The sequence below is a fragment of the Streptomyces sp. NPDC001770 genome (genome assembly GCF_053596135.1).
Genome location: NZ_JBSFFN010000003.1, coordinates 1 through 57,671 on the forward strand (window position 1 = coordinate 1; position 57,671 = coordinate 57,671).

Here is a 57,671-nt window from a genome sequence, read left to right on the forward strand (position 1 = left end):
GGCCGAACTCCTCGCCGCGTACCCGGCCCTGGCCGCCGAGTACCCCGACCACCCCGGCCACCTGACCGCGGTGGAGAGGCCCGGCGGTCAGCCGGGCCGGCGGGTCCGGTGTTCCCCGCGCAGGACCCTGCCGGACGCCTCGGGATCGTACGAACCGCAGGCCGTGCCCGCCCAGATGGACGCCTGACGGGGCAGCGCGTAGTAGGGGACCAGCACGGTCACCGGGCGGCCGCGGTCGTCCCGGGCCGCCCACAGGGCGGGCAGCACATCGGGGGAATCCCCCGCCAGGAGGGCGAGCCGGCAGGGTTCGCACGCGGGGCGGCGGGCCGCGGCGGCCTCCCGCGCGACGACCCGCCGCCCCTTGCGGCCCCGCTGCTCCCTGGCCGGTTCGGAGGCCGGTCCGTGCAGCGGGTTGTAGAAGCAGCGCGGCCGTGGCGCGTGGGGGCGCTGCCCCAGGTGCCTGGCCCGCGCGGCGGCGAACAACTCCACCGCGCGGTCGGCGAGAACCACCGCGGCGGCGAGGTCGGGCAGGTCCGCCGCCTCGTCCAGGAGTTTGCCGGCGGCCTGGTAGGCGTCGGTGGCCAAGAGGTAGTCCCGTCGCACTCCGCTCTCTCCGGAACCGGGAGTGAACTCCAGGCGCGGGTCCGCGAGCAGCTCCCCCACCTGTGCGACGTGTTCGGCCGCCGCCGCGGCCAGCCGGGCACGGAGGGCCTCCCACTCCGCCCGGACCAGGCGCTCCCGGTCCCGCGAGCGTGCCCGGCCCCGGACTCCCCCGTCCGCCGGTCCACCGGCAGGACCGCCGGCCGGTCGGGGCAGACCGGGCCAGACGGCCAGGCCGATGCGGCGCAACGACCTCAGCAAACGGTCATTCCCCACGGCTCCCCCTCTGCCCGCCGGGCCGCCCCGTCCGGGCTTCCGCCCAGCTTACGACCTCACCGTGAACACGGACGGGGCCCGCCCCCCGTCAGGGAAGCGGGCCCCGCACCAGGCAGAACGGGTCAGTTGTTGTTCAGGTACTGAGCCCAGAGGAAGCCGCCCTCGAGCGAGGCGGCCTCGTGCTCCTCGTTGGCGTACGTGATTCCGTACGGGCCACCGAGGTTGAGGTACTCGGCACTGTCACGAGAGGCCTCGGCCTGGAAGTAGCCCGCGGCGACCTCGACGGACTCGCCGCCGTTGTCGTTGTCGTGAGCTGCGGCAGGACCTGCGGCCATCAGCCCGGCAGCGGCGACGGTGGCCACCGTGATCGCGATACGGCGAAGCATGTGTACTCCCTTTGTGGGTCGTAACGAGTGGTGCTTTCACCGCATAATCACCCTTTTCGAACACACCCGAAAGCCGAGAGGGAGGGATATACCTGAATGGATGGCCGCCTTGATCCACATGCGCGCACCCCGCCCCTGATCGGCCCATCGCATCCCGGTTCGCCTGCTCCGCAAGGAAGTTGAAGAACCGACCATCCTCATGCATCAAGCACATCGCATGTATTATGCATAGCGCCGCATCGCACCACTCCATCGCTCCCCCCACCCCACGCGAGGAGTCCCGTCATGGACGACCCCTGTCCTCGCGACGACCACGGGCCCGCCCGGCTGCCTGGGCCCGCCCTGCCGTCCGGGCCCGCCCTGCGGCACGGTTCGGCGGTTGCCCGGGCGTCGGCCCCGGAGCGCGGAGAGGAATTCCGGCGGAGCCCGGCAGGGGGCGCGGGGGCCGACGAGAGACCCTCCGGCCCTCCTCTCCCGGCCGCGTCTCCCGGCAGCGCGGGCGGCGGCCGCCCGGCTCACCGGAGACGCACGACCCGCTCACCGGAGCCGTACGGAAATCCGGCGGAAGCCGGTGCGCACCGGCCGGGCCGCGGCATCCCGCCGACAAGCATCCGAACAACGCAAGGAGACTGCATGCCCTCCCCCCATTCCTCCGCGACGCCCTCCTCCGACCCCGCCGGGGAGAGGTCGCACGAGCCCGGCCCCGGCCCCACTCCCGTCCCCGCCCTCGACCGCGACCTCGACCTCGACCGGATCCGGGCCCGCTACCGGGCCGAACGCGAGCGGCGGATCAGGACCGACGGCGCGCGGCAGTACCGGCCGGCCACCGGGAGCTTCGGCTACTACCAGGAAGACCCCTACGCGCAGGGGGACTTCGCACGCGAGCCGCTCCACGACACCGTCGACGTGGCGATCGTCGGCGGCGGCTTCGCCGGACTCCTCGCGGGGGCCCGCCTCCGCCAGGCGGGCGTCGGTTCGATCCGGGTGATCGAACGCGGCGCGGACTTCGGCGGCACCTGGTACTGGAACCGCTACCCGGGGATCCACTGCGACATCGAGTCGTACATCTATCTGCCACTGCTGGAGGAGGTCGGTTACGTCCCTCGCTGGAGGTACGCGCCGGGCGAGGAGATCCGGCAGCACGCACGGGCGATCGGCCGGACCTTCGACCTCTACCGCGACGCGCTCTTCCGGACGAGCGTCACCGGACTGCGCTGGGTAGAGGAGAAGTCCGCGTGGCTCGTCGGCACCGATCGCGGAGACCAGGTGCTCGCACGGTACGTGGTCACGGCCCAGGGCACGCTGAGCGAGGCGAAGCTCCCCGGCATCCCCGGGATCGAGAAGTTCGCCGGGCACACGTTCCACACCAGCCGGTGGGACTACGCCTACACCGGCGGCAGCGCGGACGGCGGCCTGAGCGCGCTCGCGGACAAGCGTGTCGCCCTCGTCGGCACGGGCGCCACCGCCATCCAGTGCGTGCCCCATCTCGGCGCGGACGCAGAGCACTTGTACGTGTTCCAGCGCACTCCCTCCTCCGTCGACGTCCGCGGCAACCGCCCCACCGACCCGGCGTGGGCCGCCGCTCTGGAGCCCGGCTGGCAGCGCCGCCGCCGGGAGAACTTCCTCGCGCTCGTCACCGGCGGGCAGGTGGACGAGGATCTGGTGAACGACGGCTGGACCAGCACCGCGCGCCTGCAGCAGAAGCTGATCCCGAGCGACGGCTACCAGGACCTGTCGAGCGAGGAGCGCGAACAGGCTTACGAAATGGCCGACTTCCGGAAGATGGACGAGATCCGCGCCCGGGTGGAGTCGGTCGTGGACGACCCGCGGACCGCCGAACTGCTCAAGCCGTGGTACCGCTACATGTGCAAGCGCCCCACCTTCAGCGATCACTATCTGCAGACGTTCAACCGCCCCAACGTCACCCTGGTCGACACCGCGGACAGTCATGGGGTGGAGGAGATCACCGAGAACGCCGTCGTGGCCGGCGGGACCGCCTACGAGGTCGACTGCGTCATCTTCTCCACCGGGTTCCAGGTCGGCGCCTCCGGCGTCCTCACGGGCAGCCTGCCGGTCACGGGCCGGGGCGGGATCACCCTGAAGGAGGCCTGGCAGCAGGGCCCCAGGACGCTGCACGGCTTCTACAGCCACGGCTTCCCGAACCTCTTCCAGCTCGGCCCGCTGCAGAACGCCAGTTCCGTCAACTTCACGCACGTGCTGGACGAACAGGCGAGCCACGTGGCCGAGGTCGTCGCCGCCGCACGTGACCGCCGGGCCGCGTACGTGGAGCCCACGGCGGAGGCGGAGAGCGCCTGGGTCGCCACCATCCGGGAGAAGGCGGCGGATCTGCACGCCTTCCAGGCGGAGTGCACCCCCGGCTACTACAACAACGAGGGAAACCCGCGGAAGCGCGGCCAGTCGTTCGGGGACGGGCCGGTCGCGTTCCACTCTTTGCTGCGGGAATGGCGCGAGGGGGACGGCCTGGACGAGGTGCTGGCCGAGGCCGGGCAGGACCGGGCGTGAGGCAGCGGCGCACCGGCTCCGGTGCCGGGCCAGGGGCGGAGACTCCCGGGGAGCATCGGCTGCGCGCAGCCGGGCCGGAGCCTTCCGAGCGGCGCCGACGACGGGCCGAACGGCTCAACGACCCGAATCCGCTGCGTGGTTCGAACGGCGTCGCGTTCGGTCCGGACGGACGGCTGTACGTAGCCCAGTACCTGCTGGGCACGGTCAGCGCGGTGGACCTCGCGAGCGGCGACATCGACGTGGTGACACCGGAGGACTGCCCGGTGCGCTCTCCCGACGACCTCGCCTTCGGGACCGACGGATCGATGTACGTCGCCGACCTGGTGCCGGGCATCGTCTGGCGCCGCAGCCCGCTCGGCTCGTACTCCGTCGTCTCGGACCAGGTGGTGCTCCCCAACGGCATCACCTGCGTCGGCGACCGCCTCTTCGTCAACGAGATGAGGATGGGCGGCCGTCTGGTCGAGCTCTTCCCGGACGGCGGGGAACCGGTGGTCCTCGCGGAAGGCCTGGCCATGGGCAACGCGATGCAGACCGGTCCGGACGGCTGCCTCTACTACCCGCACATGATGACCGGCGAGGTCTGGCGGGTCCCGCCCGACGGGGGCGTGGCCGAGAGGGTCGCGCGGGACGTGCACGAGCCGGTCGCGGTCCGCTTCGACCGGGGCGGCGTCCTGCACGTGCTCTCCCGGGGCGTGGCCGGTTTCGTCACCCGTATCGACCTCCACGGGACGGGGGCCCGCTCCATCGTCACCTCCGGCCTGGTGGGGCTCGACAACGCGGCGTTCGACGCGGAGAACCGCATGTTCGTCTCCAGCTACGCCGGTGGCGGTGTCAGCGAACTGCACCCGGACGGCCGGACCCGCGACGTCGTCAGGAGAGGGCTGGTGGGCCCGTACGGGGTGACGGGCCTGGGGGGCACGGTCTTCACGGCGGACCACTACCGGCTGAGCGCGCCCGCGGGCCCGCCGCGGAAGGGCGCCGAACCGCGTACGGCGGCCGACGCCTCGTCGGTGCTGCGTACCTTCGCCCACGGCATCGCGTCCGACGGCACCCTGCTGCACACCACCTCGCAGTACGGGGAGGTCGCCACCTATGACCCCGGAACCGGTACCACCCGGGTCCGGGCAACCGGTCTGGCCAGGCCACTGGGGATCGCCGCACGCCCGGACGGCCTGCTGTTCGTCGTCGAGGCGGACCGCGGCCGGATCCTGACGATCGACGGGAACGACGCCGTCGGCGTGTTCGCCGAAGGACTCACGGGGCCGGTCGACGTGGCCCTGGACACGGACGGCACCTGCTACGTGAGCGACGAGGCGCTCGGAGCCGTCCTCCGCGTCGAGGAGGACGGCCCGCACGTCCTCGCGGACGGTCTCGACCGGCCCCAGGGGCTGGCGGTCCTCGGGGCCGAGGTCTTCACGGTCGAGACGGGTGCGCGACGGCTGGTCGCCGTCTCGCTCACGACCGGGGAGACCCGGACGGACGCCGAGGGCCTGCCGGTCGTCGCGTCCCTGGATGCCCCGGGAGAGCCCCGGGCGCTGTTCTCCCACGGGATGCCCGGGATGCCGAGGTCGTTCGCCGGGCTGGCCGCGGGGCCCGGAGGCACCTTGCTGTTGTCGGCCAACCGGGAAGGGACCGTGTGGCGCCTCACGCCCTCGGGGTCCGAGGAGGAGGCGGACGCCGCACAGTGAGGAAGCGGGGTGAGCCCGCCGGAACTCCTCCCCGCGAGGGTTTCCGGCGGGCTCACCCCGGGCGGCACTCCCGCCCGGGTGCTCTCCCGCCCCGTCCGTCGGGCCGTCGTCCCGGCATGGCGTCACGACGTCACGCCGTCATCCCGGAAGTGCGCCCCCGGGCGGTGCGGCACGGGGAGAATCGCCGTACGGCACCGTCGGCTTCCCCCTCACGGCGCACCGATAAGCAGACACGATCGATCCCGATCAGTATTCGGCATTGGACGCAGAGTGCCCCTTTCCTGCATGCTCAGTGCCATGTTCAGGCCTGAGATGGTGAGGGAGTCCAGCCGGTACCCGGCAGGTGCTGCCGCATGCCACCACGGACTCAGTGATCACCTGACGCCCCGTCTGACCCAGTGCCGAGTCGTGGACTTCGGAAAGGTCTGGTCGACCAGCTGTCGCTGAGCCGACGCGCGGGTCCTGCCGGACTCCGGTGAACACCACCCCCTCCGCACGGCCGCGCTCCCTCGCGCACCCCTTCCCGCCACAACCTTCGGCCCCCCATGGCCGCCGTACACCCGGGTCCTTCGCGGCCCGGCGGTAACGCGCGGCCCGGAGCACTGTCATGCCCTTGCCCGCCGCGCCGCCCCACGTGGCCGGACAACTGCCCGTCCCAAGACCTAGGACACACCCATGGCCTCCGAACTCTCCTTCCCTGCCGCACTGGAGGGCCGATGAGCTCCGCCACCGAGAGCCGGCCGATACCCGCCGCTCTCGACCGCCTGGACGAGGTGACCGCCTCGCTCGCGGCCACCGCCGCCGAGTACGACCGCACCGGGGCCTTTCCCCACAAGCCGATCCAACTCCTGCATGAGACAGGCCTTCTGACCGCCGGAGTGGACGCCCGCTACGGCGGATCCGGGGCGACCTTCACCGAGGTCGCGAAGATCCTGCTGGCGGTGGGACGCGGCGATCCGTCGACGGCGCTCATCGCCGGCATGACCATCGTCCCGCATCTGCTCCAGACCCGGAGCCCGTGGCCCGAGGAGCTCTACGCCCGGGTCCTGGCGGAGTCCGCCGAGCGGCCGACCCTGCTCAACCACGCCCGTGCGGAACCGGACTTGGGATCGTCCACCCACGGGCTCCCGGCGACCGTCGCGCGGCGGACGGCGAACGGCTGGTCGATCAGCGGACGCAAGCGCTTCGTCACCGGCGCGGAGGGCCTCAGCTACTTCCTGGTCTGGGCGGTGACCGACGAACCCTCGCCCCGGGTGGGCAACTTCATCGTCCCCGGGGGCACGCCCGGCATCGAGATCGTGCCCACCTGGTTCCAGTTGGGGATGCGCGCGACGGGCAGCCACGAGGTGGAGTTCCGGGACGTCGAGATTCCCGCGGAGTACGTGCACGAGCTGGAGCACCCCGGTACACCGCCGGCCCCCGGCACCCTGCCCGGCAGCATCACGATGCTGCTCTCGTCCTCCCTGTACCTGGGGGTGGCGCGGGCCGCGCAGAGCTTCACGACCACCTGGGGCCACGAGCGGGTGCCCTCCGGGCTCGGCCGTCCGCTGGCCACGACGGACCGCTTCCGCCAGGCCGCGGGCGAGATCGAGACCCTGCTCTCCACCGCGGAGCAGCTGATCTTCGCGACGGCGGACCGGGTGGACCGGGGCCTTCCCGTGCCGGGTGCCGACGCGCTGGCGTCGAAGGTTCTGGTCGTGCGCCACGTCACCACCGCGGTCCAGACCGCGGTGCGCCTGCTCGGCAACCCCGGTCTCGCCCAGGGCAATCCGCTGGAGCGGCACTTCCGCGACATCCAGTCCGTCGGAGTGCACGCCCCCGGTGAGGACGCCTCCCTGCAGATCGTCGGCGCCTCCGCTCTCGCGGCGGGAGCTCCGCGTGTCTGAGCCGTCGCGTCCCCCGTACCCCGCCTCCTCCGGCCCCCACGGGGGCACCCTCTCCTGGAGTTCCGCCATGCGCCCCACCCTGTCCAGACTCGGCCGCACCCTCGCGGTGGGGGTGAGCGGTCTCCTTCTCCTCTCCGCCTGCTCGTCCGGCGGGGACACCACCGCCAAGGCGGCGGGATCGGGCAAGCCGGTGTCGGGCGGCACGCTCACCACCGCCGTCGACACCGAGCCCGTCTCCTGGGACATCCACGCCAGCACGCAGGACGTGACCGCGGAGATCGCGCGCGGGGTGTTCGACTCGCTGGTCTCGCAGGACTCCGACGGGAAGTTCCACCCGTGGCTGGCCACCAAGTGGGAGGTGTCGGACGACTTCAGGAGCTACACCTTCCACCTGCGTGACGACGTCACCTTCACCGACGGGTCGAAGTTCGACGCCTCGGTCGTGAAGGCCAACTTCGACCACATCGTGGCCAAGGAGACCAAGTCGCTGTACGCGGCGAACCTGCTCGGGCCCTACACGGGAACCGAGGTCGTCGACCCGCAGACGGTGAAGGTCAACTTCTCCAAGGCGTTCGCCCCCTTCCTGCAGGCGGCCAGCACCACGTATCTCGGCTTCTACTCCCCCGAGGCGCTCAAGGCCGGCGCCGGCAAGCTCGCCGCGGGCGGCCCCGCCGACGTGGGCAGCGGCCCCTTCGTCTTCAGCGCCTACACCAAGGGCCAGTCCGCGACGCTCACCCGGAACCCGGACTACGCCTGGGCCCCGGAGACGGCGGCCCACACCGGGGCCGCCTACCTCGACAAGGTGGTCGTCCGCTTCCTGCCCACCGCCTCGGTGCGCGCCGGAGCGCTGACGAGCGGTCAGGTCCAGGTGGCGAAGGCCATTCCGCCGCAGAACGTCACCGCGCTGAAGTCGACCCCAGGCTTCCAGCTCATCTCCCGGGCCAATCCGGGCGGCAACTACAACCTCTGGCTGAACGGTTCGCTGGCCCCGCTGGACGACGTCCGGGTGCGCAAGGCGATCCAGCGCGGCATCGACGTCGAGCAGGACGTGAAGACCGTCACCTTCGGCCAGTACCCGCGCGCCTGGAGCCCGATCAGCCCGACCACACCGGACTACGACAAGTCCCTCGAAGGCAGTTGGCCCTACGACCCGAAGCTGTCCGCCCAGCTGCTGGACGAGGCCGGCTGGACCGGCAAGGACGCGCAGGGGTACCGCACCAAGGCGGGCAAGCGGCTCACCGTGGAGTGGCCTCAGCTGTCCATCCAGGCGACCCGCGAAGGGCGTGACGTGCTCGGACAGGCCGTGCAGGCGGATCTGAAGAAGATCGGCGTCGAGGTCAAGCGGCCGAACCTGGACATCGGCACCTACAACACCAAGGTCTACGGCGGCAAGGCGAACATCATCGACCTCAGCTGGCCGCGGTTCGACCCGGACGTGCTGTGGCTGTTCTTCAACTCCGGCAGCGCGCCCGCCAAGGGCGGCATCAACGCCACCTTCCTCACCGACCCGTCCTTCGACAAGTGGACGGACCAGGGCCGTTCGACGCTGGACGAGAAGACCCGCGCCGACGTCTACCCGAAGGTGCAGCAGCGGGGCATCGACCTGGCGGTCGTCGTCCCCCTGTACACCCAGGTGTCCCTCGTCGGGCAGTCCGACCAGGTGAAGGGGCTCACCTTCAACGCGAGCAACTGGCTGACGTACTACGACGCCTGGCTGGCCAAGAAGTGACGGCGTCGGCGACGGCCCTGGCCGGCGGGGTCGCCAGGCGGCTGGGCTCGGCAGTGGCCGTACTGCTGGGGGCGGCGACCCTGGCCTTCCTCACCCTCCAGCTCATCCCCGGTGACCCCGTCTCGGTCCTGCTCGGTCCCTCCAACGCCGGCTCCCCCGAGGTGCGGGCGGAAATCGCCCGGGAGTACGGATTCGACCGGCCCGTCGCCGACCAGTACCTGCATTACCTGGGACGGCTCCTCCAGGGCGACCTGGGTCAGTCGTACCAACTCCAGCGCCCAGTCTGGTCACTGATCGGTGATCAGCTCTGGCCGACCGTACAACTGGCGCTGGCGGCCCTTCTCCTGGCCGTCGTCCTCGCGGTGGTATCCGCGGTGTCGACGGCCGGGCGACGGCCCGCCTTCCGGGCGGTCGCCTCGGTCTGGGAGCTGATCTCGGCGTCCACCCCGTCCTACTGGGTCGGAATCGTGCTGCTGACGGTGTTCTCCTTCCAGTTCCACGTCTTCCCGGTGGCCGGGGCGGAAGGCTTCGCCTCGCTGGTACTGCCCGCCGTCACCCTGGCTCTCCCGCTCACCGGGGTGCTGGCGCAGGTGCTGCGCGAAGGGCTCGAAGCCGCCCTGGAGCAGCCGTTCGTGGTCACCGCGCGCTCACGCGGAGTGGGCCGGACGGCGGTACGGATCCGGCACGCCCTGCGGCACTGCGCGGTACCGCTGCTCACTCTGACGGGGTGGCTCACCGGGTCGCTGATCGGGGGCGCTGTGCTGGTGGAGACGGTCTTCGGCCGGCCGGGAATCGGCTCGCTCGTCCTGCAGGCGGTGAGCGCCAAGGACATGCCGGTGGTGATCGGCGTGGTGCTGCTCTCGGCTTTCGTCTTCGTCGTGATCTCCACCGTGGTGGAGCTGCTGTATCCCGTCCTCGACCCGCGGCTCAGGAGCGCCTGACCCATGGCACCTACCCTCGTCCCCGAACCCGCCACCGGCGGCCCCGCTGCCGCCGTCGTGTCCGCGCCACCGCGGGCACGGCGCCGGGCCGGAGCGTTCACGTCCGTTCCGCCGACCGTGGTGGTGGCGGGCGCCCTGCTGCTGCTCATCGTGCTGGTCGCGGTGGCTCCCGGCCTGTTCACCGACCTCCCGCCGTCCGCGATCGATCCGCTCGACGCGCTGAAGGGGCCGAGTTCCGCGCACTGGCTCGGGACCGACCAGCTGGGCCGGGACCTGTTCTCGCGCATCCTGCACGGTGCCCGGCCGTCCCTGCTGCTGGGCTTCGGCTCGACGGTCATCGCGGTCACCGGAGGGGCCGTGATCGGTCTCGCCGCCGCGCTGGGCGGCCGGGCGGCCGACGGCATCCTGATGCGGCTGGCCGACATCCTGCTGGCGCTGCCCGGTCTCCTCCTCGCACTGCTGGTGGTGACCGTACTGGGCACCGGCACGGTCAACGTCATGCTGGCCATCGGCATCGCCTTCGTCCCCGGCTACGCCCGGCTCGTCCGGGCGGAGGCCCTGGTGGTCCGCCGCTCCGGCTACGTCGAATCAGCGGTCGCCCTCGGTCTGCCGCGCCGGCAGATCGTGCTGCGGCACGTCCTGCCGAACGCCCTGGCGCCCCTGCTGACCCTGGCGACGGTGGGGTTCGGCACGGCGCTGATCTCCGCCTCCGGGCTCAGCTTCCTCGGCCTCGGCCCCGCCGCCCCCTCTCCCGAATGGGGGGCGCTGCTCTCCGCGGGGCGCGACTTCCTCCAGACGGCCTGGTGGATCGGCGTGTTCCCCGGCGCGGCCGTCACGACGACGGTGATCGCCGTCAACGTGGTCGGCCGCTACGCCCAGCGGCGCTTCACCCGGAGGTCCGACCGATGAACCCCACCGTGTCCCCGCTGCTGACCGTCGAGGGGCTGGACGTCACCTTCCGGCGCGACGGGGAGGTACGCGCCGTGCGTGACGTGTCGTTCACCCTCGACCGGGGTGAATGCCTCGCCGTGGTCGGGGAGTCGGGGTCGGGCAAGAGCGTGACCGCCCGCACCCTGCTCGGGCTGACCGGGAACCACGCCTCGGTCTCCGCCCGCAGACTCGCATTCGACGGCACCGATCTCTCGGCACTCTCCGAGCGCCAGTGGCGTGCCGTGCGGGGGCGCCGCATCGGCCTGGTGCTCCAGGACGCGCTGGTCTCGCTCGACCCGTTGCGCACGGTGGGCGCGGAGGTGGGTGAGACGTTGCGGGAGCACTCGCTCGCCGCCGGTCCCGAGGTACGGGAGCGGACGCTCGCGCTGCTGTCGGAGGCGGGCATCCCCGATCCGGAGCGGCGGGCGGCGGAGTATCCGCACCAGTTGTCCGGCGGGTTGCGCCAGCGCGCGCTGATCGCCTCCGCGCTGTCCGGGGCGCCGGAGCTGCTGGTCGCGGACGAGCCGACGACGGCGCTGGACGTGACGGTGCAGGCCCAGGTGCTGGAGCTGCTGGGCCGGCTGGTCGGCGAGGGGACGGCGCTCCTGCTGATCAGCCACGACCTGTCGGTGGTGGCCAGGCTCGCGGACCGGGTCGCGGTGATGTACGGCGGCCTGGTCGTCGAGCAGGGGCGTGCCGCCGACGTGCTGGAGGAGCCCCGGCACCCGTACACGCGGGCCCTGCTGGCGGCGGTGCCGACGGTCGGTTCCAAGGGCCGCGCACTCTCCGTGGCCGCCGCGCGCCGGCCCGCCGCCGGTCCGGGCGGCTGCCCGTACGCGGCACGCTGCATCTCGGCCGACGACCGGTGCCGTACGGAACTCCCGGCGGCGGACGCCGGCGCGGACGGGCACCTGACGCTCTGCTGGCACCCCGGCGAGGCGGTCCCGCTCGCGGGCCCGGACGCCTCCCGGCCCCGGGCGGAGGCGACGGCTGCGGTGCCCCGGAGCGGGGCTGGGGCACCGGGCGCGGGACCGGCCCTGCTGGAGGTGGCGGGCGTCTCCAAGAGCTTCCGGGCACCCGGCGGGGGGTCCTGGACCGCGGTGCGCGACGTCTCGTTCCAGGTCGCCGCGGGCGAGACCCTCGGGCTGGTCGGCGAGTCCGGGTCCGGCAAGACGACGACGGCGCGCATCGTGCTGGGCCTGGTGGAGCCGGACGAGGGCTCCGTACGGTTCGAGGGGGAGGCGTGGAGCGGCCTGCCCGAGCGGGCCCGCCGCGACCGGCGCCGCCGTCTCCAGGTGGTCCACCAGGACCCGCTCGGCTCCTTCGACCCCCGGCACACCGTGCGGCGGATCATCGCCGAGGCCGTCGCCAGAGCGGGGATCGCGCGCGGGCGGGCCCGCGCGGCACGAGTCGCCGAACTCCTGGGACAGGTCGGCCTGCCGGCCGCGCTCGCCGACCGGCGCCCGCTGCAACTCTCCGGCGGCCAGCGCCAACGGGTCGCCATCGCGCGGGCATTGGCCACCGAGCCCCGGCTGATCGTCTGCGACGAGCCGGTCTCCGCGCTCGACGTGTCGATCCAGGCCCAGGTGCTCGACCTCCTGGCCGAGCTCCAGCGGGAGTTGGGGCTGTCCCTGCTGTTCATCTCGCACGATCTCGGTGTCGTCCACCACGTGAGCGACCGGGTCATCGTGATGAAGGAAGGAGAACTGGTCGAGTCGGGGCAGGTGGAGCAGATCTTCGACCGGCCCGCCCATCCGTACACCCGCGAGCTGCTCGCCGCGCTGCCACGGCCCGACCGGGACCGGGCGGCCGAGCGGGACCAGGAAGGGGTCCGCGCATGACGACGGGGCTCGACACCGACCTCTGGATCCGGCGCTTCCACCCCTCCCCCGGGGCCGGCGCCCGTCTGGTGTGCTTCCCGCACGCCGGCGGGTCGGCGGGCTTCTGGTTCGCGCTCTCCGCCGCGCTCCACCCGCGGGTGGAGGTGCTGGCCGTGCAGTACCCGGGGCGCCAGGAGCGCCGGGAGGAGCCGCCGGCCGAGGACATCGGGAGCCTGGCCGACGCGCTCGCCGGGGTTCTCGCGCCCTGGTGGGAGGAGCCGCCCGCGTTCCTCGGACACAGCATGGGCGCGGTGGTGGCGTACGAGACCGCCCGCCGGCTCTCCGCGGCCACCGGTGCGGGGCCCGCCGCACTCTTCGCCTCGGGCCGCCGCGCCCCGTCTACCCACCGCGAGGAGACCCTCCATCTCGCCGACGACCGCGCGTTGCTGGCCGAGATCGTGCGGCAGGGCGGCACTCCGGCCGCCCTGCTGGAGGAGCCGGAGCTGGTGGAGATGATCCTGCCCGCGCTGCGCGGCGACTACCGGGCGATCGAGCGCTACCGCTACCGCCCCGGCACCGTGCTCGACTCCCCGGTCACCGTGCTGACCGGAAGCGACGACCCCAAGGTGACGGCGGAGGAGGCGCGGGCCTGGCACGGCCACACGACCGGCCCCACCGAGGTGCTGACCTTCACCGGCGGTCATTTCTTTCCCCTCCTGCACCAGGACCGGATCGCGGCGCTGATCCAGGAACGGCTGCTGCCGGGTGCCGCACCGCCGCGGTCCCTGCCCTGACGTCCTCGCCGGTCCCCACCGAGAGCAGATGTCCGAAATGCGTGCGACGCGGCTGCGTCGTCGAGATGTGGAGCTTGCTGTGGTCTTTGTCGAGCGTGAGAGCCAGTTGACGCGACTTCGAGAGCTGCTGGCCGACTGTCTCGGCGGAAGAGGGAGCGTCGCCGCCGTGAGCGGCCCCGTGGCCGCCGGAAAGACCGAACTGCTCCATGTCTTCGGTGAGATCGCCGCCCGGGAGGGCGCGGTGGTGCTGCACGCGGCGGCCAGGTGCTCGGAGCAGGATGTGCCGCTGGGTGTCGTCGGACAGCTCTTCGGGCGCGAGCACTTCGCGCCCGGGGAGCGCGCCCGGGCGCTGCATCTGCACCGGGGATGCGGCGGGGCGGCGACCTGTGACGCGGATCTGCTGTCCTCCGGCCCGACGCCGACGCATGTCGGCCAGATCCACTGGGAGCTGATCCGCGCGCTGTCGGATCGCACCCCGGTGGTGGTGATGGTCGACGATCTGCACTTCGCCGACCCGGCTTCGCTGAACTCCCTGATCCACATGGGCGGTCTGCTCCGTGCCTCCCGGGTGCTGATCGTGGTGACCGAGTCCGATCCGCCGACCGACGGAGACGCGACGGAGCGCGCCTGGCGCACGCCGTTGCTCCGGCAGCGGCACTTCACCCGCGTACGGGTCCGTCCGCTCTCCGTCGCGGCCACCGGACGGATGCTCGCGGAGCTGCCGGGGCGTGTCCTCGCCCCCGGCACCACGGCCGCCGCCTGGCACCGGCTCAGCGGCGGGAACCCGCTGCTGCTGCGCGCGCTCGCGGAGGACTGGTACGAACGGCCCGGCGGCCCGGCGGCCGCGGGGGAACCCCGCGCGGGAGCGGAGTTCGGCAGAGCGGTGGACGCGTGCGTACGCAGGGCGGGGCGCCGGTTCCGTGACGCGGCCCGCGCACTCGCCGCACTGGACGCCTCCGGCTCGCACCACCGTCTGGCGCGGCTGCTGGGTCTGCCGCAGTCCGAGGTGGACGAGACGCTGGGGGCGATGGACGCCATCGGCGTCCTGGACGAGGGCCGCTACCGCCACCCCGCCGCGGGCGCCGCCGTACTGGCCGGCATGCCGTCCGCCGAGCGTGCGTCGCTGCACCGGGACGCGGCCCGGCTGCTCCACGGGACGGGGGACCCCGCGCCCGCGGTCGCCGTCCATCTGCTGGCGGCCGGCCACGGCGACGAGCCCTTCGCCTTCCCGGTGCTGCTGGAAGCGGCCCGCGACGCCCTGCGCCGGGACGACACGGGGTTCGCGGAGGCGTGCCTCGACGTGGCGTGGGAGGCCTGCTCGGACGAGGAGCAGCGGGTGACGGTCACCATGCTGCGGAGCCTGGTCGATTCCCGGAGCGACCCGGACACGGCCTGCCGGAGGCTGCGGCCGCTGGTGGACGCCCTGCGGGAGGGCCGTCTGACGGGGTGCCAGACCGTCTCTCTGCTCGGGCGGCTGCTCCGGAACGGCAACGGGGAGGAGATCGCTCTGGCGCTGCGCCGGCTCGAACGGTTCTCGGACACACTGGACGCGGGTTCCGCGGCCGAGTACCTCGCCGCGCGGGAGTGGCTGCGCGCCTCCCACCCGGCGCTGCTGCGGGAGACCGATTCCCGGTTCCGTACCGCACGGCCGGTGGCGCGGAACGTCCGGAGCGCGCGTACCGGGAAGTCCGGGGCGGCCCGGACGGCGGAGGGCGCGCCGAGGCGGATGGCCGCCGTGCTGAACTCGCTGCTGCGTTCGGGCCCGGACCAGGACAGCGTGCGGAGCGCCGAACTCGCCCTCCAGTCGACCCCGTTGGACGACGAGGGGCTCGACACGCTCCATCTCGCGCTGTCCGTGCTGGTCTACGCGGACCGCTCGGACCTGGCGGTGGGCTGGTGCGACGCACTGCTGCGGGAGGCGGCCGAACGGGACGCCCCGGCGTGGCAGGCGCTGTTCGCGGCGGTCCGGGCGGAGATCGCCGTACGCCAGGGCGACGCACGGCTCGCGGAGCGCAGCGCACGGCAGGCCATGTCCCTGATTTCCGTCGGGAGTTGGGGTGTGCTGATCGGCTCTCCGCTCTCCAGTCTGCTGCTCTCCGCCACCGCGACGGGCACGGTTCCGGAGACCGGGGTCCCGCGCACGTGGAACCTGCCGGAGCAGTTGTTCCAGACCCGGTTCGGTGTCCAGTACCTCCACGCGCGCGGCAGACAGCGGCTCTCGCTCGATCTGCTGCACGCGGCGCTGGACGATCTGACACGGTGCGGACGGCTGCTGCGGGAGTGGGACATCGACCAGCCCTCGTTCGTACCGTGGCGGAGTGACGCGGTGACGGTGCTGCTGCGGCTCGGCAGGACCGACGAGGCGCGCCGTCTGGCGTCCGAGCAGCTGGCCCTGGTGTCCCCCTCGCAGACCCGGGCCCGGGGAACGGCGCTGCGGACGGCCGCCTCCGTGGCGGACCCGAGGCGGCGCGCGGTGCTTCTGCGGGAGGCGGTGGACCTGCTGGGCGCGGCCGGTGACCGGCTGGAGCTGGCGCGTGGCCTCGCCGATCTGAGCGCGGTCCACGCCCGGGCGGGGCAGAGCGGCCGGGCCCGGATGGTCGCCCGGCAGGCCCGGGAGATCGCGGAGGAGCAGGGCTTCGCCCCGCTGTCCCGGCGGCTCGCCGCGCAGGAGTCCCGGGCGGCGGTGAAGGACGACCGGGAAACCGGTGTCACCCTGCTCAGCGGCTCGGAGTCGCAGGTGGCGGCGCTCGCGGTGGCCGGTCACTCGAACCGGGAGATCGCCGAGAAGCTGTTCATCACGGTCAGCACGGTGGAACAGCATCTGACGCGCGCCTACCGCAAGCTGCGGGTGAAGGGCCGGGCCGACCTGCCGAGTTCGCTGCGGGAGCACGGCCGGTCCGAGCAGCCCGCCGCAGGCCGGGCGCGTGAGCTCACGCGCCCGGCCGGGGGTCAGACCGCTTCCGGGGCGGGGAGCACCGGCAGTCCGAGCAGCCCGCGCAGCGTGTCCGCCTCGTAGGCGGTCCGGAACGCGCCCCGGGCCTGGAGTTCGGGCACCAGTTCCCGGGTGATGGCGTGCAGGTCGTGGGGCAGGGCGCCGGGGCGCAGGCGGTACCCGGACAGCCCTGCCTCCTGCCATTCCAGGAGCAGGTCGGCGACTTCCGCGGGGGTCCCGGTGATGATCTCGGCGTCGGAGGCGTAGGTGCTGCCGTGCTCCTCGTCCAGGCGGGCCAGTCGTTCGGCCGCGCGGCCGGGGGTGCTGTCGAGGAAGACCACGAGGTCCCCGAAGACGTGCACCTTCTGGTCCTCGCGCCCGGCCGCCGCCTGCTCGGTCCTGATCTCCTCGACGGTCGCCCGTGCCTCCTCGGCGCTGTGCGGGGTCACCGAGACGACGTCGGCCGAGCGTGCCCCGTACCGGTACGGCAGGGTGATGTGGGCGACGGTGAAGACGACCGGGTGGCCCTGGGGGGCACGTGGGGCGAGGGACGGCGAGTCGATGGTGATCCAGTCGCCGGCCGCGCCGCCGAGGGGCTCGATCTCGGTGAAGCTGCCGTGCGGGTCCGGGTCGGCGGGGGCGAAGCGGCCGGGCGCGGCGATGTCCCGCAGCGCCTTCTCGTCGTCCACGCCGTCCCAGAGGGCACGTACGACGCGCACCAGGTCGGCGGCGCGTTCGAAGAGTTCGGCCATCGGTGTCTGCACCTCGGGGGTGAAGATGTCGGCGATCACGATCGGCCGTGCGGGGGTGACCGGGGTGCGCCAGCCGGCCCTGCCGTCGCTGAGGTGGTCGAGGGTGGCGATCGCCTTCGCGACGTTCGTCGGCTGGGCGTGGTCGGTGACGATGCTCGGTATCAGCCCGATGCGCTCGGTGCGGGCGGCGAGCGCCGAGGCGACGAGGACGGCGTCCAGGCGGTGGTTCACGTGCCCGGCGGGACGCTTCGGCGGGTCCTCGACCGTGACGAAGTCCAGCAGTCCGCGTTCGGCCTCCTGGGCGAGGGCGGTCCAGTGCGCCAGGCCGAAGAGGTTCCCGGACGGGGCGTCGGGCCCGGCGCCGGCCGCGGGGTGCCAGCCGACGTTGTCCAGTGCCACGGCGAGGTGCAGCGGCTGTCGTGCGGTCATCGTGTTCTTCTCTCTCGTGTCTTTCGGGGTGCGGATGCGGTGGTTCGGTGCGGTGCCGTCGGTTCCTCCGCGGCGCGCGGGTTCAGTCCCGGGGGCTCAGCCACGTCTCGACGGCGGCCGCGGTGGTCGCCGAGTGCTCCTCCAGTACGGAGAAGTGGTCGCCCGGCACGTCGGTGATGTCGTGCGGCAGCCGCCAGAAGGCGCGGGTGTCCCCGGCGGGGTCGTCCGGTGTACCGGGGAGGGGGGCCTCGGCGCGGAGCAGCAGCGTGGGGGTGGTGACCTCCCGGGGCTGCCAGCTGCCGAAGGTGGTGAGGTAACTGCCCATCGTGGTGATGCCGTTGTCGGTGAGCCCGAGGTCGAAGGCGTCGAACCGGTCGACCATTCCGTTGATCATGGCAGGCATCCACCACTCCATTCCCGGCAGGGTCGCGGTGTCCATCGGATAGGTGTCCACCATGGCCAGGCCGGTCGGCGGGGTGCCGCGTCGTTCGAGTTCGGCGGTCACCGCGTGGGCGACGCAGCCACCCAGGGAGCGCCCCAGCAGGGCGAACGGCCGGTCTCCCAGCAGGCGTTGAACGGCGTCGGCCTGCATCGCCACGAAGGTCTCCGCCGAGTCGGGCAGGGCGCTCCCTTCGGGGTAGCCGGGCGCGGGGACGGCGAGTACGTCCCGTACGCCATGCAGCGCCCGGCCGAACCGGGCGTACTCGTGCGGTCCGGAGAGGGCGGTGAGGGCGGGGAAGCAGACCAGCGCGGTCCGTGCGCCGCCCTGCGCCAGCACCACCGGCTCGGTCACGTGCCGGGTGCGGTCCGCCGTAGTGAAGGTGTCCCTCAACCGGGAGGCCGCGATGGCCACTTCGGTGGCCGCCTTGATCTCCTGGGCTGCGCACAGCCGCAGATAGAGCGTAGTGAGAGGCCCGTCGGCCGGTGCGGCGGGCTGCTTCCGCGCCCGTAGCAGCTCGCCCAAGTGGTCGGCGAGCGAAGCTGGTTCGGGGTAGCGGATGGTGAGGGCTCCACCGAGCACCAGGCCCGTGCGGGCGGCGAGCCGGGTGCGCAGCTCGACGGCTGAGAGGGAGTCCAGGCCCACTTCGACGAAGGCCCGGTCGGGGGCGACCGCGTCGGGAGACGAGTGCCCGAGCACCGCGGACACCTCCGCCGTGACGAGGTCGAGGAGCGCGGTGTCGAGCGCGGGCCCGGACAGCTCCGCGTGCCGGTCGGCCCAGCTCGGCCCGGTGGCGGTCGGCTCGTGCTCGACGAGCGGGGACGCGGCGGCGACCTGGCGGGTCACGGTGGCGTCGAGCCAGTGGCGGCGGCGCTGGAAGGCATAGGTGGGCAGGTCGACCGTGCGGGGCCGCCGGCCCTCGAAGACGGCCCGCCAGTCGACCGGAACTCCGTGCGCGTGGAGGCGGGCCAGCGCCGTCAGGAGCGTCGTCGTCTCGGGCCGGCCTCCGCGCAGCAGGGGTACGAGTACGGCGGGCGGCGCCGCGTCCGGGTCCTGGGCGGTCAGGATCTCGGCGGTCAGCCCGGTGAGGACGGCGTCCGGTCCGATCTCGACGAACCGGGTCACCCCCGAGCCGCGCAACTCCCGCACCACGTCCAGGAAGCGGACGGGCCGCCGGGCGTGCTCGGTCCAGTGGTCGGCGGTGCCCAGTTCCCCCGCTCGGGCGAGGGCGCCGGTCAGGTCGGAGACCACGGGGATGCCGGGCTCCTCGTACCGCAGCGCCTTGGCCGTACGGTGGAACTCGTCCAGCACCGGCTCCATGCGGGGCGAGTGGAAGGCGTGGCTCACTCGCAGCCGGGACGTCCTGCGCCCACGCTCCTTGAAGCCGGCCGCCACGGCGAGAACGGGTTCCTCGTCGCCGGAGACGACCACCGAGCGGGGACCGTTGACCGCGGCGATCGCGACCGTCTCCTCCCGTCCGAGGAGCGCCTCGCCGACTTCCTCCTCGGTCGCCTCGACCGCGGCCATCGCCCCGCCGGGCGGCAGCGCCTGCATCAGCCGGCCGCGCGCCGCGACCAGGGCGGCGGCGTCCTCCAGGGAGAGCACTCCGGCCACCTGCGCGGCGGCGAGGCCGCCGATCGAGTGCCCCGCGACGACGTCGGGCAGCACCCCCCAGGTGTCCAGCAGGCGGAAGAGCGCGACCTCCACGGCGAAGAGGGCGGGCTGCGCGTACTCCGTGCGGGCGAGCAGCTCACCGCGGTCGGCACGGAGCACGGCCTCGCGCACCGGGTGGGCGAGGTGGCCGGCGCAGTGTCGGTCGAGTGCGGCGGCCACCTCGTCGAAGGCGCGGGCGTAGGCGGGGAACCGCTCGTGCAGTTCCCGTCCCATGGCGGCCCGCTGGCTGCCCTGTCCGGTGAAGAGGAAGGCGGTGCGCCCGGTGCGGGCCACGCGGGGAAGGTCTTCCCCCGCGCCGACGACGGCGGCCGAGGGATGTCCGTCCGCCAGGGCCCGCAGCCCCGCGAGGAGCTCGTCCCGGTCCCCCGCGACCACGGTGGCGCGGTGCGGGTGCGCGGTGCGGGCGGTGACCAGCGTCCAGGACACGTCGAGCGGGTCGAGGCCGGGGCGGGAGTCCAGCAGTTCCGCCAGCCGGGCCGCCTGGTCCCGCAGCGCCGCCGCCGACCCGGCGGAGAGCAGCCAGGGGAGCACGCCGGCGGTACGCGGCGCGGGGGTGCCGGTCTCCGGCCCGCTCTCGTCCGGGGAGGGCGCGGCCGGGGCCTCCTCGACGATGACGTGGGCGTTCGTCCCGCTCACGCCGAAGGCGGAGACCCCGGCCCGGCGGGGGCGTCCGGTCCCGGGCCACGGCCGGGCCTCGTCCAGCAGCCGTACTCCGCCGCCCGCCCACTCGACGTGCGGGGTGGGTGTGGCGGCGTGCAGGGACTGCGGGAGGACGCCGTGCCGGATCGCCTGCACCACCTTGATCAGTCCGGCCACTCCGGCCGCCGCGGCCGTGTGGCCGATGTTGGACTTGAGCGAGCCGAGCCAGAGCGGGGCGTCCTCGGGCCGTCCGGTGCCGTAGACCTCCTGGAGCGCCTGGGCCTCGATCGGGTCGCCGAGGGTGGTGCCCGTGCCGTGCCCCTCCACCAGGTCGACGTCCTGCGGGGCGAGACCGGCCGCGACCAGCGCCTGCCGGATGACCCGCTGCTGGGCCGGGCCGTTCGGCGCGGTCAGGCCGTTCGACGCGCCGTCCTGGTTCACCGCGGAGCCGCGTACCACCGCGAGCACCGGGTGCCCGAGGCGCCGCGCGTCCGACAGCCGCTCCACCAGCAGCAGCCCGACCCCCTCCGCCCAGCCGGTGCCGTCGGCCCCGGCGCCGTACGCACGGCACCGGCCGTCCGGCGAGAGCCCGCGCTGGCGGGAGAACTCCACGAAGCCGGCCGGGGTGGACATCACGGTCACTCCGCCCGCGAGCGCGAGCTCGCACTCCCCCGAGCGCAGCGCCTGTACGGCGAGGTGGAGCGCCACCAGCGAGGAGGAGCACGCGGTGTCCACCGTCACGGCGGGGCCCTCGAACCCGTACGTGTACGAGATCCGCCCCGACGCCACACTGGCGAGGTTGCCGATGCCGAGGTACCCCTCCAGTTCGGCCGGTACTTCGGTGAGGCGGTGGTGGTAGTCCTGCGCGGTCAGGCCGACGAAGACGCCGGTACGGCTGCCGCGCAGCGTGTCCGGGGCGATGCCGGCCCGCTCGAACGCCTCCCATGACGACTCCAGCAGCAACCGCTGCTGCGGGTCGGTCGCCAGCGCCTCGCGCGGCGACATCCCGAAGAACTCCGCGTCGAAGTCGGCCGCGTCGTGCAGGAATCCGCCGTGCCGGGCGTAACTGGTGCCGGGGTGGGCGGGGTCGGGGTCGTAGAGCGCGTCGAGGTCCCAGCCCCGGTCGGTGGGCCACGGGGTGATGGCGTCGCCGCCGGTGGCCACCAGATCCCACAGGGCGTCCGGCGAGTCCACCCCGCCGGGGAGCCGGCAGCTCATGCCGACGACGGCGATCGGCTCCTTGAGGCCGGACTCGACCTCGCGCAGGCGCTTGAGCGCCTCCCGGTTCTCGGCGAGCGCGCGCTTGAGGTAACTGCGCAGCTTCTCCTCATCGGCCACGACCGGCCACCTCCTCCATGGTTCCTGTGCGTGAGTCGAGTTGATGCGAGGTCACGAAGAGCGAACGGTCGTGGGTCATCGCGCCTCGTTGTCCATCAGCTCGAAGAGCTCCTCGTCGGTGGCCCCGTCCAGGTCGATCTCCTCGACCTCCTCCCGCCCGGCAGCGGCCCCGCCGGTACCCCATCGGGCCACCAACACCCTCAGACGTGAGAGGAGTTCGGCAGCCTCCGGGTCGAGCGGGTCGGCGCCGGGCACGGCCTGCTCCAGCAGGGCGAGGGTGTCCGTCGCCGAACCCCTCCCCGCGGCGGGGGAGTCGGGAAGCAACCCGTCGAGGTGTGCGGCGACGGCGGCGGGTGTCGGGTGGTCGAAGACCAGGGTCGCCGGCAGTCGCACGCCGACGGCGGCGGCCAGCCGGTTGCGCAGATCGACGGCGGTCAGCGATTCCAGGCCGAGTCCCTTGAAGGCGTGGTCCGCGCCGATCTCCCCGGCGTCCTCGTGCCCCAGCACCTCCGCCGTCTGGCGTACCACCAGGTCGAGCAGGGCCTCGGCGCGGGCGGCGGGAGCCAGGGCGGCGAACCGCGCCCCCGGGCCCGCCTGTTCGTGGTCCTGGCCGGGGCCGGGGCCCGGATCCCCGTCCGAGGCTCCGGCCCGCGGAGCGGTCCCGGCGAGCGGTCCCGCGGCGGCCGTGCCGGCGTCCAGCCAGTAGCGCCGGCGCTGGAAGGCGTACGTGGGCAGCTCGATCCGCTCCACAGGCGCCGACGGCTCCGGCAGCCGCCCCTCGAACGCCGGTGACCAGTCCACCTGGGCGCCTCGGGCGTGGACGGCCGCGGCCGAGGTGAGGAACCGGTCGAGCCCGCCGTGGTCCCGCCGCAGCGTCTCGGTCACCGTGACGCCGGCGGCTTCCGCCTCGTCCACGGTGTCCTGGATGCTGCCGGTGAGCACCGGATGCGGGCTGACCTCGATGAGGACGGTGTACCGCTCGGCGAGCAACTGCTCGATGACGGGGGCGAATCGCACCGTCTCGCGGATGTTGCGGTACCAGTACTCCGCGTCGAGCTCCCCGGGTCCGGCGAGCGCGGTGGTGACCGTGGACCAGAGCGGCACCTCGCCCGTGCGGGGCGCGACGAAGGCGAGGCGTCCGAGGAGTTCGTCCTTCACTTCGTCGATCACCGGTGAGTGCCCGGCGACCGTGGCCGCCCTGATGCGCCGGGCCCGCTCGCCCCGCGCCTCGCACTCGGCGACCAGTTCGTCCAGGGCCGATTCGTCCCCGGCGACCACGGTGGCCGAGGGGCCGTTGACGGTCGCCACCGAGAGCCGTCCCGGCCAGGCCGCGATCCGGCGCTCGACCTCGGCCGGCGGCAGCGCCAGCGAGGCCATGCCGCCCTTCCCCACGAGCCCGGCCAGGATCAGGCTGCGCTCGACGACGATGCGGGCGGCGTCGTCCAGGGTGAGGATGCCCGCCACGCAGGCCGCGGCTACCTCGCCCTGGCTGTGCCCGACCACCGCGTCGGGACGCACACCGTACGCCTGCCACTGGGCCGCGAGTGCCACCAGCACGGCCCACAGGGCCGGTTGGGCCACGTCCACCCGGTCCAGGGTGGGGGCGCCCGGGGTCTCCCGCAGGACATCGGTGAGCGACCAGTCGACCAGGGGTTCCAGGGCGCGGGCGCACTCCTCGATGCGCGCGGCGAAGGCCGGTGCGGTGTCGAGCAGTCCCCGGGCCATCCCGGCCCACTGCGAGCCGTGGCCGGGGAAGACGAAGACCGTGCGGACGCCCTCGGTCGCGGTTCCCCGGACGAGGTTTCCGGCGGGTTCGCCCCGGACCAGCGCGCCCAGGCCGTCCGCGAGGCCGTCCCGGCCGGCGGCGACCACGACCGCCCGGTGGTCGAAGTGCGAGCGGTCGGTGAGGAGCGCGTGGGCGGTGCCGGCGGCGGCCGGGGCCCGGTCCGGGCGGTCCAGCGCCGCGAGGAGGCGCGCGGCCTGGTCGGACACGGCCTGCGGGGTCCGGCCGGAGAGCACCCAGGGCAGCGGGGAGCCGTCCTCGGCCGGCGCGGGTTCCCGCTCCGGGAGACGGGCGGGGGCGGCGGGCTGTTCGAGGATGACGTGCGCGTTGGTGCCGCTCACACCGAAGGAGGAGACGCCCGCGCGCAGCGGCCGGCCGTCCGTCTCCCAGGGCTGTTCCTCGGTGAGCAGGCGCACCCCGCCCGAGGCCCAGTCCACGTCGGGCGAGGGCGCGTCGACGTGCAGCGTCCTCGGCAGCACGCCGTGCCGCATGGCCTGCACCATCTTGATGACCCCGGCGACCCCGGCGGCTGCCTGGGTGTGGCCGATGTTGGACTTGAGCGAGCCGAGCCAGAGCGGCCGGTCCTCGGGCCGTCCGGTGCCGTACGCCGCCACCAGCGCCTGGGCCTCGATCGGGTCGCCCAGCGTGGTGCCGGTGCCGTGCCCCTCGACCGCGTCGACCTCGTGCGGGGCGAGACCCGCGGTGGCCAGCGCCTGCCGGATGACCCGCTGCTGGGCCGGTCCGTTCGGCGCGGTCAGGCCGTTCGACGCGCCGTCCTGGTTCACCGCGGAGCCGCGTACCACCGCGAGCACCGGGTGCCCGAGGCGCCGCGCGTCCGACAGCCGCTCCACCAGCAGCAGCCCGACCCCCTCCGCCCAGCTCGTGCCGTCGGCCGAGGCGGCGTACGCCTTGACGCGGCCGTCCGGGGCGAACGCCCGGTGCCGGGAGGTGGCGACCATGCCGGACGGCGAGGCCATCACCGCGACCCCGCCCGCGAGCGCCAGGTCGCACTCCCCCGAACGCAGTGCCTGCGCCGCCAGGTGGAGCGCCACCAGCGAGGAGGAGCACGCGGTGTCCACCGTCACCGCGGGGCCCTCGAACCCGTACGTGTACGAGATCCGCCCCGACGCCACGCTGGCCGCGCTGCCGTTGTGCAGGTAGCCCTCCAACTCCGCCGGGAGTTCCCGCAGTCGGGAGGCGTAGTCGTTGTACATCACGCCGACGAAGACGCCGGTACGGCTGCCGCGCAGGGCGTCCGGGGCGATACCGGCCCGCTCGAACGCCTCCCATGACGACTCCAGCAGCAACCGCTGCTGCGGGTCGGTCGCCAGCGCCTCGCGCGGCGAGATGCCGAAGAAAGCCGCGTCGAACTCGGCCGCGTCGTGCAGGAATCCGCCGTGCTGGGTGTAGGTGCGGCCCGGCTCGTCGGGGTCCTCGTCGAAGAGGTTCTCGTTGTCCCAGCCCCGGTCGGTGGGCCACGGGGTGACGGCGTCACCGCCCTGGGCGACCAGGTCCCACAGGTCGTCGGGCGAGGCCACGCCACCGGGGAGCCGGCAGCTCATGCCGACGATGACGACCGGGTCGTCCGTGTCCGGGTCCGGGGCGGCCACGGGAGCGGGGGCCGCCGGCTCGGGGTGTTCGCCCAGCAGTTCGGCGAGGAGGAAACGCGCCAGGGACTGCGGGGTGGGGTGGTCGAAGACGAGCGCGGGCGACAGCCGCAGCCCGCTCGCCGCGCCCAGCCGGTTGCGGAGGTCCACGGCGGTCAGCGAGTCGAACCCGAGGTCCTTGAACGCCCGGCCGGAGGCGATGGTGTCGCGGTCGGAGCGGCCGAGGACGGTCGCCGCCTCCGCGCGGACCAGGTCGGAGAGGAGTTCCTCGCGTTCGGCCGCGCCGAGCGGGAGCAGCCGCGCCGCGAGGGTGGTGCCGTCCGTACCGGTGGCGGCCTGACGGGCGGCGGGCCTGCGGGTCCGCACGACGTCGCGGAGGACCTGCGGGATCTGCCCGGGGTCGGCGCCGTGCCGCAGGGCGAGGGGGACCAAGAGCGGGTGGTCCGTCGCTCCGGCCGCGTCGAGGAGCGCGAGGCCCTCGGGGGTGGTGAGGGCGCGGGTGCCGTGGCGGGCGTTGCGCTGGTGGGCGGTGTCGTCCAGGTGGCCGGTCAGCTCGCTGCTCTCCGCCCACAGGCCCCAGGCCAGGGAGGTCCCGACCAGGCCGTGGGCGCGGCGGTACGCCACCAGCGCGTCGAGGAAGGTGTTGGCCGCGGCGTAGTTGCCCTGGCCGGGGACGCCGAGGACGCCCGCCGCCGAGGAGAAGACCACGAACGCCGAGAGCGGGGCGTCCCGGGTGAGCGCGTGCAGGTTCCACGCCGCGTCGGCCTTGGGGCGCAGCACGGTGTCCAGCCGGTCGGGGGTGAGCGAGGCGACGACACCGTCGTCCAGGGTCCCGGCCGCGTGCACGACCCCGGTGAGCGGGTGGACCGCCGGGATGCCGTCCAGCACGGTCCGCAGGGCGTCCCGGTCGGCCGTGTCGGCTGCGGCGACGGTCACCTCGGCTCCCAGAGCGGTGAGTTCGGCGACGAACTCCGGTGCGCCCGGCGTGCCGAGTCCGCGCCGGCCGGTCAGCAGCAGGTGCCGTACGCCGTGTTCGGTGACGAGGTGGCGGGCCACCAGTCTGCCGAGGAGTCCCAGGCCGCCGGTCACCAGGACCGTGCCCTCGGGCGGACCGAAGCGCCAGGTGCGCTGAGAGGGTGTGGAGCCGGTCCCTGAGGAGTCGGTTGCGGCGGCGGCGAGCCGGGGGGCGTGCGCGGTACCGGCGCGGAGCGCGAGTTGCGTCTCGCCCGCCTCGGCGGCCGTCGCCAGCGCCGCGCGGAGGTCGGGGGACGGGTCCTGTCCGGCATGTCCGGCCGGCTCCGTGTCGACGAGCAGGAAGCGGCCCGGGTGTTCGGACTGGGCCGAGCGCAGCAGGCCCCAGACGCCCGCCGTGGCGAGGTTCGGCGACTCGCCGTCCACGGATACGGCGCCCGCGGTCACCACGGCCAGCGGGACGGCGTCCAGTTCGGGGTGGGTGAGCCAGTCCTGGAGGAGGGCGAGCACCCGCTCCAGGCTCGTCCGGGCGTGCTCCGGCGGGGGCGTACCGTCCTCCGGCCGCCCCTCGGCGGGCACTTCGTACAGCACCGGCCCGGCCGGGGCCCGGCCCGCGCGGACCGCGGCGGCGACCTCGGCGGGGTCGCGGTACCGGACCGAGGCGTCCGGGTCCGTGTGCCGCGGCTCGGCGCCCTCGGGCAGGAGGACCGCCGGCGGCCCGGGCGCGGGGGCGGGGGCGGCGAGCGGCAGCGGGGTCCAGCCGAGCCGGTACAGCGGTTCGGCGGCCCCGGGTGCGGAGGCGAGCCGGGCCGCCGCCACCGGGCGGTACACCAGGGAGGCGACGGAGACGACGGGAGCGCCCGCCGGGTCGGTGGCGTCCAGGGAGAGCCCGCCGTCGGGCGTGGGCGCGAGCCGTACCCGCAGGGCGGTCGCGCCCGAGGCGTGCAGCCGTACCCCGTTCCAGGCGAACGGCAGCGCCACCTCGTCCGGTCCGGCCTGCGACGGGGTGCCGAGGGCCGCCGCGTGGAAGGAGGCGTCGAGCAGGGCCGGGTGCACCCCGAACTCCCCTGCCGCCGAAGCCTCTTCACCGCCGAGCGCGACCTCGGCGAAGATCTCCTCGCCGAGCCCCCAGGCCGCGCGCAGCCCCTGGAAGCGGGACCCGTACGCGACACCGGATTCCGCGAGCCTGTCGTAGAGGCCGTCCAGCGGGAGCGCGGTGGCACCCGGCGGTGGCCAGCTGCCCGGCGCGCCCTGCGTCCGCGCGGGGCGGGACGTACGGGACAGGTGTCCGGTGGCGTGCCGGGTCCAGCCTTCGCCGTCCGCCGCGTCCTGCGGGCGCGAGTGGACGGTCACCGCGCGGCGGCCGTCCTGGGCGGGTGCCGCGACGGCCACCTGGATCTGGAGGGCGTCGTCGGCCGGCAGCACGAGGGGCGCCTCGATGACGAGTTCGTCGACGGTGTCGCGCCCCGCCTCGTCGGCGGCCCGTACGGCCAGCTCCACCAGGGCGGTGCCGGGGACGAGGACGCGGCCGAGCACCGTGTGGTCGGCGAGCCAGGGGTGGGTCCGGAGGGAGAGGCGCCCCGTCAGGAGCAGCCCGTCGCCCTCGGCCGGGCGCAGCGATGCGCCGAGCAGCGGGTGTCCGGCGGCGCGCAGACCGAGACCGGGGGCGTCGTCCGCCCGGGCGGTCGTGCTCTCCAGCCAGAACCGCTGCCGCTGGAAGGGGTAGGTGGGCAGGCCGGCCAGGTCGGAGAGGTCCGCTCGCGGGCCCGCGAGTACCGGGCTCCAGTCGACGGCGACCCCGTGGACCTGTGCTTCCGCCAGCGAGGCCAGGAAGCGGGCCGTGCCGCCCTCGCCCCGGCGCAGCGAGCCGGTGACGACGGCGTCGGCGTCCGCCGCCTCTGCCGTCTCCTGCACGGCGGAGGTCAGCACCGGGTGCGGGCTGGCCTCGATGAACACGTCGTGGCCCTCGGCGAGCAGCTTCCGGGTGGCCGGTTCGAAGAGGACGGTCCGCCGGAGGTTGGTGTACCAGTACTCCGCGTCCATCGTGGTCGTGTCGAGCCAGTCGCCGGTGACCGTGGAGAGGAGGGGGACGGTCGCGGCGCGCGGGGCGACGGGCGCGAGGGCGGTCAGCAGTTCCTCGCGGACCGTCTCGACCTGCGCCGAGTGGGAGGCGTAGTCGACCGGGACCCTGCGGGTGCGTACACCGTCGCGCTCACCGGCTTCGATGAACTCTTCAAGGGCGGCGGGTTCACCGGCGACCACCACGGCGGAGGGGCCGTTGACCGTGGCGATCGAGATGCGTCCGCCCCAGGGGGCGATCGCGGCCTCGGCCTCGCGCCGGGGCAGCGTCACGGAGACCATGCCGCCGCCGCCCGAGAGCGCGCCGATGGCCCGGCTGCGCAGGGCGACCACCCGGGCCGCGTCGTCCAGGGTCAGAGCCCCGGCGACGTAGGCGGCGGCTATCTCGCCCTGGCTGTGCCCGATCACGGCCTCGGGGCGTACCCCGTGCGCCTTCCAGAGCTCGGCCAGGGACACCATGACCGCCCAGAGCGCGGGCTGCACGACGTCCACCCGGTCGTGGCCGGGGGCGCCCTCCACCTCGCGCAGCACATCGGTCAGGGACCAGTCGGTCCAGGGCTCCAGCGCACGGGAGCATGCCTCGATGCTGTCGGCGAACACCGTTGAGGTGTCGAGGAGTTCGCGGGCCATTCCGGTCCACTGGGAGCCCTGGCCGGGGAAGACGAACACCGTGCGGCGCTCACCCCCGGCGGTCCCCCGCACGAGCCCGGGCGCGGATTCCCCCGAGGCGAGGGCGTCGAGCCCGGCGAGCAACTCCTCGTGCCGGGCGCCGACGACGACGGCGCGCTCCTCGAACGCGGTGCGTCCCGCGTCGAGTTCGCGGGCGACGGCGGCCGTGTCGGGACCGGTACGGAGGTATGCGGCGAGTCCGGCGGCCCGGGCGGCGAGGGCGGCCGGGGTGCGCGCGGAGAGCACCAGGGGTACGGCGGCCGGGCCCTCGGTACCGCGTGCGGGACCGGGTTCCTCTTCGGTCGCGGCTCCGGGTCCGGTTGCCGGTGCCTGTTCCAGGATGATGTGGGTGTTGGTGCCGCTCATGCCGAAGGCGGAGACACCCGCGCGGCGCGGCTCCCCGGTCTCGGGCCACGGCCGGTGGTCGGCGAGGAGGGCCACGGCGCCCGACGCCCAGTCGACGTGCGGGGACGGCTCGTCCAGGTGCAGGGTCTTCGGAAGGACCCCGTGCCGCATGGCCTGCACCATCTTGATGACACCGGCCACCCCGGCCGCCGCCTGGGTGTGGGCGATGTTCGACTTCACGGAGCCGAGCCACAGGGGAGCCTCGTCGGTGTGCTCCTGGCCGTAGGTGGCGAGCAGTGCCTGCGCCTCGATGGGGTCGCCCAGGGTGGTGCCGGTGCCGTGCGCCTCGACGGCGTCGACCTGCCCGGCGGTGAGCCGCGCGTCGGCGAGCGCCTGGCGGATGACCCGCTGCTGGGCGGGGCCGTTGGGCGCGGTCAGCCCGTGCGACGCGCCGTCCTGGTTGGCGGCCGTACCCCTGATGACGGCGAGCACCCGGTGGCCGAGGCGGCGCGCGTCGGAGAGGCGCTCGACGAGCAGCAGCCCCGCACCTTCGGACCAGCCGGTCCCGTCGGCGGCACCGGCGAAGGCCTTGCAACGGCCGTCCGCCGCGAGGCCGTGCTGGCGGGAGAACTCCACGAAGGTGGAGGGGGTGGTCATGACGGTGACGCCGCCGGCCAGCGCGAGGTCGCACTCGCCGGAGCGCAGCGACCGTACGGCCAGGTGGAGGGCGACCGAGGACGAGGAGCAGGCCGTGTCGACGGTGACGGCGGGGCCTTCGAACCCGAAGGTGTAGGAGATGCGGCCGGAGGCGACGCTCGCCGCGTTGCCGACGACGATGTAGCCCTCCAGGTCCTCGGGGACGGCTCCGACCGGGGGTGCGTAGTCGTTGCCGTTGCTGCCGACGAAGACGCCGGTGCTGCTTCCGCGCAGGGTGCCGGGGCGGATGCCGGCCCGCTCGAACGTCTCCCAGGCCGTCTCCAGCAGCAGCCGGTGCTGGGGGTCGGTGGCCAGCGCCTCGCGCGGCGAGATGCCGAAGAAGTCGGTGTCGAAGTCACCGGGGGACGCGAGGAACGCGCCTCGCCGGGTGGAGGAGGTGCCGGGGCGGTCCGGGTCCGCGTCGAAGAGCGCCGAGGTGTCCCAGCCCCGGTTGTCGGGGAAGTCGCCCACCACGTCACCTCCTTCGGACACCAGCCGCCACAGGTCCTCCGGGGAGTCGATCCCGCCGGGGAAGTGGCATGCCATGCCCACGATGGCGACGGGCTCCTGGCCGCCCTCCTCGGCGTCGCGCAACTTCTTGCGGGTCTCGTGGAGTTCGGCGGTGACCCGCTCCAGGAGATACCGCATCCGGCTGTCGTTCATCAATCCACCCTTCGTGCGGAGTGCCCGGTGCTGGGGAAGGCCGAGCGGATCAGGCAGGGGCGAGCGCCCGGGTGCGGGTGCTCGGTGGTGCGTCGTGGCGTCGCGGGGGGGCGCAGGGCCGCGAGGAGTCCTGCGCCGGGCACGCGTCACGAGATGCCGAGTTCCTTGCCGATGAAATCCATCAGCTCGTCGTCGGTGGCGGACGAGAGACCGGCGGCGACGTCCTGGCCGTCGTCCTCGGCCGGCCGGGGCCTTCCGTGGTCGCCCGCCGCGAGCGCGGCCAGCCGGATCGCCGCACCTTCGCGTTCGGGTCCGCCCGGCGGCAGGGTGGCGAGGAGGGACTCCAGCCGGTCCAGGTGCGAGGCGAGTTCGTGGGCCGCGTCCCCTTCCGTCCGGGCCGCCGGGACGAGCCGTTCGTACAGCAGCCCGGCGAGTGCGTGCGGGGTGGGGTGGTCGAACACCGCGGTGGTCGGCAGGTTCAGCCCGGTGCGCTGGTTGAGGCGGTTACGCAGTTCCACGGTGGTGAGGGAGTCGAATCCCTGCTCCTTGAACCCCCGGTGGATCTCGACCGAGTTGGCCGGTCGGCCGCCCTGGACCTCGCCGACCTGGGTCGTCACGAAGCGGAGCAGCAGCCTGCGGCGCTCCTGTTCGTTCGCGGCTCCGGCCAGCTCCGCTGCGAGACCGTCCTGTTCAGGCTTGCCCGACGGATCCGTCCCGGTGCTGGACGGTCCGGTCGTCAGCTCCGCCAGCAGCGGGTGGGGGCGGCCGGCTGCGAGGAGCTGCCAGTCGGCACGGCAGACCACCAGGTGGGTCTCGCCCCGGTCCAGAGCCTGTTCCAGTACGGAGACGGCGAGGTGGGGCTCCATGGGGAGCAGCCCGCCGCGCGCGTTGCGGTGGGCGCCTTCGTCCCCGGCGATGCCGTCGCCCGCCCACTGGCCCCAGGAGATCGATGTGGCGGGGAGCCCGGCTGCGCGGCGGGCGTGGGCGAGGGCGTCGAGATAGGCGTTGCCCGGGGCGTAGTTGCCCTGGCCGGGGGTGCCCGCGATCCCGGTGACGGAGGAGAAGAGCACGAAGGCCGAGAGGGGCAGGTCGCGGGTGAGCTCGTCCAGGTGGCGTGCGCCGAGCGCCTTGACCCGCAGCACCCGGTCGGCCTGCTCGGGGGTGAGGGCGTCGAGCAGGGCGTCGTCGAGGACGGCGGCGGTGTGCACGACCGCCGTCAGCGGATGTTCGGCGGGGACGGCGGCCAGCACCCCGGCGAGCGCGTCGCGGTCGGCGACGTCGCAGGCCACGAAGGTCACCTCGGCGCCCAGTCCGGAGAGTTCGGCGCGCAGGGCGTCCGCACCGGGCGCGTGGCCGCCTCTCCTGCTGACGAGCAGCAGATGGCCGGCGCCCTTGCGGGCCAGCCAGGCGGCGGTGTGCCGGGCGAGCGCCCCGGTGCCGCCGGTGACGAGGACCGTGCCGCCGGGGGTCCAGCCGGCCGTGCGGCCCGCCGGGGCCGGTTCCAGTGGTGCGGGGACGAGGCGGCGGGCAAGCAACCCCTCGGGCCGTACGGCGAGTTCGGCCTCCCGGTGGGCACCGGTGAGGGCGGTGAGCACCAGGCGGGCGGCGCGGGCGTCCGCGCGCCCGGGCAGATCGAGGACACCGCCCCACCGGGGGCTCTCCACGGCGGCGATCACCCCGAGCCCCCAGACGAGCGCGCCGGTGGGGTCGGCCGTCGGGTCGCCCGTGCCGGTGGTCACCGCGCCCCGGGTGAGGGCCCAGAGCGGTGCTCCGGCCACGGCCCCGTTCTCCAGGGCCTGGAGGAGCGCGGTGGTGGCGGCCAAACCGTGCGGAAGGGCGGGCAGTCGTGGGTCCGTCGCGTGGTCGAGCGAGAGCAGGGACAGCACCCCGGTCACCGGCTCGGCCGGGGCGCGGCCGGCCGCTTCCGCGAGCAGGGCGGCGAGGGCGTCGCGGTCCGCCCGTGCGTCCGCCACCCGGACCAGGTCGACCCGGGCGCCGCTGCCGGTGAGGGCCTTCTCCAGGAGCGGCGCCCAGGCGTCGTACGGGCGGTCGCCGCCGGTGGGGCCGGCCGGTACGAGGAGGAGCCAGCGGGCCGGTCCGGCCGGGGTGGCCGGCTGGTCCGGTACCGGCTGCCAGCGCACCCGGTACCGGAGGCCGTCGGCCTCGGCGGCCCGTCCGCGCTCGCTCCGCCAGTGGGCGAGCCGGGGCAGGACGGCGCCGAGCGCCTCGCGGTGTCCCGGTTCGAGAAGGCCGAGCGTGTCGGCGAGGGCGTCGAGGTCCTGGCGCTCCACGGGCTCCCAGAACCGGTCGTCCCCCGCGGGTACGGCGGACGGGGCGCGGAGTGCGGGTGCGTCCGCCCAGTGGCGGCTGCGCTGGAACGGGTAGGTGGGAAGCTCCACCCGGCTCGGCCCGGAGAGTCCGAGGACGGCGCTCCAGTCGACCGAGGCACCCCGGGCGTGGACGGTGCCGAGCCCGGTCAGCAGGGACTCCGGCTCGGGCCGGCCCCGGCGCAGCAGGGAGGCGAGGGCGGGCGGCGGCGTGCCCTCGGGACGGTCGCCGGACAGGGCCTCCTGGGTCAGTGCCGTGAGGACGGCGTCGGGGCCCAGCTCCAGGAAGGTGGTGACCCCGTCGCGCTCCAGGCGGCGGACGACGTCGAGGAAACGCACCGCGCCCCGGGCGTGCGCCGCCCAGTATGCGGGCTCGACCGGCCGTTCGTGGGTGAAGTGCTCGCCGTCGAGTGCGCTCAACAGGGGGATGCGCGGCGGGAGATGGGTGAGGCCTGCCGCCACCTCGCCGAGTTCGCCGGTCATCGGGTCCATGAGCGGGGAGTGGAAGGCGTGGCTGGTGCGCAGCCGGGTGGTGCGGCGGCCACGCGCGCGGAAGCGCTCGGCGATGCCGAGGACCGCTGCCTCCTCGCCCGATATCACGGTGGAGGCGGGGCCGTTGACGGCCGCGATGCCCACGGCGCCTTCTCGTCCGTCGAGCCGGTCCTGCCCGTCGTGTTCGACCTGCCCGTCGCGCTCGGCCGGCGCGTCGAGCTCGGCCAGCACCTCGGCTTCGTCCGCCTCCACGGCGACCATGGCCCCGCCTTCGGGGAGCGCCTGCATCAGGCGGGCGCGGGCGGCGACGAGCGCGGCGGCGTCCTCGAGGCCGAGCACCCCGGCGACGTGGGCGGCGGCGAGCTCGCCGACGGAGTGCCCGGCCACCACGTCGGGGCGTACGCCCCAGGACTCCAGCAGCCGGAAGAGCGCCACCTCCAGGGCGAACAGCGCGGGCTGGGTGTACAGGGTGTGGTCCAGCTCGCCGCCGGTGCCGGCGGGCGTCCCGTCGGCGTCCGGGCCGCCGAAGACCACGTCGCGCAGGGGAGTGGACGCGTACCCGGCCAAGTGGGCGTCGAGCGCGGCGCAGCCGGCGTCGAAGGAGGCGGCGAAGACGGGGTGGGACGCGTACAGCTCCCGCCCCATGGCGGTCCGCTGGCTGCCCTGACCGGTGAAGAGGAAGGCGACCCGGCCGTGGGCAGCCGCGTGGCCCCGTACGGTGCCCTCCGCCGACTCCCCCCGGGCGAGGGCGCGCACGGCGGCCCGCAGCTCGGCGAGGTTCCCGCCCACCAGTACCGCGCGGTGGTCGAAGGACGGCTTCCGGGCCAGTGCGTACGCCACCTCGGCGGGGTCGGCCGCCGTGGAGTCGCCCGCAGCGGAGTCCTCGTCCCCCAGTGCGGCCAGTCGGACGGCCTGGTCCCGGAGTGCCTGCGGGGTGCGGGCGGAGAGGACCCAGGGGACGGGGCGGCCGGGTGCGGCGGAAGTGCGGGCGGGCTCCGGCGGGGCGGGGGGCGCCTCTTCGAGGATGAGGTGGGCGTTGGTGCCGCTGATACCGAACGCGGATATGGCGGCGCGGCGCGGGCGGTCGACGTCCGGCCACGGGGTTTCACGGGTGAGGAGTTCGACGGTTCCCCGGCTCCAGTCGACGTGCGGCGTGGGGCGGTCGACGTGCAGGGTCCTGGGCAGCAGACCGTGGCCGAGGGCCTGGGTCATCTTGATGACCGCCGCGACGCCCGCCGCCGCCTGGGTGTGGCCGATGTTGGACTTCAGGGAACCGAGGAGCAGCGGGCGGCCCTCGGGGCGGTGCTGTCCGTAGGTGTGGATCAGTGCCTGAGCCTCGATGGGGTCGCCGAGGGTGGTGCCGGTGCCGTGGGCCTCCACCGCATCGACGTCGGATGCGGTCAACCCCGCTGATTCGAGGGCCTGTTGGATGACACGTTGCTGGGAGGGGCCGTTCGGGGCGGTCAGTCCGTTGCTGGCGCCGTCGGAGTTGACCGCGCTCCCCCGGACGAGGGCGAGCACCCGGTGCCCGCGCCGGCGGGCGTCGGAGAGGCGTTCCAGCAGGACCAGACCCACCCCTTCCGACCAGGCGGTGCCGTCGGCCGCCGCCGCGAAGGGCTTGCAGAGCCCGTCCGGGGCCAGGCCGCGCTGCCTGCTGAACTCGGTGAACATGCCCGGTGCGGCCATCACACTGACGCCGCCCGCCAGCGCGAGGTCGCATTCGCCGGACCGCAGGGCACGGGCGGCGAGGTGGAGCGCCACCAGGGACGAGGAACAGGCCGTGTCCACGGTGAGCGCGGGCCCCTCCAGGCCGAGGGCGTAGGCGATCCGGCCGGAGGCGACGCTGACGGTCGCGCCCGTCAGCCGGTAGCCCGCCCCGTCGCCGGTGGTCTCGTGCAGCCGGGGGCCGTACTCCTGCTGGGTCGCGCCCACGAAGACCCCGGTGCTGCTGCCGCGCAGGGTGGCGGGGTCCACTCCGGCGCGTTCCAGCAGCTCCCAGGACGTCTCCAGCAGCAGCCTCTGCTGGGGGTCCATCGCTTCGGCCTCGCGGGGCGACAGGCCGAAGAAGTCGGCGTCGAACCGGTCGGCGTCGTGCAGGAATCCTCCCCGTCCGACGTACGAACCGCCGGTCCGGTCGGGGTCCGGGTGGTGGAGGTCGTCGGGCCAGCCCCGGTTGACCGGGAAGCCGCTGGTCGCGTCGGTGCCCGAGATCAGCAGGTCCCAGAGCTGTTCGGGGGTGTCGGCGCCGCCGGGCCAGCGGCCGGCGGCGGAGACGATCGCGACCGGATCGTCGTCGGCGCCGGTGGACGCGTCGGTGTGCGGGCCCATGGGCGCGTCCGTGGGCGCGCCGCCCCGCGAGGTCTCCCGGCGCCGCCGGCCGGCTTCCGGGCTCTCCGGCGACGTGTCCCGCCCGGATTCCGCGTCCAGGTGACGGGCGAGCGCGAGGGGCGTGGGGTGGTCGAAGGTCAGGGTGGGCGTCAGCAGCAGCCCGCTCGCCCGGGAGAGCCGGTCGGCGAACTCCACGGCGCCCAGGGAGTCCAGGCCGAGCGCCTTGAAGGTACGTTCCGTGTCGAGCGCGTCCGTGGAGGTGCCGCCCAGGACCTCCGTGGCGGCGGTGACCACGAGCCGCAGGAAGTCCGGGCGGGCGGCGGTGCCCGGTGCCTCCTCGCGGGGCGGGAGGTCCCGGCCGGGCGCGGGCGCCGTCTCCGCGTCCCGCCGGGAGTCCGGCGCGGCGGCCTCGGGCCGGGTCGAGGTGGCGAACCTGAACGGCCGGCGCTGGAAGGCGTACGTGGGCAGGATGGCGCGCTCCGGGCGGCCGCTGCCGTCGAAGAAGCCGGCCCAGTCGGCGTCCGCGCCGGTCGTGTGGAGTTCGGCGAGTCCGGTGAGCAGGGAGAGCCGTTCGGGTGTCCTGGGGCGCAGCAGCGGCACCACGGTCGCGGTGGTGTCGCCGTCCGCAGCCAGAATGCCCCGGGTCAGGGCGGTGAGGACGTTGCCGGGGCCCAGCTCGACGTACCCCGAGACCCCGTGGGACGCCAGCGTGCGTACGGCGTCGCGGAACCGGACCGGGCGTCGGATGTGCTCGGCCCAGTAGTCGGGGGAGGCCAGTTGGTCCGGCCGGGCCGGCTGTCCGGTGGTGTCGGAGATGACGGTACGGGCCGGCGGACGGAAGGTGAGGCCGGCGGCGATCCGCCGGAACTCTTCCACCGCGCTGTCCATGTGCGGGGAGTGGAAGGCGTGGCTCACCGTGAGCGCGCGGGTGCGGCGGCCCAGGGCCGCGAACCGTGCGGCGGCCTCCTCGGCGGCGTCGGCGTCTCCCGAAAGCACCACCGCGCGGGGGCCGTTGACGGCGGCCAGCGCCAGGCGCCCGGTGTAGTCGGCGAGTACGGGGGCCGCCTCCTCCTCCGTCGCCTCCACCGCCACCATGGCCCCGCCCGCGCGGGCCTCGCCCATGAGGCGTCCGCGCGCCGCGACGAGGGTGGCCGCGTCGGCGAGCGGCAGTACCCCCGCGGCGTACGCGGCGGTGAGGCCCCCGACGGAGTGGCCGAGGACGAAGTCCGGTGGCGGCAGGTGCCGTTCGAGCGCCGCGTGGAGGGCGGCTCCGAGGGCGAAGAGCGCCACCTGGGTGTACTCGGTGCGGTCGAGCAGGGCCGCGTCCTGGGTGCCGGGTGCGGCGAACAGGACGTCGCGCAGGGGGCGTTCGAGGTGGGGGTCGAAGGAGGCGCACACGTCGTCGAGTGCGTGCGCGAAGGCGGGCGTGGTGCGGTGGAGTTCGAGGCCGCTGCCGGGACGCTGGCTTCCCTGGCCTGGGAAGAGGAACGCGACGGGTCCGGCCGCCGTGCGGGTGCGGCCGGTCACCGCGCCGGGGGTGTGGTGACCGGCCGCGACCGCGTCCAGCGAGGCCAGCAGATCCGTACGGTCGGTGCCGAGGGCCACCGCCCGGTGGTCGAACAGGGCGCGAGTGGTGGCGAGGGCGTGCCCGATGCCGTCGGGGGTCGCGTCCGGGTCGGCCCGCACGTGTGCGGCGAGCCGTTCGGCCTGGGCCCGCAGGGCGGCCGGATCGGCGGCGGAGAGGGTCCAGGGCAGGACGTTCTCCGTGCCGGTGGCGGCGTCACTCCCCGGTCCGGGGCGTACCGGCCGGCGGACGGTCCGGGGCGGTTCGGCCAGCAGGACGTGGCAGTTGGTCCCGCCCATGCCGAACGCGCTCACCCCGGCGATCAGTCGCCGGTCCGGCCGGGGCCAGGGGCCCAGGGCACGCTGGACCCGCAGGCCGAGGGTGTCCAGCGGGATGCGCGGGTTCGGTGTCTCGTGGTTGAGGGTCGCCGGGATGCGCCGGTTCTTCAGGCTCAGCACGGTCTTGAGGAAACCGGCGATCCCGGCGGCGCCCTCCAGGTGGCCGATGTTGGTCTTCGCCGAGCCCACCACGAGCGGCTCGTCGGCGTCGCGGCCCACACCGTAGGCGGCGCCGAGCGCGGCGGCCTCCACCGGGTCCCCCACCGGGGTTCCGGTGCCGTGCAGTTCGACGTACTGGATCTCGTGCGGGTCGATGCCCGCCTCCCTGGCCGCCAGGTGCAGCACGTCGCGCTGGGCGTCGGCGCTCGGCACGGTGAGGCCCTCGGTCGCGCCGTCGTTGTTGACCGCGCTGGCGAGGATCACGCCGTGGACGCGGTCGCCGTCCGCGAGGGCCGCGTCCAGCGGTTTGAGGAGGACCAGCCCGCCACCCTCGCCCCGTACGTACCCGTTGGCGCGGGCGTCGAAGGTGAACGAGCGCCCGTCCGGGGAGAGTCCGCCGAAGCGGGCGGCGGCGGAGGTGCTGTCGGGTGCCAGGTTGAGATTGACCCCGCCGGCCAGCGCGAGCTCGCAGTCGCCGTCCCGGACCGCGCGGTGGGCCAGGTGGAGGGAGACGAGGGCGGACGACTGTGCGGAGTCGACGGTCAGGCTGGGGCCGCGCAGGCCGAGGTGGTAGGAGACCCGGTTGGCGAGCAGCCCCCGGTTGAGTCCGGTCAGGGTGTGCCGGGTGACGGGCTCGGCGTCCTCGCGGTGGCGCAGCAGCGCGTAGTCGTACGCCATCGCTCCGAGGTAGACGCCGACCGGGGTTCCGGCGAGGGTGCCGGGGACGATTCCGGCCTCTTCCAGCGCCTCCCAGGCGAGTTCGAGGACCAGCCGCTGCTGCGGGTCCATCTCGGCGGCCTCGCGCGGGGAGACCCCGAAGAACGCGTGGTCGAAGTGGTCGACCCGGTCCAGGAAGCCGCCGGGCAGGTCTTCGTCACGCGGCTCCTGGTGGCCGCGGTCCGTGCCGCCGCCCGGCCCTCCGGTCCGCCGCCGCGCGCCGGGGGCCGGGCGGCGGTCCTCGGGCAACGGGCGGATCGCGTCGGCTCCCCTGCTCAGCAGATCCCAGAAGGCATCGGGGTCGGAGGCTCCGGGCAGCCGGCACGCCAGTCCGATCACGGCGACGGCCCGGCCCCCACCGTGGCCGGAGCCGGCCGCGCGGTTGGCACCTTGACTGGTCATCGTCATCGCCGAGCCCTTCTCGTACGTCGCGCGGAGCGTTTCCGGCGGCATGGGTCGCTTTCACGGTCCGGGAATTCAGCACCGGGTGGACGGGAATCAGAAGCCGAGCTCCCCCGAACGTGCTTCATTTCTTCCGGGGCCGGAACTTTTCGAGTCCACCCGTTCCCGGAAAGACCGATTCAACGTCCGGCCGAATCCGCATTCGGAGCCCGGCCGAAGCCCCGGCACCACCTCACACATCCTTGCCCCCGGGGCGCGCCGCGCCTACCCCTAGCCTCCCCCTATGAACCCCATCACTCCTCCCTGACCTGGGGTTTCACGACCACTCCCCCGATCGGACCCCATCCGGAAGTCACCCCCTAGGGGCACGGGGAATAGGGGTACCGTTCCGGAAAAGGCGCGCCGTAACGTCGACGGGAAACAATCCGACAGCTGCCCGCATCATCGATCCGAGAGGAATCAGAAATGGATTCTCTGACCGAGGCCGTTCTCCGTGGAGCCTCACCGGAGGAGTTGGAGCGCGCCCCCGTTCCCACGGAATTCACGGCCGCCCACATCCGGCAGGAGGACGTCGGCATCTTCGACGGTGTGGCCGACAAGGACGTGCGCCGTTCGCTGAGGGTGGCCCGGGTACCGATGCCCGAACTCGCACCCGACGAGGTGCTGGTGGCGGTCATGGCCAGCTCCATCAACTACAACACCGTCTGGTCGGCGACCTTCTCACCCGTCTCCACGTTCAACGCGCTCAAGCGGTACGCCCGCAGCGGCGGTTACAACGCACGCCACGACCAGCCCTTCCAGGTCGTCGGCTCGGACGCGGCCGGCGTGATCGTGCGCACCGGGGCCGGGGTCCGGCGCTGGAAGGTGGGCGACCACGTGGCCGTCAACGCGGCGGTGGTGGACGAGCAGGACCCGGTCACGCACTCCGACGGCATGCTCGGCGCCGACCAGAAGGCCTGGGGTTACGAGACCAACTTCGGCGGCCTCGCGCACTACACCGTCGTGCGGGCCAGCCAGTTGCTGCCCAAGCCGGCCCATCTGACCTGGGAGGAGGCCGCCTGCGTGCCGCTCTGCGGCGGGACCGCGTACCGCATGCTGGTCAGCGACCGGGGTGCCCGCATCAAGCAGGGCGACATCGTGCTGATCTGGGGCGCGACCGGCGGTCTCGGCGCGTTCGCCGTCCAGCTGGTCAAGAACGGCGGCGGCATACCCGTCGGAGTCGTCAACTCCGAGGCCAAGGCCAAGCAGCTGCAGAAGCTCGGCTGCGACGTGGTGATCAACCGCGAGGAGATCGGCATCGGCGGCGAGCCGGCGGCCGGAGCCGGGACGGTGGAGCTGGCCAAGCGGCTCGGCCGGGCCATCCGGGCGGAGCTCGGCGAGGACCCGCACGTCGTGTTCGACCACGTCGGCCGGGCCACGTTCGGCATCTCGGTCATCGTCGCGCGGCGCGGCGGCACGGTCGTCACCTGTGGTTCGAGCACCGGTTACGACCACAGCTTCGACAACCGCTACTTCTGGATGAACCTCAAGCGCATCGTGGGCAGTCACGGGATGAACCTCCACGAAGCGGCGGAGATGATGCGGCTGCTCAAGCTGGGCAGCGTCTCACCGGTCCTCTCCGAGGTGTATCCGCTGGCGGAGGTCGGCGAGGCGGCCCGCCTGGTGCAGACGAACAGCCACACCGGCAAGGTCGGCGTCCTCGCGCTCGCCCCCGAGGCGGGCCTCGGTGTCACCGACCCCCGACTGCGCGCCCGGATCGGCGAGGAGCGGCTCGGCCCCCTGCGTTCCGGCCTTCTCCAGCAGCCCGCACTCGCCCGGTGAGCGCACCTCCCGCAGTACGTACCGCACCGGCCGCCACCGTCATGCGTGCTCAGCGCCGAGCCCGCACCGCACCACCCGGCACCGCCATGAGTGCTGCCCCGAGCCGAACGCACCGGCGCGCGACGCCGCAGCGACGAGAGGCCTGACACCCCATGACCGCCACCGCCTCCCCCTCCACCCTCGCCCCCTCCCGGCGTTCTGCCGCCCCGCACGCCACGACGGACGAGTTGCCGAGTCTCCCCGAGGTGCTGCGCCTGCGCGCCCGGACCCGGCCCGACGACCTCGCGTACGTCTTCCTCCGTAACGGCGAGATCCCCGATCAGACCTTGACCTACCGTCAACTCGACGCGGCCGCACGCTCCCGGGCGGCGACGCTCGTCGCGGCCGGACTGCGCGGCAGTGCCGTCGTCCTGCTCTACCCGTCCGGCCTGGAGTTCGTCTCCACGCTCCTCGCCTGCATGTATGCCGGTGTGGCGGGCGCCCCCGTCCAGGTCCCGACCCGGCAGCGCGGCCTGGAGCGGCTGCGGCGCATCGCCGACGACGCGGGCACGACCACCGTGCTCACCACGGCTGCGGTCAAGAGCGATCTGGAGCAACGCTACGACGGGGCACCGGAGTTGGCGGGGCTCACGTTCATCGCCTCCGACGCCGTCGATGCGGCCGGTCCGTCCGCCGCACCGGAGGACGGACCGGCGGACGGACCGGAGGCCGTGGAGTGGTCCGGGCCGCAGGCCGGTCCGGACGAAACCGCTCTGCTCCAGTACACGTCAGGCTCCACCGGCGACCCGAAGGGCGTCCGCGTCACCCACGCGAACTTCCGCAGCAACGTCGCCGAGACGGACCAGCTGTGGCCCTGCCGCCCGGACAGCGCTGTCGTCAACTGGCTGCCGCTCTTCCACGACATGGGGATGCTGTTCGGGGTCGTCCTTCCGCTGTGGGCGGGGATTCCGGCCTATCTGATGGCCCCCGAGGCGTTCATCCGGCGGCCCTCGCGCTGGCTGGAGGCGATCTCCCGGTTCCGGGGAAGCCACACCGCCGCGCCCAGCTTCGCGTACGAACTCTGTGTACGGGACGCGGCCGAGAACGGCCTGTCCGAAGGGCTGGACCTGTCCTCGCTCCGGGTGGCCGCCAACGGGGCCGAGCCCGTGCGGTGGGACACGGTGCGCGCCTTCACCGAGGCGTTCGCCCCGGCCGGTTTCCGGCCGAGCGCGATGTGCCCCGGCTACGGCCTGGCGGAGAACACCCTGAAGGCCACCGGCAGCCGGGAGGACCGGGAACCCACGCTCCTCGTCCTGTCGGCCCAGGCGCTGCGCGAGGGCCGCGCCCAGCCGGCCACCGAGGAGGCGGCGCCCGGGGCGTCCGGCGCGGACGCGCCGCCCTCCTCCGCGCGCACGGTGTACGCGGTGGGCAGCGGCACCACGGTCGGCGCCACCTCGGTCCGGATCGCGGACCCGGAGAGGCTGAGCGCTCTGCCGGACGGGTCGGTCGGCGAGATATGGGTCAACGGTCCCTGTGTGGCCGACGGTTACCACGGGCGGCCCGAGGAGAGTCTGCGTACCTTCGGGGCGCGGCTGGTGGGCGAGGAGGAGCTGGGCACCTGGCTGCGGACCGGCGACCTCGGTTTCGTCCACGACGGTGAGCTGTTCGTGACCGGCCGGCTGAAGGACGTGATCATCCGCAAGGGCCGCAACTACTATCCGCAGGACATCGAGGTGTCTGCGGAGAGCGCCGATCCGGCGCTCCAGCCGAACTGCGCGGCGGCGTTCTCCGTGGACGACGGTGCGGCGGAGCGGCTGGTGCTGGTGGTCGAGGCGGACGGGCGGGCCCAGCGCGACGGGGGCGCGGAAGGACTGCGCACCCGGGTCCGGGCCGCCGTGCTCGACCGGCAGCGGCTGGAGGCGGACGAGATCCTGCTGGTCCGCCGCGGGTCGCTGCCGAAGACGTCGAGCGGGAAGGTACAGCGCCGCGAGACCCGACGTCGTTATCTGGACGGCGAGTTCGGGACGCGTACGGTCCCGTCGTCCGTCCCGGAGGCATGATGAGCACCGGAGAGCTGCGGGCGGCGGCCGCCGCCGGCGGAAGGCTGCGGGCGGCGGCCGCCGTCCCGGGCTCCAGGGTCCTCGGGGTCGGCGCCCACCGGCCCGCCCGGGTGGTGGGCAACGCCGAGATCGCGGGGCCGATCGATTCGAGCGACGAGTGGATCAGGCGCAGGTCGGGCATCGCCGCCCGGCGGTTCGCCGCTCCGGACGAGACGGTCGTCGGCATGGCGGCGGCCGCCTCGGTGAAGGCTCTGGCCCAGGCGGGCGTCGCGCCGTCGAGCGTCGACACGGTCCTGCTGGCCTCGATGTCCCACCGCGAGCAGTCGCCGCCTGCCGCTCCCCGGGTCGCCCATCTGATGGGCGCGGCGTCGGCGGGCGCCATGGACGTGGGGGCGGCGTGTGCGGGGTTCTGCCACGCGCTCGCGGCGGCCGACTCGCTGATCAGGTCCGGCAGCAGCAGGTACGTCGTGGTGGTGGGTTCGGAGCGGATGTCCGACATCGTCGACCCGACGGACCGCGGCACGGCCTTCCTCTTCGGGGACGGCGCCGGCGCGGTCGTCGTCGGCCCGGCCGCCGAGCCCGGGATCGGGCCGGTGGTCTGGGGTTCCGAAGGCGGCCGCCAGGAGGCCATCGCCCACACCTCGCCGTGGCCGGCGGTCGGTACGCCGGCGGCTGCCGTACCGCCGACGCTGCGGATGGACGGTCCCGCCGTCTTCCGGTGGGCGGTCGCGACCGTACCGAGAACGGCGCGGGCCGCGCTCGACGCGGCCGGTCTCACCGCGGGCGACCTGGCCGCGTTCGTACCGCACCAGGCGAACCTGCGGATCATCGACGGGGCGGCCGCCGCGCTGCGGCTGCCGCCCCATGTGGTGGTCGCCCGGGACATCGTGCACGCGGGCAACACCTCCGCGGCGTCCATTCCGCTCGCCATGGAGGCGTTGCTCGCCCGGGGCGCGGTGCCCCGGGGCGGGCTGGCGCTGCTGGTGGGCTTCGGCGCCGGACTGGCGCACGCGGCCCAGGTGGTGGCGCTTCCGTGAGGGAGGAGGTCAGGAGAGCCAGGGGGTGGTGAACGCCTGGACGGCGGAGCCGTCGACATCGGCCAGTTTGATTCCGGCGAGGTCCCTGGCGAGGCCGGAGGTCTGCACCCGGAACGCGGGCCGCTCCGCGGTGAGTACGTCCACCACGGAGGCCGCCGCTTCGGCCGAGCTCTGCGCCTGGTCGAAGAGGCCCTCCGTGGCACCGAAGTACGCCTTGAAGGCGGCCTCGTACGGGCCTGCGGCCTCGATGAGGCCGGGCACGGACGGCCCCAGGGAGGCGACGAATTCGCTGGCCACCGGGCCGGGTTCGACGACGTTCACCTGCACGCCGGTGCTCGCGGCGACCGGCGCGAGCGACTCCAGAAAGCCTTCGACGGCGAACTTCGCGGCGCAGTAGGCCTCGTTGAAGGGCTGGCCGATCACTCCCCCGAGGCTGCTGACGGCGATGACCTTGCCGCCGCTCTCGCGCAGATGCGGCAGGGCGGCGAGCGTCACCTCGACGACACCGAAGAAGTTCGTCTCCATGACGGAGCGGAACGGCGCGACGCCGAGCTGCTCGACGGTGCCGAGCTGCCCCACCCCGGCGTTGTTGATCACGGCGTCGAGCCGCCCGTACGCGGCGACCGCCCCGGCGACGGCTTCCGCGACGGACGCCGGGTCCGTCACGTCGAGGCGCGCGACACGGACCCGCTCGGCGACGCCGGCCGCCTCCACGGCGGCGCGCAGGGCGTCGGCCCTGCCGGTGTCGCGGAGGGTCGCGACGACGTTCCAGCCGGCGGTGGCCGCGGCGACCGCGGTGGCCAGGCCGATGCCGGAGGACGTGCCGGTGATGAGGACGGTACGGCGGTCGGTCATGGGACCTCCTGCGAAGTGCGCGTTCGCACGCGCCGGTTCGTGGGCGCGCGGTCGCTCTGCGGGTGCGGGACGGCTCCGCCCCGCGCCGGAACGTCGGGTCCGGGTGTGCGGGGCGGGCGGCTCCTGGGGATGCGGTCCACCGTGTCACCGCCGCCCGACAGGGGCCAACCCCTATCTTCCGGCCCCCTAAACTCCGGCCGTGGATCGTGCTCTTCGTGGCGGGCCTCTGCGCTGAAGTCCTGGCCGTGAAGCCGTACTCCCTCGCAGTCCCGCCCCCGCCCGCCTGCCAGCGGGCGGCCCCACCGGATCTCCACTCCCTCCGGGCGTTCCTCGAAAGAGCCTAAGGAGCGGTGCCCGCCGGTCACGGAAGCGTACGGGCTACCGCCCGGGCGCCCCGATCCGTTTTCCGGAGCAGGCGGACACGTGGAAGGACTTGTCCCGCGTCCCCGGGTCTGGTTGGGTACCGCGCACCCCACGCGACGGACGCGGCGGGCGTGACGAAAGCGGGCGGCGTGCGACCGACGGTGCGGCAGGACAGGACCGGGCCCTTGCCGGAGGCGCTCCGGCAGGCGATACGGGAGACCGCCGGTGACATCGCCGCCCTGCTGCGCGGCGCGCCCGGCACCACGGCCGCCGTACCCGGTTCCGAGTGGACGGTCGGCGAAGCGGCGGCCCATCTGGCGCTGGCCAACGAGCTGATGGCGGACCTGGCGGCCGGTCGCGAACGCCCGTACGGAGACGGTACGCCGCAGAGCCTGGCCCCGGCCAACGCGCGGGCCCTCGCCGCCTTCGGGGAACGCGGCGCGGAACCGCTGGCAGCGATGATCACGGAGCAGGCCGAGGCGTTCCTGGCCGCCGTGGGCCGGACCGCGGCCAGGAACGCCTCGGCCGACGAAGACGAAGACGAAGACCCGACGCTGGTCACACCGCTGGGCCCCATGAACCGGGCGGTGCTCGGGTCGTATCTGCTGACGCACATGCTGGGCCACGGCTACGACCTCGCGCGCGCACTGCGCCGCCCGCACATGCTCGACGGAGCCCGCGTGGGCCTGTGCATGCCGTTCATGCTCGCCGTCATGCCACGGGTCGCCGACCCGGCCGCCACCGCCCGCTTCTCGGCCCGGTACTCCGTACGGCTGCGCGGCGGTGGGCCTGCGTTCGGGGTCGTCCTGGCCGACGGCGCGGTGACCGTCACGGCGGGGCCACCGGAACGGACCGACTGCACCCTCCTCATCGACCCCGTCGCCTTCCTGCTCATCGCGCTGGGGCGGCGCGATCCGTGGCGGGCCATGGCCCTGGGCCAGGTGTTCGCCCGGGGGCGCAAGCCGTGGCTCGGGCCCCGTTTCCCGGCCCTGTTCACCGCGCCGTGAACCGGGCGGGGCGGATCGGCCCCCGGCCCGGATGAGGCACCCCGCGAAGGGGGATCGAGGCGCCGGACGCGACGGGCGGCCGTTGCACGGGTTGCGCGGCGCCGACTCGACCGACTTGGTTTCACAGCAGGCAAGTTGCTGTCAGGGAAGGCGCTTTCGGACCGAGGCCATGCGGCGATCGACTCACGGACCGGACCAGGCTCCAGGTAGCCGGTCAGATGGTCCAGACGGGCCGTCAGGTTCTTGTGCCGTCGCAGTTCACGGATCTGCCCGACGGGAAGCTCACGCCGGCCGTCGGCGAGGCCGGCGGCCCGAGCGGGCGTGAGGGTCAGTGCGTGGAGCGTGCCGGACGCCAGCGCCTTCGGACTCCAGTCGGGGTCGGTGTCGTCGGGTCCCAGCCGGTCGATCACGCACATCCGGAGCATGAAGTCCTGTTGAGCCACACGCACCGAGGACACCTCGGCATCGTCGAGCAAGCGCCGGTTCGCCAGAAGCGACAGCTTCGCCCATCGGCGACGCGCTTCCTGGGGGTGGCCGGAGTTGTAGGCCTGTTCCTGCGCGGCGACGCGTGCTGTGCCGGCCGTGGGCGGCCTGGACGAATGCCCGCAACTGGTCGGGAGTCCACGTGCTCATGTCGCGGCCCGGCTCCTCCCGGCATGCGTCCCGATGTGCCTCGCCGTTCGATCCTCCCCCTCCGGCCGTCGGCATGCGGAGGCTGGCAGCGGCCTTCCGGGACCGGCTGCCGACGTGCCGGGCGAGCCTGCCCCCGGCGGCGCCGAGGCCCTCACCCCCCTTCGACGGTGCGGTCGTCCCGCTCCGTGACCCGGTGACGGCGGCGCGGTCAGCCCCGCAGCCGGAGGAGGTGGACGGCGGTCAGCCGGACGGCATGGTCCTCGTCGTGCGAGAGCTCCACGAGAGCGCGTGACGCCGTCGGCCCCGGGATGCCTGCCAGCGCTTGGGTCAGCCGTCCGCGTGCGGGTGCGCCGGTGGTGTCATGGGCGAGGCGGTCGACGAGTCCGGTCGCGATCCGGTCGGCGGTCGCGGTGTCGCTCGCCAGTTCGCTCAACGCGTCGGCCGCGTCGATGTCGTTGCCGCCCCCCACGATCATGTCGAGGAGCGTCGGGATGGCTTCGGCCTCTCCGCGCGTGCCGAGCGCCGGAGCCGCGTACCGGCGCACCACCTCGTCGGGGTGTGCGAGGGCCTCCCGCAGGTGGGCGGTCGCCTCGTCGCCGGGCATCTCGGCGAGGGACTGCACGGCACGCTTCCGCACCGTCGCCGCCGGTGAGCCGAGGCCCTTCGCCAGGAGTGCCGTGCCACCCGCGCCCGACTTGGCCAGCGCCCAGCGCAGGGCGCCGGCGACGTTCGGGTCCGTCTCGCCGAGTACCGCCTCGACCAGCGCCTCCACCGGCACCGGCGCCCGGTCGGCCGAGGAGAGTGCGGCGCGCTGGCGGGCGTCGGCGCTCTGCGACCCCAGCGCCTGGAGGAGCGCGACGATGTGGAGGACGCCCTCCCAGTCGGCGGGGTCCGCGGCGTCGATCCGCCGCAGCCGGGTGAGCAGTTCGGTCTCGGCGGCGATGCGCTCGCCCGTCCGGCGGACGAGGTCGTCCACGAGCGCGGAGGGCGTGAACCCGGGATCGTCGAGCGCGCGCCCGATCTCCCGCAGCGACAGCCCCAGCGACCTCAGGCTCTCGATGTGGAAGATCCGCCGGATGTCCCGAGCGGAGTACTCCCGGTAGCCGGAGCCCGTACGGCCCGAAGGCCGTACCAGACCGAGCGATTCGTAATGCCGGAGCATGCGGGAACTGACGCCGGACCTTGTCGACACCTCACCGATCAGCACGGTTCTCATCGTCCGCCCCGGGGGCTCCGGTGAGGGCCACGACGCGCTTGGCCTCCTCGATCGCGGTCTCGAATCCGGCGTCCGGGTCGCGCAACAGGGCTTCGGTGGCGAGCGCGTGGGCGCATACGCGTGGGTCGGGGGCCGTCGTCGCGGTGAGCAGAGCGGGCTCGATCGCCTCGCCGAGGGCGACCAGCGCCTGGCTGAGGCTCAGCTGTGTCCGTCGCTCACCGCGTCCGAGCTGCGTCACCAGCACCGCCGCCAGGGACGGCTGTTCGCCTTCCGGTACGAGCACGACCGCCGCCCGCCAGGCGCTTCGCGCCACCTCGTCGTCGGCGTCCGACAGCAGGGCCGGTGTGATCGCCGGCCACGCCCGCCGGTCCCCGGTCTTGGACAGCGTGTGCAGCGCCTGGCTGCGTGCCTGCGCCCGCTCGGAGCGGACTTCCCGGAGCAGCCCGGGGAGTGTCAGGTCCACCGGGTGGCGGACGAGGGCCCAGGTCAGCATGTCGCGGACGAAGAACTCGGGTTCGACCGCGCAGCGCTCGACGAGCTTGCCGACGAAGCGCGGGTCGGGCGTCGTGCCGACCGCAAGGGCGGCGCGCAGTCGTACGGTCGGACTGCTGTCCTCCAGCGCCCGGAGTGCTCGTGCCGCATCCGTGGCCGGTGGTGTCGTGGTCATCGGGACCACCTCCTCGGACAGCAGTGAAGACCTTGTCACCGTGTCAAGGTCAAGCCGCTTCGGACGCCCGGTCCCGAGCCGCCCGGACGCTCGGCGGGGGACGTCCCCGGTCCCTCGCGCCACCTCCGCCGTGCCCCTTGCGCTCACACGGCCTTTCCGGGATTCAGGATTCCGTGCGGGTCGAAGGCGGCCTTGACGCGCCGTTGAAGTGCGTGGTTCTCGGCGCCCAGCTCCTCGGCGATCCACTGGCGTTTGAGGATGCCTACCCCGTGTTCGCCGGTGAGTGTGCCGCCGAGCCGCAGGGCGAGGGCGAAGATGTCGCCCGCCGCTTCCCACGCCGCCTCGGGGAGTTCGGACAGGGCCGCGTCGACCACGACGATGGGGTGCAGGTTGCCGTCCGCCGCGTGGGCGAGGGTGAAGACGGGCACCCCGCGCCGGTCGGAGATCTCCGCGATGCCCCGTACCGCCTCGGCGAGACGGGAACGGGGGACGGCGATGTCCTCGATCAGTGGACGTCCGAGGCGTTCGAGGGAGGGCAGGGCGAGCCGGCGGGCGGCGAGGAGGGCATCGGCCCCGGCGTCGTCGGCGGCGACGGTGAGCGAGGCGGCGCGCTTCTCCAGGACGGCCACGACGCGCTCGGCCTCGGCCCGCGCCCCGGCTCCGTCGCACTGGACGACGAGCAGGGCGGCGCCCCGTACTCGCAGCGAGGTGCCCTGGGCCGCGTCGATCGCGCCGAGCACCGGGCCGTCCAGCAGTTCGGCCATCGCGGGCTCGATTCCGGCCGCCGTGATCGCGGTCGCCGCGTCGGCGGCGTCGGCGAAGGTGTCGAACCAGGCCGCCAGGGTGGCGGTGGCGACGGGTACCGGACGCAGCCGGACGGTGGCTCCGGTGATGACGGCGAGCGTGCCCTCGGATCCGGTCAGCAGAGCCGTCAGGTCGTATCCGGCGACCCCTTTCACGGTGCGCCTGCCGGTCCGTACGACGGTTCCGTCCGCGAGTACGGCTTCCAGGCCCAGCACGCTGTCCCGGGTGACCCCGTACTTGGCGCAGCGCAGTCCGCCGGCGTTGGTGGCGATGTTCCCGCCGATCGTGGAGAGGGCGGCGCTCGCCGGGTCGGGGGCGTAGCGCAGTCCGTGGGCGGCGGCGGCCCGGTCGAGGTCGGCGGTGACGACGCCCGGTTCCACGACGGCGAGTTGGTCGTCCGGGGAGAGTTCGACGATCCGGTTCATCCGGGACAGGTCGAGTACCAGGCTGCCCTCGCCGGCCGTCGCTCCTCCGGAGAGCCCGGTACCCGCTCCGCGCGGCACGACCGGGACCCGCAGGACGTCCGCGTGGCGCAGCACGGTGGCCACGTCGTCGGTGCGCAGGGCGTGCACGACGGCGAGCGGTTCGCCGCCGGCGGGGGCGCCCGAGCGGTCCGTGGCGTACGGGGCGGTGCGGAGCGGGTCGGTGGTGAGCCGGTCGGGGGGCAGGTCCCGGGCGAGCAGGCCGAGTAACCGGGCTCCCGCCGAAGCCTGTTCGACGGACTGGGCGGCCGTGTTCACGGTCCGGCCGTGGTGTGCGACATGCGGCCAGGATGGCGGAACCCGCCGCGTACGTTCAACAAGGAGGAACGATCACAAGTGATCGTGAACGCTTATTGGTTGATGCTAACGTGCGCACATGGGACCAGTGTTCGACATTGTCGCTCTGCGCAGTCTCGTCGCCGTCGCGGACCGGGGCGGATTCCACCGGGCGGCGGAGGCCCTGACCCTCAGCCAGTCGGCGGTGAGTCAGCATGTCCGCCGCCTGGAGCGGGCGTTGGGCAGGCCTGTGGTCGAACGCGCGGGCCGGGCGACCCGGTTCACCGACGCCGGCAATCTCCTCCTCGAGGAGGCGCGCCGGATACTCGGCGTGCACGACGAGGCCGCCCGCAGGCTGCTCGGCTCCGAGCCCGCCACCATCGTCATCGGTTCCACCGAGCACGGGGCCGACCAGATCCTCCCCAGGATCACCGAGGCGGTGCACGGGACGCTCCCGCACTGCCGGGTCCGGTTCCGCATCGATCGCTCCGCCCGGCTGGTGGAGGCCGTCGACCGCAGGTCGGTGGACCTGGCGGTGTACGTGACCGAGGCGGCGTCCACCGAGGGCATGCAGGTCGGCGGCATGCCCCTGACCTGGTACGCCGCGCCGGGCTGGACGCCGCCACCGGCCCCGGCACCCCTCCCCCTGGTGGCGGTCGCGGCACCGTGCGCGATCCGCCGCAGGGCGCTCGACGTACTGTCCACGCACGGCGTCGCCGCCTCGGTCGTCTGCGACGCCGGCTATCTGGCCGGGGTGCTGGACGCCGCACGCGCCGGGCTCGGGGTGGCCCTGCTGGCGACAGCGGGCCGGGCCCCGGAGGGCCTGGCCGAGTACACGGGCCTCCCGCAGGCCCCCGCGATCCGGATGAGCGCGCACGCCCGGCCGGGCGCGGACCCCGCGATGGTCATGCACGCGGTGGAGGCCGTCCGGTCGCTGCTGGTCGGGCTGGAGCGGCCCGGCGCGGGCACGCCGGAGCCACCGCACCCGGCCCCGGAGACCGTCGTCGCCGGCTCGGGACCACCGGTCACAGCGGCCCGGTGAGCCGTATCGGCCCCTGATCAATCCGGCTCTGCGCGATGTCTTGACGTGACCCCGACAGGATGGCTTCATGGGAGCGCTCCCATTTGTGGGAGCGCTCCCATATCGCCCGATGCTCGACGCGTCCACCCTCTGGAGCCGCAGTGAGAACAGCGAGAAGCACGGCACGCACCCACCCCACCACCCTCCTCAGGAGAGCGCTGACCGCCCTCCTCGGGATCATCCTCGTCGGCGCCCTGGCCCCGGCGACGGCCCTGGCGCAGACCCGGTCGGCGGAGGCCGCCACCGGGCTCCACATCAGCAACGGGCGCCTCCTGGAAGGCAACGGCAACGACTTCGTGATGCGCGGGGTCAACCACGCGCACACCTGGTACCCGGGCGAGACCCAGTCGTTGGCGGACATCAAGGCGACCGGCGCCAACACGGTCCGCGTCGTGCTCTCCGACGGTTACCGGTGGACGAAGAACAGCCCCACCGAGGTCGCCGGGATCGTCGCCCAGTGCAAGGCCAACCGGCTCATCTGCGTACTGGAGGTGCACGACACCACCGGTTACGGCGAGGACTCCGCGGCGGGCACCCTCGACCACGCGGCCGACTACTGGATCAGCCTGAAGGACGTGCTGGCCGGTGAAGAGAGCTACATCATCATCAACATCGGCAACGAGCCCTGGGGCAACACCAACCCCGCCGGGTGGACCGCGCCGACCATCAGCGCCGTCCAGAAGCTGAGGAACGCCGGCTTCCAGCACACGATCATGGTGGACGCCCCCAACTGGGGCCAGGACTGGCAGGGCGTCATGCGCGCCAACGCCCAGTCGGTGTACAACGCCGACACCACCGGCAACCTGATCTTCTCGATCCACATGTACAGCGTCTACAACACCGCACAGGCCGTCACCGACTACCTGCACGCCTTCGTGGACGCCGGACTGCCCATCCTCATCGGTGAGTTCGGAGGACCGGCGGACCAGTACGGCGACCCGGACGAGGACACCATGATGGCCACCGCCCAGCAGCTGAAGCTCGGTTACCTGGCCTGGTCCTGGAGCGGCAACACGGACCCGATCCTGGACCTGGTCATCGACTTCGACCCGACCCGGCTCAGCTCCTGGGGCGAGCGCATCTTCCACGGCGTCAACGGCATCGCGCAGACGTCGAAGGAGGCGACCGTCTTCGGCGGGGCGACGGCCGACACCCAGGCCCCGACCACTCCCGGCACCCCGACCGCCTCGGCCGTGACGTCCTCATCCGCCACCCTCGGCTGGGCCGCCTCGACGGACAACGTCGGCGTGAAGAGCTACGACATCGTGCGCGTCAGCGGCACCACGGAGACGGCGGTAGCCTCCTCCACCACGACCAGTGTGACGGTCAACTCCCTTACCGCCGGAACCGCTTACTCCTTCGCGGTGTACGCGCGCGACGCGGCCGGAAACCGTTCGGCCCGCTCGGCCGCGGTGAGCCTCACCACCGCCACCGGCGGCGGCTCCTCCGGGGCCGCGTGCTCCGTCGCGTACCGCGTGGTCGGCGACTGGCAGAGCGGATTCCAGGGCGAGATCACCCTCCGCAACACCGGAACGGCCGCCATCAACGCCTGGAAGCTCGGCTTCTCCTTCGCCAACGGCCAGACCGTCAGCAGCATGTGGGGCGGAACGGCCACCCAGAGCGGAAGCGCGGTGAGCGTGGCCCCGGCCTCGTACACCTCCGCCATCGCCGCCGGGTCCTCGGTCACCCTCGGCTTCCTCGGCACCCGCGGTGCCACGAACGCCGCACCGACCGCCTTCGACCTCAGCGGCACGGCCTGCACCGTCGTCTGACCGGTCCGGAGCGGCCGGGCCGGACCGGCCGCTCGGTCCGACCGGTCCGACCCGATGCCCGGCAGGGGTGCCCGCCCCTGCCGGGCATCGGCATGTGCGGGAGTCCCCCGCCCGTCCACGATGTGGACCGCCCATTGCCCCCGGCGGTGCGGACTGTCAGGGTCCATGACCATGACAACCCTCGGGGAACTCGGGTACACGCCCGCCCTGCTCGTGGCCCGTCGCCACGTGGACCAGTGCAGGCAGTCCAGCGCGCTCTGTCGCTGACCCCACCGGTCCGGCCGCGGCGGGACCTTCCGCCGTCCCGCGGCGCGACCCCCGCCCCAGGGCTCTCCTCCCCGTCGGCCCGCCGCGCAGCGGCTCCCGGCCCGTCGGCCCCCTGGAAGTGACGACCACCGCACCGCTCCGTCGCATCCGGCTCCGCGGGCCGACGGGCGCCGCTTCCCTGGACAACTGACCCCCGGTCACCCCTCCGGTCACCCTCCGCCGGCCACCCGCGGATGCCGGCTGTCCTCAGCCGCCCTCCGCCGGAGCCGGCCGCCCCCTGCCGTCCTCTCCCGAATGGACTCCCCCGTGCCCCGTCCGTCCCTGTTCCCCCGTGCCGCCGTGCTGGGTGCCGCCGGCCTCTTCACCCTGGCGGCCGCGTTCCCGGCCCAGGCCGCGACGGCATCCGGCCCGTTGCCGCCGCACAACCCGTACAGCGGCCCCCAGGGCACCGCGACCATGCACGGCGACACCGGCTCGTCCGACGCCACTCCGCTCCCGGGTCCGGGTGCCGGTTCGCTGACCTCGAAGCGGGTCGCCCTCCAGTCCGCCTGCCCCACGATCCTGGTCGGGTCGGACGGCTACCCGGTCGCCCTGTGCACGCCGATCTTCGGCCAGGTGCCCACCGTGCACCTGCTCGACCCCGCTTCCGGCGAGTCGCTGACGACGCTCACCATCGCCAAGGGCTCACTGCTGGGCGGGGTGTACGCCTACCTCGACGACCAGGACCGGCTCGTCGCGGTCGACGGCAACCGCACCCTGCTCCGCATCGGCCACCGCCGTAACGCTTCGGGCAACTGGGAGCTCTACGTGGCGAGTTCACTCTCGCTGGCCGGGGCCGTCCCGGCGGGCGACGCCGTCACCGGGGTCTCGCCGGACTGGAAGGGCCGGGTCTGGTTCGCCACCGGCGGCGGTGTGGTCGGTACTGCGGACGACCGCACCGGCACCGTCCGCTCGCTGGCCCTGCCCGCCGGGGAGCGCGTCGACAACTCGATCTCGACGGCGCCGGAGGGCACATCGGTCGCCACCAGCCACGCCACGTACCTGCTGAACGCCGCCGCGGACGGCACGCCCACCATCACCTGGCGGCAGCCCTACGATCGCGGGCCGGCCCGCAAGCCCGGCCAGCTGAGCTGGGGCACCGGTTCGACCCCGACGTTCTTCGGCCCGAACACCGGCACCGACTACGTCACCATCGTGGACAACGCCTCGCCCACCGAGAACCTCCTCGTGTACCGGACCGACAGCGGCGCCCAGGTCTGCTCGGTCCCGGTGCTCAAGTCCGGCAGTGGCAGCGAGAACTCCCCCGTGGCGGTGGGCAATTCGGTCTTCGTCGCCAGCACCTACGGCTACCCCTACCCGGCGCTGCCGGAGAACGCCGGCACCAGCGTCCCCGCCTCCGCCGACTTCACCGGCGGCTTCAGCCGGGTCGACGTGCGGGCGGACGGTTCCGGCTGCGACCTGAAGTGGGACACCGGCATCCGCTCCTCGGCCGTGCCCCGGCTCTCCACGGCCGACGGTCTGCTCCACACCATCGTCCGCAGCCCGCTCATCCCCGGCACCAACAGCACGTCCATCCTGGACAACTTCGCCTACGCGGAGATCGACCCGGCGACCGGCAGGACGGTCCGCACCAAGTCCGTCGGCACCGGTTCGCTCTTCGACTCCCTCCAGATGGTGGGCTCGATCGCCCCGGGCGGTGTGGTCTACCAGGGGACCGTCACCGGCGTGGTCCGCATCACCAACGGCTGACCGGCCGGAGGGCCGGGAAGCGGCGCCCGCCCGCTCCCCGGCCCTCCGCCGTGTGTCACGACGCCGCCGGCACCCCCCGGGGAGCGGGCAGGAACCCCGTTCCCCGGAAGTACGTCAGGTAGCGGGCCAGGACCTCGTCGGTGAGCGGCGGCAGCCGGACACCCAGCGCGGCCACCGCCTCGGCGGTGCGGCCCGAGTCGAAGCGGCGGTGGTCCGTCGCCCCGCCCCCGGACCGCTCCCCGTCGCCGAGGAACAGCTGGGCCGCGTTGTCCGGCTGGGCCGCGACGCGGGCCTCCCACTGCTCGACGGGGAGGGTGCGCACCTCGTGGCCGAGGCGGGCGGCCGCCTCGAAGACCCGGTCCAGGCCGGGCGCGTCCGGGTTGGTGTGGTGGTACGTCCCGTCGGCCGGCCCCTTCGCCAGGACGAGCGCCACCACCGCCGCGCTGACGTGGTCCACGGGCACCCAGTCGGTCGAGCCGTGCGGCAGGTCCGGTACCGCCTCCGCCTGCAGGCACCCCTTGATCAGCTGCCAGAGCAGGTCCCGGTCCTGGCAGGCGCCGGTCGCGGTGTCGCCGCTGATGCGGCCCGGGCGGTGGACGGTCACCGGCAGTCCGCGTTCCCGGGCGATGCCGACGAGCCCCTCGGCGACCCATTTGCTCCGCGCGTAGCCGTCCGGCAGTGCGGCGGCCGGGCCGGTCGGGCTCGTCTCCGTGAGGGTGACGGGGGCGGGGCCGGCGGCGGGGGCGTGGACGCCGGTGGTCGAGACGTAGTGCATCCCGGGTGAGGCGGAGTCGGCGAGCAGGCGCAGCAGTTCCTCGGTTCCGGCGACGTTGGCGGCGCGCAGTTCTCCGTACGGGGCGGCGAAGTTGACGTGCGCGCCGTTGTGCAGGACGGGGCCGAGGCGGCGTACCAGCGCCGTACGGTCCTCGGGCGACAGGCCGAGCCCGGGGGCGGCGAGGTCACCGGGGACGGGGTTGATCAGCTCGGCGTACCGGGGGTGCCAGAGCCCGTAGCGCTCCAGGTTGGTGCGCAGCCGGTCGGCGGCGCGGGGTGCGTCCTCGGCCCGCACCAGGCAGTCGACCGGGCCGCCGGTGGTTTCGATGAGGTCGCGCAGGAGGAAGGCGCCGAGGAACCCGGAGGCGCCGGTCAGCAGCGGGCGGACGGACGGCCGCGCGGGGCGGCGGGCGGGGGCGGGTACCGGGGCGTACCGGCCGGCGCCGGTGATGTCCCGGGCGAGGCGGACCTCGGCGGCGAGGTCCGCCTCCTCGGAGGTGTCCGGCGGGCCCTGTTCTCCGGCCGCGCTCCCCAGGAGGCGATCCACCCCTTCTACCGTGGGTGCCGCGAAGAGGGCGCGCAGGGAGGGACGCCGGCCGCACCGTTCCTCGATCCGCTGGGCGAGGGTCACCGCGAGCAGCGAGTGGCCGCCCAGGGCGAAGAAGTCGTCGCTGACGCCGACCTCGTCCACGCCGAGGGTCTCCGCGAACGCCTGGCACAGGGCCCTCTCGCGGTCCGTGCGCGGGGCGCGGCCGCCGGCCGGCGCGGCCCGGTCGGGCGCGGGCAGGGCCCGCCGGTCGGTCTTGCCGTTGGGGGTCAGCGGCAGCGCGTCGAGGCGTACGAAGGCGGCGGGGACCATGTGGGCGGGCAGGGCGGCGGCGAGGTGGGCGCGCAGTTCGGACGCGTCAGGTCCGGCCGCGCCCTCGGCCGGGACGGTGTACGCGACGAGGCGCCGGTCGCCGGGCCGGTCCTCGCGGACGACGGCGCAGGCCGCCGCCACGCCGGGCAGGGCGGTGAGCGCGGCCTCGATCTCACCGGGTTCGATGCGGAAGCCGCGCAGCTTGACCTGGTCGTCCACACGGGAGACGTAGACGAGTTCACCGTGCCCGCCACCCGGTCCGCCGCCGGTGGTCCAGCGGACCAGGTCGCCGGTGCGGTACATCCGGCCACCCGCGGGGTCGGCCGGGTCGGCCACGAAGCGGGTCGCGGTGAGGCCGGGCCGAGCGTGGTAGCCGCGGGCGACTCCCGCCCCGGAGACGTACAGCTCGCCGACGACGCCGGGCGGCACGGGGGCCAGCCGGTCGTCCAGGACGTGGATCCGGGTGCCGTCGACGGGGATGCCGATGGGCACCGTGCGGTCGGGGGCGAGCGGTCCGTCGGAGTGCTGGGCGGCGCTCATGGTGGCGCAGACGGTGGTCTCGGTGGGGCCGTAGGCGTTGACGAGGAAGCGACCGGCCGCCCAGTCGCGCACCAGGGCCGGGGTGCACGCCTCGCCCGCGAGCACCAGGGTGGTTCCGGTGGGCAGCGAGCCGGCCGGCATCACCGCGAGCGCGGCGGGCGGCAGCGTGAGATGGGTGGCGCCGCGTTCGCGGACGGTGGCGGCGAGGGCGGGACCGGGCAGCAGGGCGTCGCGTTCGTCGATCTCCAGGCAGGCCCCGGAGAGCAGTGCCATGCAGAGTTCCCAGAACGCCGCGTCGAAGCTGACGGACGCCATGTGCAGCACCCGGCTGTCCGGGGTGACGCGCAGCCGTTCCCGCTGGGCCCGGGCCATGGCGCCGGCGCCCCGGTGGGTGACGACGACGCCCTTGGGCCGGCCGGTGGAGCCGGAGGTGTAGATGACGTACGCGGGGTGCTCCGGGAGCGGGCGGCGGGGCGGGGCGGCACCGTCGCCGGGTTCGCCGGGATCCGTGG

The 57,671-nt window shown here is 74.1% G+C and carries 27 protein-coding genes and 1 pseudogene (1 of these 28 running past the window's edge); 17 read left to right on the forward strand and 11 right to left on the reverse strand.

Annotated elements, in window-relative coordinates; genetic code table 11:
- Positions 1 to 87: 87 nt before the first annotated feature.
- Both ACWCSV_RS03945 and ACWCSV_RS03950 read right to left on the reverse strand, forming a co-directional pair.
- Positions 88 to 876 (reverse strand): hypothetical protein, encoded by a 789-nt coding sequence (locus ACWCSV_RS03945; RefSeq protein ID WP_451138253.1) that lies wholly within the window; start codon positions 874 to 876, stop codon positions 88 to 90.
- A gap of 122 nt (positions 877 to 998) precedes the next feature.
- Positions 999 to 1,262, reverse strand: a complete 264-nt coding sequence (locus tag ACWCSV_RS03950) for a hypothetical protein (protein WP_451138254.1) — start codon at positions 1,260 to 1,262, stop codon at positions 999 to 1,001.
- 633 nt (positions 1,263 to 1,895) lie between these two features.
- Between ACWCSV_RS03950 and ACWCSV_RS03955 the strand changes: the two genes are divergently transcribed.
- The 9 genes from ACWCSV_RS03955 (at position 1,896) to ACWCSV_RS03995 (ending at position 16,589) form a co-directional block, all read left to right on the forward strand.
- Complete coding sequence (locus ACWCSV_RS03955) at positions 1,896 to 3,785, forward strand: flavin-containing monooxygenase (protein ID WP_451138255.1); 1,890 nt, start codon at positions 1,896 to 1,898, stop codon at positions 3,783 to 3,785.
- A complete protein-coding gene (locus ACWCSV_RS03960) occupies positions 3,725 to 5,473 on the forward strand; it encodes an outer membrane protein assembly factor BamB family protein (protein WP_451138256.1) in 1,749 nt (582 codons plus the stop codon). Before ACWCSV_RS03955 ends, ACWCSV_RS03960 begins: the two co-directional genes overlap by 61 nt.
- A gap of 716 nt (positions 5,474 to 6,189) precedes the next feature.
- Complete coding sequence (locus ACWCSV_RS03965) at positions 6,190 to 7,359, forward strand: acyl-CoA dehydrogenase family protein (protein ID WP_451138257.1); 1,170 nt, start codon at positions 6,190 to 6,192, stop codon at positions 7,357 to 7,359.
- Positions 7,352 to 9,088: an ABC transporter substrate-binding protein gene (locus ACWCSV_RS03970; RefSeq protein ID WP_451138258.1), complete on the forward strand. Its 1,737-nt coding sequence runs from the start codon at positions 7,352 to 7,354 to the stop codon at positions 9,086 to 9,088. Before ACWCSV_RS03965 ends, ACWCSV_RS03970 begins: the two co-directional genes overlap by 8 nt.
- The gene (locus ACWCSV_RS03975; RefSeq protein ID WP_451138259.1) at positions 9,085 to 10,029 is read left to right on the forward strand and encodes an ABC transporter permease; all 945 of its coding nucleotides are present in this window, start codon (positions 9,085 to 9,087) and stop codon (positions 10,027 to 10,029) included. The genes ACWCSV_RS03970 and ACWCSV_RS03975 overlap by 4 nt, the downstream gene beginning before the upstream one ends.
- A gap of 3 nt (positions 10,030 to 10,032) precedes the next feature.
- Positions 10,033 to 10,938, forward strand: a complete 906-nt coding sequence (locus ACWCSV_RS03980; protein ID WP_451138260.1) for an ABC transporter permease — start codon at positions 10,033 to 10,035, stop codon at positions 10,936 to 10,938.
- Entirely contained in the window at positions 10,935 to 12,800 is a 1,866-nt protein-coding gene (locus tag ACWCSV_RS03985) for a dipeptide ABC transporter ATP-binding protein (RefSeq protein ID WP_451138261.1), read from the forward strand. Before ACWCSV_RS03980 ends, ACWCSV_RS03985 begins: the two co-directional genes overlap by 4 nt.
- On the forward strand, positions 12,797 to 13,573 hold the full coding sequence (locus ACWCSV_RS03990; protein WP_451138262.1) for a thioesterase II family protein: 777 nt from the start codon (positions 12,797 to 12,799) through the stop codon (positions 13,571 to 13,573). The genes ACWCSV_RS03985 and ACWCSV_RS03990 overlap by 4 nt, the downstream gene beginning before the upstream one ends.
- Positions 13,574 to 13,610: 37 nt before the next feature.
- Positions 13,611 to 16,589: an AAA family ATPase gene (locus ACWCSV_RS03995; RefSeq protein WP_451138643.1), complete on the forward strand. Its 2,979-nt coding sequence runs from the start codon at positions 13,611 to 13,613 to the stop codon at positions 16,587 to 16,589.
- Here the strand turns inward: ACWCSV_RS03995 and ACWCSV_RS04000 are convergent.
- The 4 genes and pseudogenes from ACWCSV_RS04000 to ACWCSV_RS04015 all read right to left on the reverse strand — a co-directional run bounded on the left by ACWCSV_RS04000 (position 16,523) and on the right by ACWCSV_RS04015 (position 38,968).
- A complete protein-coding gene (locus ACWCSV_RS04000) occupies positions 16,523 to 17,686 on the reverse strand; it encodes an LLM class flavin-dependent oxidoreductase (protein ID WP_451138263.1) in 1,164 nt (387 codons plus the stop codon). The two genes, ACWCSV_RS03995 and ACWCSV_RS04000, sit on opposite strands and share 67 nt — an antisense overlap.
- A gap of 82 nt (positions 17,687 to 17,768) precedes the next feature.
- Positions 17,769 to 21,743 (reverse strand): annotated as a pseudogene (locus tag ACWCSV_RS04005) (type I polyketide synthase); the annotation flags it as partial.
- 108 nt (positions 21,744 to 21,851) lie between these two features.
- Positions 21,852 to 30,593 (reverse strand): type I polyketide synthase, encoded by an 8,742-nt coding sequence (locus tag ACWCSV_RS04010; RefSeq protein ID WP_451138264.1) that lies wholly within the window; start codon positions 30,591 to 30,593, stop codon positions 21,852 to 21,854.
- A gap of 143 nt (positions 30,594 to 30,736) precedes the next feature.
- The gene (locus ACWCSV_RS04015; RefSeq protein ID WP_451138265.1) at positions 30,737 to 38,968 is read right to left on the reverse strand and encodes a type I polyketide synthase; all 8,232 of its coding nucleotides are present in this window, start codon (positions 38,966 to 38,968) and stop codon (positions 30,737 to 30,739) included.
- Between the two features lie 414 nt (positions 38,969 to 39,382).
- Here ACWCSV_RS04015 and ccrA point away from each other — a divergent pair, with 414 nt between their 5' ends.
- The 3 genes from ccrA to ACWCSV_RS04030 all read left to right on the forward strand — a co-directional run bounded on the left by ccrA (position 39,383) and on the right by ACWCSV_RS04030 (position 43,814).
- Entirely contained in the window at positions 39,383 to 40,738 is a 1,356-nt protein-coding gene (ccrA, locus tag ACWCSV_RS04020; protein WP_451138266.1) for a crotonyl-CoA carboxylase/reductase, read from the forward strand.
- A 152-nt stretch (positions 40,739 to 40,890) separates the two neighbouring features.
- Positions 40,891 to 42,777, forward strand: a complete 1,887-nt coding sequence (locus ACWCSV_RS04025) for a fatty acyl-AMP ligase (protein ID WP_451138267.1) — start codon at positions 40,891 to 40,893, stop codon at positions 42,775 to 42,777.
- Positions 42,777 to 43,814, forward strand: coding sequence for a beta-ketoacyl-ACP synthase III (locus ACWCSV_RS04030; protein ID WP_451138268.1), 1,038 nt, complete (start codon positions 42,777 to 42,779; stop codon positions 43,812 to 43,814). The genes ACWCSV_RS04025 and ACWCSV_RS04030 overlap by 1 nt, the downstream gene beginning before the upstream one ends.
- 9 nt (positions 43,815 to 43,823) lie before the next feature.
- On the opposite strand, the gene ACWCSV_RS04035 is transcribed toward ACWCSV_RS04030, so the two are convergent.
- On the reverse strand, positions 43,824 to 44,669 hold the full coding sequence (locus ACWCSV_RS04035; protein WP_451138269.1) for an SDR family NAD(P)-dependent oxidoreductase: 846 nt from the start codon (positions 44,667 to 44,669) through the stop codon (positions 43,824 to 43,826).
- A 548-nt stretch (positions 44,670 to 45,217) separates the two neighbouring features.
- On the opposite strand from ACWCSV_RS04035, the gene ACWCSV_RS04040 reads away from it, so the two are divergent.
- Entirely contained in the window at positions 45,218 to 46,039 is an 822-nt protein-coding gene (locus tag ACWCSV_RS04040; protein ID WP_451138270.1) for a maleylpyruvate isomerase family mycothiol-dependent enzyme, read from the forward strand.
- 841 nt (positions 46,040 to 46,880) lie between these two features.
- Here ACWCSV_RS04040 and ACWCSV_RS04045 read toward each other — a convergent pair.
- From ACWCSV_RS04045 to ACWCSV_RS04055, 3 genes are all read right to left on the reverse strand, one after another.
- Positions 46,881 to 47,879 carry a HEAT repeat domain-containing protein gene (locus ACWCSV_RS04045; RefSeq protein WP_451138271.1) on the reverse strand — a complete coding sequence of 333 codons (999 nt, stop codon included), beginning with the start codon at positions 47,877 to 47,879 and terminating at the stop codon, positions 46,881 to 46,883.
- Positions 47,866 to 48,555, reverse strand: a complete 690-nt coding sequence (locus ACWCSV_RS04050; protein ID WP_451138272.1) for a HEAT repeat domain-containing protein — start codon at positions 48,553 to 48,555, stop codon at positions 47,866 to 47,868. The genes ACWCSV_RS04045 and ACWCSV_RS04050 overlap by 14 nt, the downstream gene beginning before the upstream one ends.
- Before the next feature lie 143 nt (positions 48,556 to 48,698).
- On the reverse strand, positions 48,699 to 50,099 hold the full coding sequence (locus ACWCSV_RS04055; protein WP_451138273.1) for an FAD-binding oxidoreductase: 1,401 nt from the start codon (positions 50,097 to 50,099) through the stop codon (positions 48,699 to 48,701).
- A gap of 118 nt (positions 50,100 to 50,217) precedes the next feature.
- Here ACWCSV_RS04055 and ACWCSV_RS04060 point away from each other — a divergent pair, with 118 nt between their 5' ends.
- From ACWCSV_RS04060 to ACWCSV_RS04075, 4 genes are all read left to right on the forward strand, one after another.
- The gene (locus ACWCSV_RS04060) at positions 50,218 to 51,159 is read left to right on the forward strand and encodes a LysR family transcriptional regulator (RefSeq protein WP_451138274.1); all 942 of its coding nucleotides are present in this window, start codon (positions 50,218 to 50,220) and stop codon (positions 51,157 to 51,159) included.
- Positions 51,160 to 51,299: 140 nt separating this feature from the next.
- Positions 51,300 to 52,970 (forward strand): cellulase family glycosylhydrolase, encoded by a 1,671-nt coding sequence (locus ACWCSV_RS04065; RefSeq protein ID WP_451138275.1) that lies wholly within the window; start codon positions 51,300 to 51,302, stop codon positions 52,968 to 52,970.
- A 165-nt stretch (positions 52,971 to 53,135) separates the two neighbouring features.
- Positions 53,136 to 53,237: a putative leader peptide gene (locus ACWCSV_RS04070; RefSeq protein ID WP_390964472.1), complete on the forward strand. Its 102-nt coding sequence runs from the start codon at positions 53,136 to 53,138 to the stop codon at positions 53,235 to 53,237.
- Between the two features lie 294 nt (positions 53,238 to 53,531).
- Complete coding sequence (locus tag ACWCSV_RS04075) at positions 53,532 to 54,986, forward strand: hypothetical protein (protein WP_451138276.1); 1,455 nt, start codon at positions 53,532 to 53,534, stop codon at positions 54,984 to 54,986.
- Between the two features lie 55 nt (positions 54,987 to 55,041).
- On the opposite strand, the gene ACWCSV_RS04080 is transcribed toward ACWCSV_RS04075, so the two are convergent.
- Positions 55,042 to 57,671, reverse strand: the 3' end of a protein-coding gene (locus tag ACWCSV_RS04080; RefSeq protein WP_451138277.1) for an amino acid adenylation domain-containing protein. It continues 5,107 nt past the right edge of the window; the window shows 2,630 of its 7,737 coding nt (coding positions 5,108-7,737); its start codon lies beyond the right edge, outside the window — the gene reads right to left on this strand; the stop codon is at positions 55,042 to 55,044.

What these genes read in the sequence shown, in the direction of transcription:
- ACWCSV_RS04035 (WP_451138269.1), bottom strand. Translation starts at nt 44,669, where the DNA reads ATGACCGACCGCCGTACCGTCCTCATCACCGGCACGTCCTCCGGCATC.
- ACWCSV_RS04025 (WP_451138267.1), top strand. Translation starts at nt 40,891, where the DNA reads ATGACCGCCACCGCCTCCCCCTCCACCCTCGCCCCCTCCCGGCGTTCT.
- ACWCSV_RS04015 (WP_451138265.1), bottom strand. Translation starts at nt 38,968, where the DNA reads ATGCCGCCGGAAACGCTCCGCGCGACGTACGAGAAGGGCTCGGCGATG.
- ACWCSV_RS03980 (WP_451138260.1), top strand. Translation starts at nt 10,033, where the DNA reads ATGGCACCTACCCTCGTCCCCGAACCCGCCACCGGCGGCCCCGCTGCC.
- ACWCSV_RS04050 (WP_451138272.1), bottom strand. Translation starts at nt 48,555, where the DNA reads ATGACCACGACACCACCGGCCACGGATGCGGCACGAGCACTCCGGGCG.
- ACWCSV_RS03990 (WP_451138262.1), top strand. Translation starts at nt 12,797, where the DNA reads ATGACGACGGGGCTCGACACCGACCTCTGGATCCGGCGCTTCCACCCC.
- ACWCSV_RS03995 (WP_451138643.1), top strand. Translation starts at nt 13,611, where the DNA reads ATGCGTGCGACGCGGCTGCGTCGTCGAGATGTGGAGCTTGCTGTGGTC.
- ccrA (WP_451138266.1), top strand. Translation starts at nt 39,383, where the DNA reads ATGGATTCTCTGACCGAGGCCGTTCTCCGTGGAGCCTCACCGGAGGAG.
- ACWCSV_RS03985 (WP_451138261.1), top strand. Translation starts at nt 10,935, where the DNA reads ATGAACCCCACCGTGTCCCCGCTGCTGACCGTCGAGGGGCTGGACGTC.
- ACWCSV_RS04000 (WP_451138263.1), bottom strand. Translation starts at nt 17,686, where the DNA reads ATGACCGCACGACAGCCGCTGCACCTCGCCGTGGCACTGGACAACGTC.
- ACWCSV_RS04075 (WP_451138276.1), top strand. Translation starts at nt 53,532, where the DNA reads ATGGACTCCCCCGTGCCCCGTCCGTCCCTGTTCCCCCGTGCCGCCGTG.
- ACWCSV_RS03965 (WP_451138257.1), top strand. Translation starts at nt 6,190, where the DNA reads ATGAGCTCCGCCACCGAGAGCCGGCCGATACCCGCCGCTCTCGACCGC.
- ACWCSV_RS03955 (WP_451138255.1), top strand. Translation starts at nt 1,896, where the DNA reads ATGCCCTCCCCCCATTCCTCCGCGACGCCCTCCTCCGACCCCGCCGGG.
- ACWCSV_RS04060 (WP_451138274.1), top strand. Translation starts at nt 50,218, where the DNA reads ATGGGACCAGTGTTCGACATTGTCGCTCTGCGCAGTCTCGTCGCCGTC.
- ACWCSV_RS04070 (WP_390964472.1), top strand. Translation starts at nt 53,136, where the DNA reads ATGACCATGACAACCCTCGGGGAACTCGGGTACACGCCCGCCCTGCTC.
- ACWCSV_RS03950 (WP_451138254.1), bottom strand. Translation starts at nt 1,262, where the DNA reads ATGCTTCGCCGTATCGCGATCACGGTGGCCACCGTCGCCGCTGCCGGG.
- ACWCSV_RS03960 (WP_451138256.1), top strand. Translation starts at nt 3,725, where the DNA reads ATGGCGCGAGGGGGACGGCCTGGACGAGGTGCTGGCCGAGGCCGGGCA.
- ACWCSV_RS04030 (WP_451138268.1), top strand. Translation starts at nt 42,777, where the DNA reads ATGAGCACCGGAGAGCTGCGGGCGGCGGCCGCCGCCGGCGGAAGGCTG.